At 42.3% G+C, this 45,244-nt stretch carries 31 protein-coding genes, 2 tRNA genes and 1 riboswitch; of the genes, 18 read left to right on the forward strand and 15 right to left on the reverse strand.

What is annotated here, in order from left to right:
* The 3 genes from NE535_RS16520 to NE535_RS16530 all read right to left on the reverse strand — a co-directional run.
* The coding region (locus tag NE535_RS16520) for a hypothetical protein (RefSeq protein WP_261299701.1) at window positions 1-332 on the reverse strand (332 nt) is incomplete at its 3' end.
* A gap of 128 nt (window positions 333-460) precedes the next feature.
* The gene (locus NE535_RS16525) at window positions 461-1,021 is read right to left on the reverse strand and encodes a hypothetical protein (RefSeq protein WP_261299702.1); all 561 of its coding nucleotides are present in this window, start codon (window positions 1,019-1,021) and stop codon (window positions 461-463) included.
* 82 nt (window positions 1,022-1,103) lie between these two features.
* Entirely contained in the window at window positions 1,104-1,610 is a 507-nt protein-coding gene (locus tag NE535_RS16530; RefSeq protein ID WP_261299703.1) for a GNAT family N-acetyltransferase, read from the reverse strand.
* A 362-nt stretch (window positions 1,611-1,972) separates the two neighbouring features.
* Here NE535_RS16530 and NE535_RS16535 point away from each other — a divergent pair, with 362 nt between their 5' ends.
* From NE535_RS16535 to yghU, 9 genes are all read left to right on the forward strand, one after another.
* Complete coding sequence (locus NE535_RS16535) at window positions 1,973-2,908, forward strand: integron integrase (protein ID WP_261299731.1); 936 nt, start codon at window positions 1,973-1,975, stop codon at window positions 2,906-2,908.
* A gap of 192 nt (window positions 2,909-3,100) precedes the next feature.
* Window positions 3,101-3,973 carry a COG3415 family protein gene (locus tag NE535_RS16540; protein WP_261299704.1) on the forward strand — a complete coding sequence of 291 codons (873 nt, stop codon included), beginning with the start codon at window positions 3,101-3,103 and terminating at the stop codon, window positions 3,971-3,973.
* Window positions 3,970-11,865, forward strand: a complete 7,896-nt coding sequence (locus NE535_RS16545; protein ID WP_261299705.1) for a type I polyketide synthase — start codon at window positions 3,970-3,972, stop codon at window positions 11,863-11,865. The genes NE535_RS16540 and NE535_RS16545 overlap by 4 nt, the downstream gene beginning before the upstream one ends.
* A 2-nt stretch (window positions 11,866-11,867) precedes the next feature.
* On the forward strand, window positions 11,868-13,982 hold the full coding sequence (locus tag NE535_RS16550) for a PfaB family protein (protein WP_261299706.1): 2,115 nt from the start codon (window positions 11,868-11,870) through the stop codon (window positions 13,980-13,982).
* Complete coding sequence (locus tag NE535_RS16555; protein ID WP_261299707.1) at window positions 13,979-19,777, forward strand: hotdog fold thioesterase; 5,799 nt, start codon at window positions 13,979-13,981, stop codon at window positions 19,775-19,777. Before NE535_RS16550 ends, NE535_RS16555 begins: the two co-directional genes overlap by 4 nt.
* Before the next feature lie 10 nt (window positions 19,778-19,787).
* The gene (gene pfaD, locus NE535_RS16560) at window positions 19,788-21,443 is read left to right on the forward strand and encodes an eicosapentaenoate synthase subunit PfaD (RefSeq protein ID WP_261299708.1); all 1,656 of its coding nucleotides are present in this window, start codon (window positions 19,788-19,790) and stop codon (window positions 21,441-21,443) included.
* Between the two features lie 95 nt (window positions 21,444-21,538).
* Window positions 21,539-21,793: a hypothetical protein gene (locus NE535_RS16565; protein WP_261299709.1), complete on the forward strand. Its 255-nt coding sequence runs from the start codon at window positions 21,539-21,541 to the stop codon at window positions 21,791-21,793.
* A gap of 303 nt (window positions 21,794-22,096) precedes the next feature.
* A complete protein-coding gene (locus NE535_RS16570; protein WP_261299710.1) occupies window positions 22,097-22,867 on the forward strand; it encodes a substrate-binding periplasmic protein in 771 nt (256 codons plus the stop codon).
* Between the two features lie 97 nt (window positions 22,868-22,964).
* Window positions 22,965-23,822, forward strand: coding sequence for a glutathione-dependent disulfide-bond oxidoreductase (gene yghU, locus NE535_RS16575; RefSeq protein WP_261299711.1), 858 nt, complete (start codon window positions 22,965-22,967; stop codon window positions 23,820-23,822).
* Between the two features lie 115 nt (window positions 23,823-23,937).
* On the opposite strand, the gene NE535_RS16580 is transcribed toward yghU, so the two are convergent.
* Window positions 23,938-24,726, reverse strand: a complete 789-nt coding sequence (locus NE535_RS16580) for a hypothetical protein (protein ID WP_261299712.1) — start codon at window positions 24,724-24,726, stop codon at window positions 23,938-23,940.
* On the reverse strand, window positions 24,726-25,403 hold the full coding sequence (locus NE535_RS16585) for a fumarylacetoacetate hydrolase family protein (RefSeq protein WP_261299713.1): 678 nt from the start codon (window positions 25,401-25,403) through the stop codon (window positions 24,726-24,728). Before NE535_RS16585 ends, NE535_RS16580 begins: the two co-directional genes overlap by 1 nt.
* A gap of 252 nt (window positions 25,404-25,655) precedes the next feature.
* Between NE535_RS16585 and NE535_RS16590 the strand changes: the two genes are divergently transcribed.
* Complete coding sequence (locus tag NE535_RS16590) at window positions 25,656-27,689, forward strand: methyl-accepting chemotaxis protein (RefSeq protein ID WP_261299714.1); 2,034 nt, start codon at window positions 25,656-25,658, stop codon at window positions 27,687-27,689.
* A gap of 336 nt (window positions 27,690-28,025) precedes the next feature.
* Here the strand turns inward: NE535_RS16590 and NE535_RS16595 are convergent, their stop codons facing one another.
* From NE535_RS16595 to NE535_RS16610, 4 genes are all read right to left on the reverse strand, one after another.
* Window positions 28,026-28,604: a thymidine kinase gene (locus NE535_RS16595; protein WP_261299715.1), complete on the reverse strand. Its 579-nt coding sequence runs from the start codon at window positions 28,602-28,604 to the stop codon at window positions 28,026-28,028.
* A gap of 112 nt (window positions 28,605-28,716) precedes the next feature.
* Entirely contained in the window at window positions 28,717-30,276 is a 1,560-nt protein-coding gene (locus NE535_RS16600) for a Na+/H+ antiporter NhaC family protein (protein WP_261299716.1), read from the reverse strand.
* Window positions 30,277-30,352: 76 nt separating this feature from the next.
* Window positions 30,353-30,550: riboswitch (Lysine riboswitch) on the reverse strand.
* Between the two features lie 79 nt (window positions 30,551-30,629).
* Complete coding sequence (locus NE535_RS16605) at window positions 30,630-31,553, reverse strand: electron transfer flavoprotein subunit alpha/FixB family protein (protein ID WP_261299717.1); 924 nt, start codon at window positions 31,551-31,553, stop codon at window positions 30,630-30,632.
* Window position 31,554: 1 nt separating this feature from the next.
* Window positions 31,555-32,304 (reverse strand): electron transfer flavoprotein subunit beta/FixA family protein, encoded by a 750-nt coding sequence (locus NE535_RS16610; RefSeq protein ID WP_261299718.1) that lies wholly within the window; start codon window positions 32,302-32,304, stop codon window positions 31,555-31,557.
* A gap of 501 nt (window positions 32,305-32,805) precedes the next feature.
* Between NE535_RS16610 and NE535_RS16615 the strand changes: the two genes are divergently transcribed.
* From NE535_RS16615 to NE535_RS16635, 5 genes are all read left to right on the forward strand, one after another.
* On the forward strand, window positions 32,806-33,213 hold the full coding sequence (locus NE535_RS16615) for an H-NS histone family protein (protein ID WP_261299719.1): 408 nt from the start codon (window positions 32,806-32,808) through the stop codon (window positions 33,211-33,213).
* A 130-nt stretch (window positions 33,214-33,343) separates the two neighbouring features.
* Window positions 33,344-33,739, forward strand: a complete 396-nt coding sequence (rcsF, locus tag NE535_RS16620) for an Rcs stress response system protein RcsF (protein WP_261299720.1) — start codon at window positions 33,344-33,346, stop codon at window positions 33,737-33,739.
* Window positions 33,740-33,808: 69 nt separating this feature from the next.
* Entirely contained in the window at window positions 33,809-34,537 is a 729-nt protein-coding gene (gene tsaA / locus NE535_RS16625) for a tRNA (N6-threonylcarbamoyladenosine(37)-N6)-methyltransferase TrmO (RefSeq protein ID WP_261299721.1), read from the forward strand.
* A gap of 54 nt (window positions 34,538-34,591) precedes the next feature.
* A complete protein-coding gene (locus tag NE535_RS16630; RefSeq protein ID WP_261299722.1) occupies window positions 34,592-35,203 on the forward strand; it encodes an acyltransferase in 612 nt (203 codons plus the stop codon).
* A 117-nt stretch (window positions 35,204-35,320) separates the two neighbouring features.
* Window positions 35,321-37,030, forward strand: coding sequence for a proline--tRNA ligase (locus NE535_RS16635; RefSeq protein WP_261299723.1), 1,710 nt, complete (start codon window positions 35,321-35,323; stop codon window positions 37,028-37,030).
* A 54-nt stretch (window positions 37,031-37,084) separates the two neighbouring features.
* On the opposite strand, the gene NE535_RS16640 is transcribed toward NE535_RS16635, so the two are convergent.
* Together NE535_RS16640 and NE535_RS16645 are read right to left on the reverse strand one after the other, a co-directional pair.
* Window positions 37,085-38,446 (reverse strand): GAF domain-containing sensor histidine kinase, encoded by a 1,362-nt coding sequence (locus tag NE535_RS16640; RefSeq protein WP_261299724.1) that lies wholly within the window; start codon window positions 38,444-38,446, stop codon window positions 37,085-37,087.
* 2 nt (window positions 38,447-38,448) lie between these two features.
* On the reverse strand, window positions 38,449-40,011 hold the full coding sequence (locus NE535_RS16645) for a response regulator (RefSeq protein ID WP_261299725.1): 1,563 nt from the start codon (window positions 40,009-40,011) through the stop codon (window positions 38,449-38,451).
* Window positions 40,012-40,271: 260 nt separating this feature from the next.
* Between NE535_RS16645 and NE535_RS16650 the strand changes: the two genes are divergently transcribed.
* The gene (locus NE535_RS16650) at window positions 40,272-41,390 is read left to right on the forward strand and encodes a patatin-like phospholipase family protein (protein WP_261299726.1); all 1,119 of its coding nucleotides are present in this window, start codon (window positions 40,272-40,274) and stop codon (window positions 41,388-41,390) included.
* 215 nt (window positions 41,391-41,605) lie between these two features.
* Entirely contained in the window at window positions 41,606-41,770 is a 165-nt protein-coding gene (locus tag NE535_RS16655) for a small highly charged protein (RefSeq protein WP_261299727.1), read from the forward strand.
* Window positions 41,771-41,839: 69 nt separating this feature from the next.
* On the opposite strand, the gene NE535_RS16660 is transcribed toward NE535_RS16655, so the two are convergent.
* Together NE535_RS16660 and NE535_RS16665 are read right to left on the reverse strand one after the other, a co-directional pair.
* The gene (locus tag NE535_RS16660; RefSeq protein WP_261299728.1) at window positions 41,840-42,376 is read right to left on the reverse strand and encodes a YfaZ family outer membrane protein; all 537 of its coding nucleotides are present in this window, start codon (window positions 42,374-42,376) and stop codon (window positions 41,840-41,842) included.
* 190 nt (window positions 42,377-42,566) lie between these two features.
* Entirely contained in the window at window positions 42,567-43,961 is a 1,395-nt protein-coding gene (locus NE535_RS16665; RefSeq protein WP_261299729.1) for a magnesium transporter, read from the reverse strand.
* 232 nt (window positions 43,962-44,193) lie between these two features.
* Between NE535_RS16665 and NE535_RS16670 the strand changes: the two genes are divergently transcribed.
* Window positions 44,194-44,679: a glutathione peroxidase gene (locus NE535_RS16670; RefSeq protein WP_261299730.1), complete on the forward strand. Its 486-nt coding sequence runs from the start codon at window positions 44,194-44,196 to the stop codon at window positions 44,677-44,679.
* A gap of 286 nt (window positions 44,680-44,965) precedes the next feature.
* On the opposite strand, the gene NE535_RS16675 is transcribed toward NE535_RS16670, so the two are convergent.
* Window positions 44,966-45,041 (reverse strand) — tRNA-Glu (locus NE535_RS16675).
* Window positions 45,042-45,133: 92 nt separating this feature from the next.
* Window positions 45,134-45,209: transfer RNA gene (locus tag NE535_RS16680), tRNA-Ala, on the reverse strand.
* Window positions 45,210-45,244: the final 35 nt, after the last annotated feature.

Genomic DNA, 45,244 nt, shown 5'->3' on the forward strand with positions numbered 1-45,244 from the left:
GCGCCATTATCGGAACTGCTTTTACGACTGATCTTATAAAACCCTAAACCCACACCTATAATATTTATTATTAGTGAGAGCCATATCATATCTCCATTATTTGTCATGTAATCGACCTCTGTTAACCACTCAAGAACCAACAAGTGAAACAAGAGTAAAGCAAGATTGGAGATTAGCGAGTTCTTAAATTTCAAAAATGCAAAGAGACACAATATTGCTGACATAAATAGTAGTGGCCACTCTACAAACATTTCAATAAGTGGCGTTGGATCTGACGCATTTGCCATGCAGGGGAAGATAGCTAGTACAACTAAAAATAATAATCTATTCACGGCGTGACTCCCGTTCAGCGCTGGCACATAACGCTTTGCTAAGGGGCAAATTACTGTTGGTTATAATGCGCGAAGCGCCAACCAACTGTAATTTGTCCGTTTGAGCAACTTGTTAGCCTTTAATTTTACTACCATTTTACGATGCCACGGGTAACTTTTATACCGCCGATCAATGCGGAACCACCATAATCTTTTGCAAGACGTAGCAATGTGTCATGAAAACCTAAATTTGGAAATGCTAATTCGACTTCTTTTATAGCCGATTTATTAAGGCCTTTGCGAATAAGTCCCTTCGATGCATCAATCCAGTCAGCCTTACGGCAGGCTTCGACAATATTTTGATGTTGCCCTTTATAAGAAAAAATTTTATGGTGCCAATGAATACCACCTCGAAGAACCTCAGGGTCTAACCCCCACTCATACTTTTGATTATCTTCTAACGCAACGGTTTCCGATGGCTCTAAATATGCCAATTCATGATCTGTCCATAGTCCTATATCATGATAAACAAAAATGGTTTCCACTAAACGTTCCAATTTGGGGTCATTACCTAGAAAATGCATAGCGTAAGTTATAGTGCGATATACATGGTTTCGATAACCAGGAAAATCTTTACCGATTATGTCTTTATAACGTGAAAAGAGCTCTTCAACATTAGCTCGCTCTAATTTAATTTCAATCTCTGCCATTATTGACACTCCTTAACAATATTTTAAAGGCTAACGCCTCAAACACCGGCGCAGCTTCGCTGCGTCCGAGTGCTTTGACTTGTTAACCCTTTGCTGAAAAAGACTCATGGTAAGTAACGCTTCCTTGAGGTAAATCACCTTGAAATACCAAAGCTTGGAAATATTCAGGTGGCACACCAGGAAGTACTAAACCTTCTCTAGGTTTAAAGCCAAAACGATGGTAATAGCCAGGGTCTCCAAGTAACACACAACCTTTAGCTTTTATATCCTTTAACTCTTGGATAGCGGCACTCATAAGCTTTGAGCCAATACCGTTTCCCTGCTTATTGGGAAGAACTGAGATTGGGCCAAGACCATACCAACTATCTGTACTATCAGAAATAGTAACCGGAGAAAGCGCCACATGCCCAACGACATTACTTTCATCTTCTGCAACAAGTGAAATTGACAATGCGCCTGATTCACGAAGTGCTTTAACAATAAATTGCTCGGTATGATCGCTGTGTGGTGCTTCAAGAAAGGCGGCAACAGTAACCTCATGAATACTTTGAGAATCCTTTGGTTGTTCTTTTCGAATATTGAGACTCAATCGGATATCTCCTTGAGGGTTAACAGCTTATTGAACGGCGCATCATTCAATGTCGGCCGTTTAAGTTATTGATTAATAACATCCTACATTTGCTATCTTATTGATGTAAAGCACTTTTTATTTCAACAATTGCAAAAAAAAGCGTGCAAAATGTTTTTCAATATTATTTTTCTACTTGCTTGCTGGAAAAACACTAAAAAAATAACACCTTACAAAATTCTCGCTTCAATATCACCTACTACTTATGTATGATTTTTGACCTGATAATTCGTAAATCAACCGAAAACCATTATAACTGTATAAACATACAGGTATAAATGAAAGCGGGCGAATTGATGAAAAATACCGGTTAATTAGGCTCGATTAAAGAACAAATAAGAGTGCGCCATTACAGTTATCAAACTGAGAAATCATATTTGTATTGGAACCGTTACTTTATTCGGCACTTTAAATTTTCCTCGGCCAAACAAATTACACCATTACATATTGAACAATTTCTGACTTTTCTGGCCAATAGTAAGCAAGTGTCTAGCAGTACCCAGCAACAGGCACTGTGCGCACTTGTTTTTGCGTTCAAACATGTACTTGCAATTAACACCGATGATTTGAAATTCCCTTATGCAAAACCACCCAGCAGCATTCCCCAAGTGCTTGAAGATTCTGAGGCAAAGTTAATTATTGAACGCTTAACAGGAAAATATAAACTTCTAGGCATCTTACTTTATGGTGCAGGGCTTAGGCTTACAGAGGCATTAACCTTACGCATAAAAGATATTGATACTCAAAATCAGACCCTGTTTGTTTACCGAGGAAAAGGTAAAAAAGATCGCGTGTGCATTTTACCGCAAATGGCGAATGAGTTAGTCGAACAGCAAATTAATCACGTACGCCACACTCATTTAACTGACTTAAATAAGGGTTTAGGTATGGCTTCCCTACCACCTAGCCTAATAAAAAAGTTTGGCACTAGTGCTAAGTTATTGCATTGGCAATATCTTTTTCCCTCGATACATTGTGTCTCACATCCCGTAGATGGCTATATTTGCAGGCATCACATTGATCCCACAACGTTTAGAAAAGCATTACAAAAAGCGGTTAGCCAAACACCAATAACCAAACGAGTGACAGCCCATACTTTCAGGCATTCTTTTGCAACAAACTTACTCAGACGTGGCCATGATATAAGAACCGTGCAAGAACTACTGGGTCATAATGATGTAAAAACAACGCAAATATATACCCATGTCGCTGGCTTACATCAAACCGGTATTGTCAGCCCAATGGACTACATAAGGTAAATAAACCCTAAATCGCACACTAACATTTACATTGTTTAATCTTCTAGGTCACAGTTTTTAGTTTCGGGTGATTGTATCGAAACGAAACCTCAGGTAGTCTCCATGCTCTTACTATATTTAAGTGGATTTAACGCTTGGTCAGCGCTTGAGTGACCCGGCTGTCCCAGTAGATTATTCGGATATGCCGTCTCGATGACCCAAAAGACTAATAAGCTAACAGACATAGCAAAAACAGATGAGATAGCGGGTAAAAAAACGGTTAACCATCGTAATGCGACCACCACGCCTGAGATGCGTCAGTTTATTCAAGAATCTGATTTAAGCGTGAGTCAGTTATCTAAAATCCTCAATATTAGTGAAGCCACCGTTCGCAAGTGGCGCAAACGCGACTCCATTGATAACACCCCCAATACCCCTCACAAACTCAATACCACCTTGTCACCGATGGAAGAATACGTGATGTTGGGGCTGCGTTATCAATTAAAAATGCCCTTAGATAGACTATTAAAAGTCACTCAAGAATTTATTAATCCCAATGTGTCACGCTCAGGCTTAGCCCGATGTTTAAAGCGCTTTGGGGTTTCTAAGCTTGACGAATTCGATAGCCCTTTCGTGCCTGAAAAATTCTTCAATCAGCTCCCGGTTACTCAGGGGGCAAACATTCAAACCTATACCGTAAACCCACAAACCTTAGCCGACACCTTGGCCTTACCCAGCCCTGATCCTGACAATGTAGTGCAAGTGGTTTCGCTCAGTATTCCGCCAAAACTGACCGAACATCAAGCCTACTCAGTGCTTTTAGGGGTCGACTTTAAATCTGATTGGGTTTACTTAGATATTTATCAAGATAGCCATGCTCAGGCGAGTAATCGCTACATGGCACACGTTTTAAAACACGGTCCATTTCATTTACGAAAGTTGCTTGTGCGCAACTATCACAGTTTTCTTGCTCGATTTCCTGGAGCAAGTCTAGCAGTTGCTAAGCCTAACAATGTTAAACCTAACGCAGCTGAATCCCTACATCAGATGACTAACCCACTGTCATCAAACGGAGACTCACAATGAGCCAATCCAAAAAAAATACCGATAAGCGTCTTAATAAGCGTTTAAAAGATATGCCTGTTGCAATTGTTGGCATGGCCAGCATTTTTGCTAATTCTCGTTATTTGAATAAATTTTGGGATTTAATCAGCGAAAAAATCGACGCCATTACCGAAGTGCCTGACACGCATTGGCGTATTGAAGATTATTACGATGCAGACAAATCTGCGCCGGACAAAAGCTACTGTAAGCGCGGTGGTTTTTTACCTGAAGTCGACTTCAATCCAATGGAGTTTGGCCTGCCGCCTAATATTCTTGAATTAACTGATTCATCGCAATTGCTGTCGCTGATTGTGGCTAAAGAAGTATTAGCCGATGCTGGCGTGGGTGCAGATTATGACACCGACCGTATTGGTATTACCTTGGGTGTGGGTGGTGGTCAAAAACTGAATCACAGCTTAAGTGGGCGTTTACAATACCCAGTACTAAAAAAAGTGTTCAAAAGCAGCGGACTGAGTGATGCTGACACTGAAATGCTAATCAAAAAATTCCAAGACCAATATGTTCACTGGGAAGAAAACTCATTCCCTGGCTCACTGGGTAACGTGATTGCGGGTCGTATCGCAAACCGTTTTGATTTAGGCGGGATGAACTGTGTGGTCGACGCCGCATGTGCAGGCTCTTTAGCAGCATTGCGTATGGCACTGACCGAATTAACTGAATGTCGTAGCGACATGATGATCACCGGTGGTGTGTGTACCGATAACTCGCCATCTATGTATATGAGCTTCTCTAAAACACCGGCATTTACCACCAACGAAACTATCCAACCTTTTGATATCGATTCAAAAGGCATGATGATTGGTGAAGGTATTGGCATGGTGGCGCTGAAACGTCTTGAAGATGCAGAGCGTGATGGTGACCGTATTTATGCGGTGATTAAAGGTGTTGGTGCTTCATCTGATGGTAAATTTAAAAGTATTTACGCCCCGCGCCCTGAAGGCCAAGCCAAAGCATTAAAACGTGCCTACGATGACGCCGGATTTGAACCGCACACCATAGGTTTAATTGAAGCGCATGGTACCGGTACTGCTGCTGGCGATGTGGCCGAGTTTAATGGCTTGAAATCGGTGTTTGCAGAAGGCAATGATACCAAGCAACACATTGCGCTGGGTTCGGTTAAGTCTCAGGTGGGTCACACCAAATCAACGGCTGGTACTGCGGGTGTCATTAAAGCGGCACTGGCACTGCACCATAAAGTGTTACCGCCAACCATTAACGTGAGTAAGCCTAATCCTAAATTGGGCATAGATGACTCACCTTTTTACCTTAATACTGAAACTCGCCCTTGGTTACCTCGCGCCGATGATACGCCTCGCCGTGCGGGTATTAGCTCATTTGGTTTTGGTGGTACTAACTTCCATGTGGTTCTTGAAGAATATACTCAAGACCATCAACGTGATGCCAAATACCGTCATCGCGCTGTGGCTCAAAGTTTATTGATTAGTGCCAGCAATAAAGCTGCGCTTGAAACTGAATTAACTCAATTACTCAATGAAGTAAAAGCCTTAAACATTAGCACACCTAACCTAGTTGAAATTGAATTAGCTAAGTTAGCTAAGCGTTTTGCAATTAGCGCAATTGATAGCAAAGCCGCCCGTATCGGTATGGTGGTCAGCTCACTCACTGAATTGGTGACACAACTGACTCAAGCAATTGCCCAGCTAACAAGCAACACCAGTAATGCGTGGCAATTACCTTCGGGAACCAGCTTCCGTAATGAGGCGCTAGTCTCAAGTGATGCTGAGGTCAAAGTTGCGGCGTTGTTTGCTGGTCAAGGCTCACAATACGTCAATATGGGTATCGACCTTGCGTGTCATTACCCTGAAATGCGTCAGCAGTTAATGCTAGCCGACAAGGTGTTTGCCAAAAACAAGCAATCACTGTTATCGCAGGTCTTATTCCCTATTCCTGCATTTGAAGCCAATGATATTGCTGCGCAACAAGCGGCATTGACCAACACGGCTAATGCACAAAGCGCGATTGGCGCTGTTAGCATGGGACAATATCAATTACTCAGTCAGGCAGGCTTTAAAGCCGATATGGTTGCTGGCCACAGTTTTGGTGAACTGTCAGCATTATGCGCGGCGGGAGTGATTAGCTCTGAGGATTATTATCAGCTAGCCTTTGCCCGCGGCCAATCAATGGCGGCAACGCCTAAAGACCAAGATGCTGGCGCTATGTATGCGGTGATCCTGCCAGCTAACGCGGATGCGACCCACATTGATAAGCTTGAGCTTTGCATTAAAGACTTTGACGGCGTGAAGGTTGCTAATTACAACTCGCCAACTCAGTTAGTGATTGCAGGCCCAACCAATACCACAGCTGATGCGGCCAAAGCCATTCAGACATTGGGTTTTAAAGCCATCGCATTACCTGTATCGGGCGCTTTCCATACGCCACTTGTTGCCCATGCTCAGGTGCCTTTTGCCAAAGCCATCAGCAAAGTGAAATTTGCTAAGCCTAAAGTCAACCTCTATGCCAATGGCACAGGTAAGCTACATCCAAAAGATCCTAAAGCCATTCAAGCTGCCTTTAGCGAGCATATGCTGCAGTCAGTGCGTTTCAGTGATCAGCTAAAAGCCATGTACGATGCTGGTGCTCGAGTGTTTGTTGAGTTTGGTCCGAAAAACATTCTCCAAAAACTGGTTGAAGGCACCTTAGGCAATCAAAGTGATGCCGTCAGTGTGGTAAGCCTGAATCCAAACCCGAAAGGAAACAGCGATACGCAATTGCGTCAAGCGGCGACTCAGCTTGCGGTTTTAGGCTTGGCATTAACAGAGGTTGATCCATACCAAGCGCCGATTGCTGAATTAGCCAAATCATCGCCAATGAATGTCAAACTCACCGCCACTAACTTCATTAGCCCAGCGACTAAAGCGAAAATGCAGCAATCGTTGGAAACCGGTCAAGTTGCGCCTAAGCAAGTTGAAGTGAAGGTTGAAGTGCCTGTCGAAAAAATTGTAGAAAAGATAGTGGAAAAAGAAGTGATTAAAACTGAATATATTGAAGTACCACAAGCAGGTGCCACGCCTTCAGCCGTATGCCATACGCCTGTTAGCCGCCCGACTACAGCAGTGCAATCGTCCTCAGCAGCGGTAAATACTGACAGCATTAGCGCATTTTTTGCCGCTCAAGAGCAAACGGCACAATTGCATCAACAGTTTTTAGCCATTCCTCAGCAATATGGCGACACTTTTGCCACGCTCATGGCGGCGCAAACTCAAATGGCCGCATCGGGTTTAACTATCCCTGACAGCTTGCAGCAGTCAATGGCGCAATTTCACCAGCACCAGGCACAAACCTTACAAAGCCATACTTTGTTCCTTGAGCAACAAGCGCAATCTCACCAACATGCCTTAGCAATGTTAACTGGCCAGGCGCCTGTCGCATTTACTCAAAATACACATGTCGCGCCAGTCGCTCAGGTTGCTAAACCAATAGCGACTCAAGCACAGGTTCAGCAGCCAGTTCAACAAACCGTTGCTCAAGCTGTGGTGCAAACGCCTATTACACCAACACCGCAGCCTGTTGCAATGTCAGCGCCTGCGCCTCAAGTCACACCGGTTAACGTCCCAGCACCCGTTGCTGCTGCGCCAGTAACGCCTGTAACGGCAGCGCCTGTGGCGGTAAGCTCAGGTCTAAGCGCTGACAAAGTACTTAACACCATGCTAGATGTGGTTGCTGAAAAAACCGGTTACCCTACTGAAATGCTTGAACTTGGCATGGATATGGAAGCTGACCTCGGCATTGACTCTATCAAGCGTGTGGAAATATTAGGCACAGTGCAAGATGAGTTACCCGGCTTACCTGAATTAAGCCCAGAAGATTTAGCCGAGTGTCGCACTTTAGGTGAAATCGTTGATTACATGAACAGCAAGTTGCCAGCAGCAGGCGCAAGCCCATTAGCTACGACAGCCACTGCAACAGCTGCTTCGACTCCAGTATCGGCAAACAGCGGCTTGAGTGCTCAATTAGTACAAAGCACCATGATGTCAGTTGTGGCAGATAAAACCGGTTACCCTACTGAAATGCTTGAACTTGGCATGGATATGGAAGCTGACCTCGGCATTGACTCTATCAAGCGTGTGGAAATTTTAGGCACAGTGCAAGATGAGTTACCCGGCTTACCTGAATTAAGCCCTGAAGATTTAGCCGAGTGTCGCACTTTAGGTGAAATCGTTGATTACATGAACTGCAAGTTGCCAGCAGCAGGCGCAAGCCCATTAGCTACGACAGCCACTGCAACAGCTGCTTCGACTCCAGTATCGGCAAACGGCGGCTTGAGTGCTCAGTTAGTGCAAAGCACCATGATGTCAGTTGTGGCAGATAAAACCGGTTACCCTACTGAAATGCTTGAATTAAGCATGGATATGGAAGCGGACCTTGGCATTGATTCTATCAAGCGTGTGGAAATTTTAGGCACAGTGCAAGATGAGTTGCCCGGCTTACCAGAATTAAGCCCAGAAGATTTAGCCGAGTGTCGTACTTTAGGTGAAATCGTTGATTACATGAACAGCAAGTTGCCAGCAGCAGGCGCAAGTCCAATCGCTGCATCAGTCACTGCAACAGCCGCTGCAACAGTTGCTTCGACTCCAGTATCGGCAAACAGCGGCTTGAGTGCTCAGTTAGTACAAAGCACCATGATGTCTGTTGTGGCTGATAAAACCGGTTACCCTACTGAAATGCTTGAGTTAAGCATGGATATGGAAGCCGACCTAGGCATTGATTCTATCAAGCGTGTGGAAATTTTAGGCACAGTGCAAGATGAGTTACCCAGCTTACCAGAATTAAACCCAGAAGATTTAGCCGAGTGTCGTACATTGGGCGAAATCGTTGATTACATGAACAGCAAATTGCCAGCTGCAGGCGCAAGCCCAATCGAAGCAACAGTTACTTCGGCGCCAGTATCGGCAAACAGCGGCTTGAGTGCTCAGTTAGTACAAAGCACCATGATGTCAGTTGTGGCAGATAAAACCGGTTACCCTACTGAAATGCTTGAGTTAAGCATGGATATGGAAGCCGACCTTGGCATTGACTCTATCAAGCGTGTGGAAATTTTAGGCACAGTGCAAGATGAGTTACCCGGCTTACCTGAATTAAACCCAGAAGATTTAGCTGAGTGTCGTACTTTAGGCGAAATCGTGGCTTACATGAACAGCAAATTACCTGCTGGCGGCGCGTTAACAACAACGAGTTCAGCTGCACAAATGGATGCTCAGCAAGCTACAGCGGAACTTGCTGCAGACTTACCTCCTCATCAGGAAGTCGCGCTAAAAAAGCTACCAGCGGCGGATAAATTAGTTGGCTGTTTCTCTAAAGATGCCTGCATCGTCATCAATGATGATGGACATAATGCTGGCGTATTAGCAGAGAAATTAGTCGCAACTGGCTTAACCGTCGCCGTAATTCAAAGCCCTAAAACCATTACAAGTGCGCAGTCGCCACTAAGCAGTGCAATTGCTAGCTTCGTGTTAACGGATGTCAGTGATGATGCTGTTGCCAAAGTCATTCAACAAATCGCAGCAAAGCATAAAATAGCCGCTTTTGTTCACTTACAACCGCAACTTGCCGCTAAAGGAACATTGCCATTAAGCGAAGCAGGCTTTAGCGCAGTTGAGCAAGCCTTCTTGATGGCAAAACATTTACAAAAAGGCTTTGAGGCGTTATCTCAAACTGAACGCGTAAGCTTTATGACAGTTAGCCGTATTGACGGCGGATTTGGCTACTTAGATAACCAAGCCCTGATGACTGCTGAGCTAAACCAGGCAGCACTTTCTGGCTTAAGCAAAACATTAAGCCACGAGTGGCCAAAGGTATTTTGCCGCGCATTAGATATTGCCCCACAGTTTGAAGCGGCAGAGTTAGCCCAAGCTGTCGTTGCAGAGCTATTTGATGTTGATACTTCAACAACCGAAATTGGGATTAGCAAGCAAGGTCGCCACACGCTAACAGCAACTACGATCGCCCAAACGCGTTATCAAGCAAGCCGTTTAAACCGCGAAGATACCGTACTGGTTACCGGTGGCGCAAAGGGAGTAACCTTTGAATGTGCGCTAACGCTAGCCAAGCAAACCCAATCTCACTTTATCCTTGCAGGACGTAGCGAGCATTTAGCCGCCAACCTTCCTGCATGGGCTAAAGGCAAAAAAGCCAACGAGTTAAAAGCCGCTGCTATTGCGTTTATTCAATCGCAAGGAAACAAGCCAACACCTAAACAAATTGATGCGCTTGTGTGGCCGATTACCAGTAGCTTAGAGATTGATCGCTCACTAGCAGCCTTTAAAGTTGTTGGCGCAAGTGCACAATATATCAGCATGGACGTCAGTTCAGATGCCGCGATTAAACAAACCTTAGCCGCTTTAGAAAAGTCATCAGGAAAAACGATTACCGGTATTATTCACGGTGCTGGCGTATTAGCTGATAAGCATATTCAGGATAAAACCTTAACTGAATTAGGCCGAGTATATGGCACCAAAGTGTCTGGCTTTGCCGGCATCATCAATGCCATTGATGCGAGTAAACTTAAGTTAGTGGCGATGTTCTCATCTGCCGCGGGCTTTTATGGCAACACAGGCCAAAGTGACTATTCAATGTCAAATGAGATCCTCAATAAAACGGCACTGCAGCTAGCGGCAAGGTATCCGCAAGCTAAAGTGATGAGTTTTAACTGGGGCCCTTGGGACGGTGGCATGGTCAGTTCAGCGTTAAAGAAAATGTTTGTTGAGCGCGGCGTGTACGTTATTCCTTTAGATAAAGGTGCCAATTTGTTTGCCCACAGCCTGCTTTCTGAAACCGGCGTGCAACTGCTGATTGGCTCAGACATGCAAGGCTCAGACAATAGCAATGCTGATAAATCAGGTGCCGCTGTAAAAAAGCTTAATGCGGACTCTTCGCCTATTGCCGAGGGTTCGCTGACACTATCTTTTACAGGTGTGAATAACACTTATAGCGTTGAACGTGTACTTAATCCGCTTGCAATGCCTTTTATTGAAGACCATTGCATAGCGGGTAATCCAGTACTGCCAACCGTGTGTGCCATTCAGTGGATGCGTGAAACCGCGCAGATACTGTGTGGTCAACCGGTTTGCGTTCAAGATTATAAGTTACTCAAAGGCATCATATTCGACACTGACGAGCCACAGGTTTTAACTTTAACCCTGACCCAAACTGAATCAGGCTTAAATGCGTTAATCGCCAGCAGAATGCAAAGCGCTGACAGCAACAGTGTATTAAGACCGCAATATCAAGCCAAGTTGATAAACCACAGCCAACTTGATAATGCCTCCAACACTTTGCCAAGTAGCGTCAGTCAGGCAAAACAAGGTGCGAGTGAAGCCGGTATTATCAGCACTGATACAGAGCTGTACAGTAACGGCAGCTTATTTCACGGCCCTCGTTTGCAAGGCATAAAGCAAGTATTGATTGCAGACGATCAGCAACTAGTGTGTAAAGTTGAATTACCGCAAATCAACCCGAATGATTGTTTGGGCTTTGCGCCTCAGCTAATGCTGGGTGGCAGTCAGGCGTTTGCTGAAGATTTGTTGCTGCAGGCCATGCTAGTGTGGGCACGAATTAAACATGATGCAGCCAGTTTACCATCAAGTATTGGCGAACTAACTACCTATGCCCCGTTTGCATCAGGTGACCAAGGTTATATCGTGTTGTCGGTCATTAAAAGCAGTAGTCGTTCGCTTACAGCCGACGTGGCGCTTTACCATAATGACGGCAGATTAAGTTGCATTATGTCGACTGCGAAAACCACTATTAGCAAAAGCTTGAATGAGGCTTTTATTGCACCTCGCAACCCAAGCCTTGCCCCAAGCAACAGTAACCTAGTTGAGGGCTCAATTTGATTATGAGCACCTTTACCAGCAAGGAATTAGCTGAAGCCGTTAAGCAACATCATTTGATGCCATTGCGCATCGCGGTGTTGCTTAACCCGCCAAGCGCCCTTCCCCTCGTCGACAGTCAGGTGATTGCGCTTGATGAATCCAATCCACTTGGGTTTGAACAGGCGCTAGCCACTGCGGCCAAGTTACTGGGTGAACAGCCAAATATGATCATTAATTTGGCCAATACATTATGGCTTATTCCAGCACTTTGCGCGGCCAAAAATAGTATTCATCCACATGCCTTTATTAACGGTGTGGGCATTGCAACCAACAGTGATGACGCGATAAAGCAGGCATTGACCCATGCTAAACGCTTGCACATTTCCCCCATAGTTAAGACTGCAAAAGCCGGCTCGGCCAAGCATAAGTTACAACAATTACATGCGTTAGTCGGCGCAATGGCACATCGTCAATGTCCACAAGATGATAATCAAAGCAACACAGAGCCTAACTATTGGTTTTGCGATTTTCACCAAAGTCGGGTGGCAGCATTTAGCAGCTCGATGAGTGATGATTCGCATCAAGCGGTTATTTTAACCCAGGGCACTGAAGTGCTAGCGGCTAAGCCTTTGCTCAATCAACATCGATTATGGCTGCCCATTAGCGCAGCTACGATAGCTGAGCTACAGGTACAGTTATCAGGCTTAGCAGGGCAATTAACTGAGTTAACGCATAGCAACATGAATAGCACCGCTAATCAACCTGATGACGCAGCTATCACTTTGCCCTTGCTGCAATTCATTAAACAGCAGCTGATTGAATATACTGCCAATAGTGAACCGCATAAATTCACCGCTGTTGTTATGGCGACAAGCTATGCAGCCTTGTGTGCTGAAGTGTCTGCCATGCAAAGTGCTCTAGCGGGCATAAATGGCGATGAACCGTTACACTATAAAACCCCTGCTGGCAGCTGTTTTACCTCAACACCTTTGGGTAATGAAGGCCTAAGTTTTGTATTCCCAGGTGTGGGCACGGTTTATCCCAATATGCTTAAACACCTTGGGCATACTTTTCCTGCGCTTTACGCTGAACTTGAAAAACAGGGCGATTTACAAGCCATGTTACAAAGCCAGCATGTTTATGCAACGGATGGTTCAACCCAGAATATGAGCCTGTCAGAGCTGGCAATTTCGGGCGTAGGTGCCAGCTATATATTGACTAAATTGCTGACTAAAACGTTCAATATTAAGCCTAAATTAGCGTTAGGCTATTCAATGGGCGAAGCGTCAATGTGGGCCAGTTTAGAGGTGTGGCAACAACCACACAGCTTAATTGACGCCACCCAAACCAGCTCGATTTTTACCCAAGATATTTCAGGCCCATTAAACTGTGTGCGACAAGATTGGCAACTACTGCCAACGGATGACATTGTGTGGAATAGTTTTGTCACACGGGCAACACCTGAAGAGTTGGCCCCTTACCTTGCTGAATACCCGCGGACGTACATTGCCATCATCCAAGGTGATACCTGTGTGGTTGCTGGGTGTGAGGCAAGCTGTAAGGCGTTATTAAAGCAAGCGGGTAAGCGTGGCATTGCCTCAAATAAAGTCACCGCCATGCACACTTTACCGGCGATGCAAATTATTGAGCAAGTGAAACAGTTTTATCATCAGCCGTTAATGGATGTTTTACCTGATGCGATAAAGTTTATTACCGCGACTGAAGCTCAGCCAATTCAGTTAACCTCAGATGCCATTGCACAATCGATTGCCGACACCTTTTGCCATCAACTGAATTTTACTCAGCTTATCGCTAAGGCTTATCAGCACGGTAGCCGCTTATTTGTTGAAATGGGTGCAGACAGACAAACCACCACATTAATCGACAAAATTTTGCCTAGTCAGGCTTGCCATCAAGCTCAGGCTATCGCCGTTAATGCCAAAGGCGCTGATGAAAGTATCAGTTTATTGAAATGTTTAGGTCAACTACTCAGCCATCAGGTACCTATGTCTTTTGCCCCGTTTATCGATAGCATTGATTGTGCTATTACGCGCGCAACTGAATCATTGCAGGCTTGTGGTCATTCGTCTTTATCGACTGAGACACCTCACCTTATTTCAGAAGGAGAACCCCATTGAGTTCTCATAACACATCAAAAATTGCCATAGTGGGTTTAGCCAATCAGTATCCTGATGCCGATACTCCGGCAAAGTTTTGGCAAAATTTGCTGGATAAAAAAGATTCTCGCAGTCAAATCAGCAATGAAAAGTTAAATGCAAAACCTCAAGAATACACAGGGGTTCAAGGCCAATCAGATCGTTTCTATTGCGATAAAGGCGGCTACATTCAACATTTTCAATTTAACGCCAACGATTATCACATTCCAGCCAGTGCATTTAGCGGTTTAGATGACAGTTTTTTATGGGCAACAGATACCGCACGTAATGCATTAGCTGATGCTGGCATTGACTTAAACGATCATCGTTTAGCGCGTACGGGTATTGTCATGGGCACCTTGTCATTCCCGACAGCTAAATCAAATGAACTGTTTGTACCGCTTTATCACGATGCGGTAGAAAAAGCCTTACAGGTTAAATTGGCCCAGCCAAACTTTGTATTACAACGTTTTGGTGAGCAGCAACCACAGCAAATTAACTATCGCAATGGCGCGATTGCCCATAACGCCTCAAAATTGGTTGCTGATGCTTTAGGGCTAGGCGCAGCGCAATTAAGCCTTGATGCCGCCTGTGCAAGTTCAGTTTACGCCCTTAAGTTAGCTTGTGATTATTTACACACAGGCAAAGCCGATATCATGCTTGCTGGCGCAGTATCAGGTGCAGACCCTTTCTTTATTAATATGGGGTTTTCAATCTTCCATGCGTATCCAGATCATGGCATTTCAGCGCCTTTTGACAGTAACAGTAAAGGGTTGTTTGCCGGTGAAGGTGCTGGCGTTCTGGTACTAAAACGGCTTGAAGATGCCGAGCGCGATGGTGATCATATTTATGCGCTTGTCAGTGGCATAGGGTTATCAAACGACGGTAAAGGGCAATTTGTGCTTAGCCCAAATAGCAAAGGCCAGGTGTTATCGTTTGAGCGAGCCTATCGCGAAGCCAACATCGCCCCTGCCAGCATTGAAGTGATTGAATGCCATGCCACGGGCACGCCACTTGGCGACAAGGTTGAGTTAACCTCAATGGAGCGATTCTTTGAGGATAAACTCAACGGCAGCGCCACGCCCTTAATTGGTTCAGCTAAATCTAATTTAGGTCATTTGCTCACCGCGGCTGGCATGCCAGGGATAATGAAAATGATCTTTGCTATGCGCCAAGGGGTGTTGCCTCCCAGCATTAATATCAGTAGCCCGATAGCTTCGCCAAATCAGTTGTTTGGTCAGCAAACGCTACCCAATGATGTATTGCCATGGCCTGATAAAGCGGGGAATTCAGTGCGTCATGCTGGGGTATCTGTTTTCGGTTTTGGTGGTTGTAATGCGCATTTACTCATTGAGTCATACGACAACAATGGTGTAAAAAGTCATGCGACAGCGAATGCTTGTGAGTTTAATGCTGCGCAACAAGAGCTTAGCATCACAGGTATCGCGGCACATTTTGGTCAAGCCAGTAGCATTAACGCCCTTGCCACTAAAGTGACACAGCAGCAATCATTAATGACTCAGCTTCCCGCTAAACGCTGGAAAGGGTTAGAAAAGCACCCAGAATTGCTGGCTAAACATGGCCTGCATGCTGCCCCACAAGGCGGCTACATTGAACAGTTTGATTTTGATTTCTTGCGCTTTAAAGTCCCGCCCAATGAAGATGACCGCTTAATCTCGCAGCAGCTGTTATTAATGAAAGTTGCCGATGAGGCAATTGTCGATGCCAAGTTAACGCCTGGCAGCAAAGTGGCCGTATTAGTGGCAATGGAAACTGAGCTTGAACTGCATCAATTCCGAGGCCGCGTTAATCTACATAGCCAAATAGCGGACAGCTTAACTTCACAGGGTGTTCAGTTAACTGAAGATGAATACCAAGCCCTTGAAACTATCGCCATGGATAGCGTTTTAGATGCCGCCAAGCTGAATCAGTACACTAGCTTTATTGGCAATATTATGGCGTCGCGTATTTCATCATTGTGGGACTTTAATGGCCCAGCCTTTACGATTTCAGCGGGTGAGCAATCGGTTAACCGCTGTATTGATGTCGCCCAAAATCTGTTTGCATTGAGTTCACATCAAGAACCGCTTGATGCTGTGATTATCGCAGCCGTCGATTTATCTGGCAGCATAGAAAATATGCTATTAAAAAATGCTTGTTTATCATCATTAGGCACAGATGATAGTGCTTTATCAGCATGGCATGTCGGTGAAGGCGCTGCAGCTATGGTATTACAAGTCCAAAACGCGGAGTCAACAAGCGCCCAAGGCAATGCCACCAGCTATGCCAATATTGAGAGCTTGCAATTTAACTCGCGTTACTGCGCAGATCAGGTTAGTGACCATATTCTCGCTAAATCAGCTGACTTAATTGAATTGAATCAATCGCCTGAAAGCCGATTAGACTTAATGGGGCAAAACCTTCTTCAGCAATTATCGCAAGGTGTAAATACCTTAACCCAAGCCCAACACTTGATGGGCCACAGTTTTGCCGCATCGGGTATGGCGAGTATCGTACACAGCTTAATCCAACTCAATCAGCAAAGCTCGGCAGTTAATGCCAGTGTTGTGACGGTTAGTGAAGATCAATGTTCACACATAGATTTATCTGTGTCGGCATCACAACGCCACGCTTTAAATGCTAGATTGAGCTTACCGTTAACCCAACAGTTAGCCGCAGGCAGTAAATTAAGCTTAATTAAGCAAGTCAGTTTGGGTGGGCAAGATATTTATCAGCACATTATTGATACTCCGTTAACCGCCCTAACAGATATTCAAATGAAATGTGCGCATATTTTGCCTGTAACGCGCTCGCCAGCAACGATTTCAATCATCCCGATGACTCAAACCCATCGCAATGCGTTTACCTCGTCGGTGACAGAACCAACGACTTCAACAGAGACGACACCCATTATTATGCCAAATTTAAAACCGGCTTCTCCTGTTAAACATGCACAGATCCAATCTTCGCCTGTAACCACCCCAATACCTCCAGCGCATTTAAACGCTTTTCAACAAAACCAGTGGCTTGCTCAACAAGCACATTTGGCATTTTTGAAAAGCCGTGATGCGGGCTTAAAAGTGGCAGATACCCTGTTAAAGCAACAGCTTGCTCAGGCCAACGGCTCTGCTACCCCGATGGCTGTTAAGGTTCAAGCAGAAAATGTACTGGCGAAACAAGCCCTGCAAACCGCACTAACGCCTAATCATGCCAAAGTGCCCGCTTATACGGCCCCCATTCCCGCCAATAAGCCGTGTATTTGGAATTACGCTGATTTAGTGGAATACGCAGAAGGTGATATTGCCAAAGTATTTGGTAAAGACTACGCCATTATTGACAGCTATTCTCGTCGCGTCCGTTTACCGACCACTGACTACTTATTAGTGTCTCGGGTAACTAAACTTGATGCGACCATGAACCAATATAAGCCATGCTCAATGACCACGGAATACGATATTCCCGTGGATGCGCCTTACTTGGTTGATGGTCAAATCCCTTGGGCGGTTGCGGTTGAATCTGGCCAGTGTGATTTAATGTTGATCAGCTATCTAGGTATCGACTTTGAAAACAAAGGTGAGCGCGTTTATCGTTTATTAGATTGCACCTTAACCTTCTTAGAAGATTTACCTCGTGGCGGTGATACCTTACGTTACGACATTAAAATCAATAACTTTGCCAGCAATGGTGATACATTACTCTTCTTCTTCTCCTATGAATGTTTTGTTGGCGACAAGATGATTCTGAAAATGGATGGCGGTTGTGCAGGCTTCTTCACCGACCAAGAGCTTGCTGACGGTAAAGGCGTGATTCAAACCGAAGACGAAATTAAAAAACGCCTTGAGATTATCAATAATCCTAACAAACCTCGTTTTAATCCATTATTGCATTGCGCACAAACCCAGTTTACTTATGGCCAGATACACCATTTACTGACAGGTGATATCGGTAGCTGCTTTGGTGGCGAACATGCCAATCATCAACTTCAAACCGGTGTTCAGCCGTCTTTATGTTTTGCTTCTGAAAAGTTTTTAATGATTGAGCAAGTGAGCAAGCTGACCGTCAATGGTGGAGCATGGGGCTTAGGCTTAATTGAAGGTCATAAACAACTTGCACCTGATCATTGGTATTTTCCATGCCATTTTAAAGGTGATCAGGTCATGGCTGGGTCATTAATGGCTGAAGGCTGTGGTCAGTTATTACAGTTCTTTATGTTGCACATTGGTATGCACACCTTAGTCAGCAACGGGCGATTCCAACCACTTGAAAATGCGTCACAAAAAGTGCGTTGTCGTGGTCAGGTTTTACCACAACATGGCGAATTAACCTACCGAATGGAAGTTACTGAAATCGGTGTTAGCCCGCGTCCTTATGCCAAAGCCAATATTGATATTTTGCTTAATGGTAAAGTGGTTGTCGATTTCCAAAACTTAGGCGTCATGATTAAGGAAGAAAGCGAATGTACTCGCTACCCGCTGCTTGCGCTAGAGACATTAAACCTCAGCGTGAATGGCCAAGGTAAAGCGCCATTAATGGCACAAGTTCCTGATTTAAGTGCGCCAACAAATAAGGGCGTTATTCCACTTAAACACGTTGAAGCGCCAAGTGTTTCACCAGATTCAAAATACGCAAATCGCGTACCTGATACCGTGCCATTTACGCCTTATCATATGTTCGAGTTTGCAACGGGTAACATTGAAAAATGTTTTGGGCCAGATTTCAGTATTTACCGCGGCTTAATTCCACCACGCACACCTTGTGGTGATTTACAGTTAACCACCCGTGTAGTGGAAATTAACGGTAAACGAGGCGAGTTGAAAAAACCGTCATCGTGTATCGCTGAATACGAAGTCCCTGCTGATGCATGGTATTTTACTAAAAACAGCCATCCCGCAGTGATGCCTTACTCAGTGTTAATGGAGATATCGTTACAACCTAACGGATTTATTTCTGGCTATATGGGCACCACATTAGGGTTCCCTGGACAAGAACTGTTTTTCCGTAACCTCGATGGCAGTGGCAAATTATTACGCCATGTCGACTTACGTGGCAAAACAATCGTCAATGATTCTAAGCTATTATCAACCGTCATTGCTGGCAGTAATATCATTCAAAACTTTACCTTTGACCTAAGCGTTGATGGTGAGCCTTTCTATACCGGTAGCGCGGTATTTGGTTACTTTAAAGGTGATGCACTGAAAAACCAGCTCGGTATTGATAACGGCAAAATCACTCAGCCTTGGCATATTGATAATAATGTCGCCGCGGATATCAGTGTAAACTTGTTAGACAAACAGTCGCGCGTGTTTAACCCGCCAGCCAATCAACCGCATTATGCGTTAGCAGGCGGTCAGTTAAACTTTATCGACAAAGCTGAAATTGTCGAAACTGGTGGTAAATACGGCAAAGGCTACCTTGCAGCATCACGCACCATTGATCCAAGCGATTGGTTCTTCCAGTTCCATTTCCATCAAGATCCGGTTATGCCAGGGTCATTAGGCGTTGAAGCCGTGATTGAGTTGATGCAAACTTATGCCATTAGTACCGATTTAGGCAAAGGTTTCACTAACCCTAAATTTGGCCAAATATTGTCAGACATCAAATGGAAATATCGTGGTCAAATTAACCCATTAAACAAACAAATGTCACTTGATGTGCATATTAGCGCCGTGAAAGATGAAAACGGTAAGCGCATTATTGTTGGCGACGCAAACCTCAGTAAAGACGGTTTACGTATTTATGAAGTAAAAGACATCGCTATCTGTATTGAAGAGGCATAAGGGAATAATAATGACAATAAGTATCCAAAACGAAAAGCTTTCTCCATGGCCTTGGCAAGTAGCCTCAAGCGATGCCAGCTTTGACCCTGTAAATATGGGTAAAAAATTAAAAGACCTATCGAAGTCATGCTATTTAATTAATCACCCAGAGCAAGGTTTAGGGGTGTCGCAGCAAGCTCAGGTGATTACCGAACAAGATGAACTATCAAGCAGTGCGAGTAATGATGCCAACGCTCATCACCTACCCGTCAGTGCCTTTGCCCCAGCGCTTGGCACCCAAAGCTTAGGTGACAGTAATTTCCGTCGCGTTCATGGGGTAAAATACGCCTATTACGCAGGTGCTATGGCCAATGGTATTGCCTCGGAAGAATTAGTGATTGCCTTGGGGCAAGCTGGGATTTTATGCTCGTTTGGCGCAGCAGGTCTTATTCCATCCCGCGTAGAACAAGCCATTAATCGCATTCAAGCAGCACTGCCAAATGGCCCATATATGTTTAACTTGATCCACAGCCCAAGTGAGCCAGCATTGGAACGCGGCAGTGTCGAGCTATTTTTAAAACATAAAGTTCGCACCGTCGAAGCCTCAGCCTTTTTGGGGTTAACACCGCAAATCGTTTACTACCGAGCTGCAGGATTAAGCCGCGACAACCATGGTGAAGTAGTAATTGGCAATAAAGTGATCGCTAAAATTAGCCGAACTGAAGTCGCGACTAAATTTATGGAGCCTGCCCCAGTAAAAATGCTACAACAGCTAGTAGACGAAGGGTTAATTACTGCCGAACAAATGGAATTGGCACAACACGTTCCTATGGCTGATGACATTACAGCAGAAGCCGACTCAGGTGGTCATACTGACAACCGTCCATTAGTGACCTTATTGCCGACCATTTTAGCGCTTAAAGATAAAATTCAAGCCAAATATCAATACAAAACTCCTATCCGTGTAGGATGCGGTGGTGGCGTGGGCACTCCTGATGCCGCATTGGCAACCTTTAACATGGGGGCCGCCTTTATTGTAACGGGCTCTATTAACCAGGCTTGTGTTGAAGCGGGCGCCAGCGAGCATACTCGCAAACTGCTTGCGACCACCGAAATGGCCGATGTCACTATGGCGCCAGCGGCTGACATGTTTGAAATGGGTGTTAAGCTACAGGTGGTAAAACGTGGCACGTTATTCCCTATGCGTGCTAACAAGTTATATGAAATTTATACTCGCTATGACTCGATAGAGGCAATCCCAGCCGATGAGCGTGAAAAACTTGAAAAACAAGTGTTCCGTTCAAGTTTAGATGATATTTGGGCGGGTACAGTTGCGCATTTTAATGAACGCGACCCTAAGCAAATTGAACGCGCTAAAGATAACCCAAAACGTAAAATGGCATTAATTTTCCGCTGGTATCTTGGTCTTTCAAGTCGTTGGTCCAATACCGGTGAGATTGGCCGTGAAATGGATTATCAAATATGGGCGGGTCCCGCACTTGGCGCGTTCAATGAATGGGCTAAAGGCAGTTATTTAGATGATTATACCAAGCGAAATGCGGTAGACTTAGCAAAACACATGATGCACGGCGCCGCATACCAAGCTAGAGTTAACTTACTTACGGCTCAAGGTGTGGCGGTTCCTGTTGAACTTCAACGCTGGCGTCCACAAGATCAAGTGAAGTAATTAGCTTAAAAACGCGAACTTGCACTCGGTTTAATATTTTATAACGTCTGTTAACAGACTGACTCTTTAACAGACATTTGCACTAGGTAATGGTAATGAGCGAAACGCAAAAACTGGATTTTTCAGCCGTTAATGACACGACTCAAGCTTCATTTAATCAGCATAAAAATCTGATTAAACGCATGATGAAAGGAAATAGCGCAACCTGCAGTGAATGCAATAAACCGCTGACCTTACAATTACCGCCGAACACAAAAAATGCTAAGCCCAGTGCTAAACCGCCTGGAATTTACTGTGCTAAAGGTTGCACGGATATTGAGCTGGATATGGAAGCCGTATCTTTAATGTAATACAGAAGTGATACATTGATTTTTAATGATTAAAGGCGCATTTTGCGCCTTTTTTATTGCCTGAATTGGCATAATCTTGAGTTGCAAAAATTAACAAATTACTCATTAATAGCCAAAGATTGAAATAAACTATATATCATTACGGTCTACTCTTTTAGTGACAAACACTATAATGTTAAAACGAATATACGTTCTGCAAACCAATGTGCTGAACATCATAGTGCCGAACATCATAGTGCCGAACATCATAGTGCCGAACATCATAGTGCCGAACATCATAAAAATAGAGAGTTAAGGTTATCAATGAAGTATCGTTTTATACTAGCCCTTGCTGCAATTGTTTTTAGCAGTGTAAGTGTTGCCCAAACTGAAGATTATCAATTTGCCTCTATCGAATTCTTATTTGAACAACAAGTCGGGGCAAAAGTACTGCCTGAGATTTATGCCAAACTAGGGTTATCCATTAGCATTACTCCTATGCCAGGAAAGCGTGCTCAAAGAGAAGCCGTGACAGGACATAAAGATGGCGAAATCATGCGGATATGGACTTATGGTGTTGAAAACCCGACGATGATCCGCGTACCTACACCGTATTATCAGTTAGAAACCATGGCTTTTGTCCATAAAAACAGCCAAATTACGTTGGCATCTAATGCCGATTTACTCGACCATAATTTATTCAAAGTACGTGGAGTGAAACACACTGACAACATCACTCACGGTTTAAAGTATGTATTCAATTATGATGACACATTAAGCATGATGACGGCTTTAGGTGTTAGTCACAACAGCATCGCATTAACCAATACCGCCGACGGTTTATATGCGATTAAAAAATTAAATATTGATTATATTAAACCTCTGCCACCCGCTCTTGCGACACTCGAGCTTTATCATTATATCAACCCTAAAAATGCCGCTTTAGTGCCTAAAATTGATGCTGTTATCAAAGCAATGAAAGCCAGTGGTGAGCTCGATATTCTGTTACAAAAAGCAGAAAACGAGGTGCTTGCCAACCTTGAAGCGCCACAAAAATCTGCCAATGATAAACAAAATGCTGTGGCACAGAAATAGTTACTAGCTAATTGAATATTACCTATTAACCAATCTAACCTAAATCGTTGCACACTGAGTACAACAGCAAGATTTTAAAATTAAACAAGGATTTATAATGACAAATCAATATACGCCGCCTGCTGTGTGGACAATGGATAATGAAAACGGCGGTCAATGGGCCAGTATTAATCGCCCTAATTCAGGTGCGCGTCATGAGCAATCATTACCCGTTGGAGAGCACAACTTACAGCTTTATTCATTAGCAACGCCTAACGGCCAAAAAGTCACCATTTTACTTGAAGAGTTACTCGCATTAGGCGTAAGTGGCGCTGAGTATGATGCTCACTTAATTAATATCGGTGAAGGCAATCAGTTTTCATCTGGGTTTGTGCAGGTTAACCCTAACTCAAAAATTCCAGCGTTAGTTGATAACTCAAGTGCTGAAACCATAAATGTGTTTGAGTCGGGCGGGATTTTATTATATCTGGCTGACAAATTTGGCCACTTTATTCCAACACAGATTGCTGCCCGTACTAAAGTGATGAACTGGTTATTTTGGTTACAAGGTTCGGCGCCTTATCTTGGTGGTGGTTTTGGTCATTTTTATGCTTACGCTCCCGAAAAGTTTGAATACCCGATTAATCGCTTTTCAATGGAAGTAAAACGTCAATTAGATTTGTTAGATAAGCAACTTGCCAAAAATACATACTTTGGTGGTGATGAATACTCAATTGCAGACATCGCAATTTGGCCTTGGTATGGCAACCTCGTATTAGGCAACCTTTATAATGCTGCAGAATTTTTGGATGTGGGCAGTTATACCCATGTTATGCGCTGGGCAAAAGTAATTGAGCAACGCCCGGCTGTGCAGCGAGGTAGAATTGTTAATAGAACCTGGGGCGATGTATGGGAACAAGTGCCTAACCGTCATAGTGCAGCAGATATTGATAAGGTGCTGGCACTGAAACCCTAACATAGTTTGCTAACATTTCGTTTAGTTACACCTGTGCAGGCTAAATTTAAATAAGCTTAAACTGACAAAGCTAATGAATGGTCGGTTTAAGCTTTTAATCATCTGATGAATAACATTATCGCTTCTGCTCAAATCGCACCCTTATTTCACCCAAACCTTGATAATTAATATCGACCTTGGTGGCCATAGGTACTTTAACCACACCGCAATACGATCCAGTTATAATCGCCTGCCCTTTTTTGAGGCTCACGCCTTTAGCTGTTAAATAATTGATTAACCAATAAATTGGCGCTTGTGAAGACTGACACGGATGCGTGCCATCAAAAATGCGCGTTTCACCTTGATGACTCACGCTAATATTGATTTTATTAGCCTGGTAAGCGAGAGTTTTATCTATTGCGGGCCCTAAATACAAACCCTGATTACTTAAACCATCTGCAAGTTTTTCAAAATAGCTGGCGGCGTAATCACAGCTGAATCGACTTTGAATTAACTCTAATGCCATATGGGTGGCGCTGATCCCCAAATCAATTTGTTCATCGCTGTAGCTATGGTGGGCCACAAAGTCTTGCCCCAGAATAAAGGCAATTTCAGGCTCGATTAATGCTTGTAAGCCGCTAGGGTTAGCAAAGGGAGTGATGGGACAATTGGGTTGTTCAACCACAGCTTGGCTTAATATTGGCGCAAAAATAAGTTGACCATTTTCCAGTGGCGTTAAACATTTCCACCCAGCAATCTGTTGGTTTGAAAGTGCGATCATTTGTTGCTGCACAGCAAAAGCATCGTCAATGCATTGCGGCTTAACACCAACAAGTTCAGATGCTGGTGAGATAGCGCTGCGTTGAACCAATAAATGTTGCGCCAATAATTCAAGCAAATCAGTCATCGTTTGTTGAGTATCCATTAAACCGCCAACCACTGTTGTTTGATGATGGGCTTGGTATTGGCGATATCTTCAATGAGCTGTTGTTCTGACTGATATTCAATCCCCTGCCAGAGAGTTAATTCAAATATGCTGCCAGATACCACTTCACCCACGCCCTTTGGAGTACCGGTCATTACAATGTCACCATTTTCGAGAGTTAAAAAATCGCTAATGCCTGAAAAAATGTCACTTGTTGAATAGATCATTAACTGACTATGGCCTAACTGAGATAATTTGCCATCTATGGTCAAACTGAAACACCAATGGTGAGAATCGCAATCTTGGTCAAGTTGATTTATGCTGACAAAATCGCTAAAAACCGCTGAACCATTAAAAGCCTTGGCACGTTCCCAAGGTAAGCCTTTGGATTTCAACTGACTTTGTAAATGGCGTTTAGTCAAATCAAATCCTAAGCCAACAGCTGAAAATTGACCATTTTCGACCAAAAAACATAGCTCTGCTTCATAATGAAGAGCCTGCTGAAGATGAACGCTGTTAAGTTGAGTGTTAATAGCGCTATTGGGTTTGATAAACACAACCATATCATCCGGAATATCATTACCTAACTCATGAATATGCTCAACGTAATTACGCCCAATACAAACAAGTTTGGACGGCGTAATAAAAAGCTGCCGATTGAGGCTAATGTGTTGCATCGTAATATATCTCTATTAAAAATCGTCACTATAATAATCTCGCATACAAAATAAAACCACTACACTTAAATGGCAGTTTACCGATATGAAACAATATCTTTGCTAAAAATTGCCGCCATATAGAACAAGACCATTCCAGCTTAAATCTGTTAACCTTGAATTATTTTAGCTACACTAAAAATGCTTAATCTTATTAAAAACATACAATTAAAATAAAATAGTGCGCACAGCACAACAAATAAGAGACAGAATATGAACTTGCTTGAGCTAACAATTAAACAAAAAATCGCATTGGGTTTCGCCACCATTGGTGTGTTACTTCTTGCTGGAAGTAGCTTTTTTTATCGTTCGCTAAATCAAATTCAAACAGCTAACACTAATATTGAAACCTTAGCCCAGCCGGTGCAAAGCCAAAGCAATTCACTTCAACTCAGTTTATTGAAAATGGTTAAAACGGGGAGTTTGGCCTTTTCTCAAACAGGCAATGCTAATATCAGTGCTAACTTTAACCAATTTAAACAGTTAGAAAAAGAATATGCCGCCACTTTTAATGATCTTGCCAATAAAGTTGCCGACCAGCCTAATATGAAACAGGCGTTGGACAATGTTACCCAACAATATGCCCAATATCGTCAGCAGACTGAACGAATGTTCAATGCGAAATTAACGATTGAACAAACTCGCGAAGATTATCAAAAGCAATTCCAACAGTTTCTGACCATCAAAGATAAAGCCAGTAATAGCATGATTGATCTGGAAATGATTGATGCTGGCGATGATGTTCGCCTGCTTGAAGAAGTTATCGGCACAGGGACAAGATTAGACGACACTATTTATAATATGGGCAATATTATGGCTGAAGTCGCGCGCTTTACGGACTTAAAAAGTGTCGATACCCATCAGCAAGATGTCATGATGATGGTCAGCAGTATAGAGACCAATTTTCAGTTTTTAACTCAGCAAGCTTCCACATTACCTGCCGGTGATTTACTGGCAATTTTTGCCGAACAATTCAATCAAATGAAAGCCTTGTTAGACTCACCAGGTACACTTTATGAAAGCCACCGTAAGGTGGTTGAGGTAATTAAACAGTCTGAAATGGCTTATGAGCAATCTAATCAATACTTTGAATCAAGCTTTTCTGAACTGAACAAGCTTATCACCCTAGCGGATAAACGTTTTGGTGATTACCAACTTGCCGCCTCAAATGAAGTGAGTACCGCCCAGACACTCGCAATTGGTCTGGCGGTAATTTTTATTGCTCTTGCTATCATGATTTACTATTTCACTTCTAAGGCAATGCTCGGTCCTTTGCAAGCGGTCAACAAAGCATTATCACGTATTGCCAGTGGTGATTTATCGAGAAGGCTTGATAAACGTAATAATGATGAGTTTGGCGAGTTAATGGATAACATTAACAAGCTCTCCGACGATTTAACCTCCTTACTGCAAGATATCAGCCGAGATGCGCATTTACTTGATGAGTCTGCCATTAGATCTCAAGCACAGGGGGAGCAAATAGCCAACTCGGCTAGTCATCAGATTGGTCAAATCAACCAAGCGAAGCGGTTAGCGGAGCAAATTCATCACAGTTCCAGTTTAGTGAATGAACAAGCCAGTGAATCTGCCAATCATATTAGCTTAGCCTCTTCGCAGGGTAAGCAAGTAAAAGAGATTGCTGATGATAACCGCGATAGAATTGAGCAGTTATCGATGGGCTTAAGTCACTCAGTAGATACCATGAACAACCTCAGCCAGCACAGTGATAACATTGGCGGTATTTTAGTGACCATTAGTGCTATTGCAGATCAAACTAACCTACTTGCTTTGAATGCTGCCATTGAAGCTGCCCGAGCAGGCGAACATGGTCGCGGTTTTGCTGTTGTCGCTGATGAAGTGCGCTCGCTTGCGTCAAGAACCCAATCTTCAACCGCTGAAATTCAAAATATGATCACCGCTTTACAGCATGAAACGACCAATGCAGTTAACGCCATTTCAAAAGGCCAATCTGACGCTAACCAATGTGTTGCACAAAGCCAATCGTTACATGATGCAATTGAACAAATTGAATCGGCTTTACTGACGATTAACAAAATGAGCCAAGGAATTAATCAAGCTGCACATGAACAGGTTAATTTTAGTGAGCAAATTGAACACACTATGACTATAACCGCTGAGTCTGCTGAAACTAATGCACAGGAGTCATCAGCAATGGCCAAACGCAGCCAAGAATTGAATCAGCTGGCGCACTCACTTACTGCTTCAGTTGAAAGATTTAAACTTTAATCTCTCAATCTTATTTGTTTTTCTGCTAGCTAAGAAAAAATGATGGCGAAGTGTTGTGACTTAATTGCTGTTGTCCATTCAGTCGAATTAATCACGACCTTTTATTATGGTGTAATACACTTTAATCGGTTGCATTCACAAGTGTCCGTTTACTTACAAAACTCACATCGGCTGTTGAGCTGATGACTCGCGGCTCAGCGCTCAAGTTTACACAAAAGTCAGACGTTTAGAGTATGTTAGCTAACAATAACCGATTAGAATGATTGAAGGTAAATAAAAAAGTCGAATTAAACCTTATGTCTAATTCGACTTAATCTTTTTCTTGCGATCAGATTTTTAATCCCACAAAAACTCTCTGAAATGTTTGCGGCAAACTGACTCGTAAGATTCGTTACCACCAATAGCCACCTGCTCGCCTTCTTTCATTGGTTTGCCCTCGCCATCTAGGCGCACAACCATATTGGCTTTACGGCCACAATGGCAAATGGTTTTCAGCTCAACAAGCTTATCGGCCCAGGCCAAAAGATACTGGCTACCAGTAAATAATTCGCCTTGGAAATCATTACGCAATCCGTAACACAACACCGGAATATCGAGAATGTCGACAACATAGGTTAGTTGCTTAACCTGGGCTTTAGACAGAAATTGGCTTTCATCAATCAACACACAATGAATATGCTTTTGTTGATGAGATTGTGAAATCATCCCACTAAGATCATCATGACTTGCAAAAACCTGAGCATCGGTTTCGATACCAATTCGTGATGCCACTTTACCTACGCCATAACGATCATCAATTGATGCTGTCATAACTAGAGTGTGCATACCACGTTCACGGTAATTATAAGAAGATTGTAATAGCGAGGTCGATTTGCCCGCGTTCATTGATGAATAATAGAAATACAGTTGTGCCACAAGAAATTCCAATATTTTTGCTTTGCTAAATTCTACTCGTTTAATAGCAAACTTCACAAACAAAAATGCCGCACAATGTTAATTGTGCGGCATTTTATATCCATCAAATCGCTTATCGGCGAGTATAAATCATTAGTCCTGCTACTGTGATGGCAAACACCAGACTACAGGCTAGAAAGCCACTCATGATGGAACCGGTAAATCCAAGTACCGAATAGCCAACAATGCTGATAAAGGCAACAATTAATGCATATGGCAGCTGCGTAATTACATGGTCAATATGATGACAACTTGCACCTGTTGAAGACAAAATAGTTGTATCAGAAATAGGAGAGCAATGGTCACCAAATACCGCTCCAGCTAATACGGCTGATAACATGGGTAACATCATAGTCGAGTCGCTACCCATCGCCATATCTGCTGCAATTGGCAGCATAATGCCAAAGGTACCCCAACTTGTGCCCGTTGAAAAAGCAGTAATCCCCGCAAGAATAAACAGCACCACAGGCAGCAATTCAAAAGGTATCGCGCCAGTGACTAAACTGGCCATGTATTTACCGGTTTCCAATTGGCCAATAACCCCTGCAATCGACCATGCAAACAGCAGAATATAAATTGCAGGTAACATTGAGCGAGCACCAGCAACGACGCCCTGTAAGACCAAGCGGATTGCTAGCTTTTGCATAAAAGCCAGCACCAAAGTCACGATAAAACCAACAATAGATCCGTAAAATAATGATTGGCTAACAGCAGTGTTTTCGAACGCGCCCAAAACATCAAAGGGCTTACCATCTGCGGCTAATGCATCGGCACCACTGCTTATCATAAAGTAAACAGTCGCGGCAATTAACGCTAAAATGGGTAAAAACAGTCCAATAATTTTACCTGTATCGGCCTCTGGTAAGTCTGGATTTGCACCAGGCGGTAAACCTTTAGACTCATCATAAAGCTCACCTTTTTGCGCCTTTAATTCATGCTGGCGCATTGGGCCAATATCCAGACCAAAGATGGCCACGCATAATAAAAGTAACAAGGCGAAGATAGCGTAAAAGTTCATTGGGATCATCTGCACAAATACACTTAGATGACCAGAATCGGTAAATCCATGCGCAGTTAAAATACCGCCTATCAGTGCAATAATATACGCGCCCCAACTTGATATGGGTGATATCACGCACACAGGCGCTGCGGTCGAATCTAATAGGTAAGCCAGTTTTGCCCTCGAGATATGGTATCTATCGGTTATCGGTTTAGAAATAGACCCTACAACTAAACTATTGAAGTAATCATCGATAAAAACCACGCAGCCCAAAAACATTGTCATCAGTTTAGCATCGCGTTTACTGCGAATACGGTCTTTAGCCCAATCAGCAAACGCGCGAGATGCCCCGCTCACGGTGATCAACGCGGTGATCATGCCTAACATGATCAAAAAACCTAAAATTTGTAAATTCCAACTGTTTAATGCGCCATCATCCCAAAGGAGGCCTGTGACGGTTTCAACTAAAAATGTGCTTGTGTCCCCTAATGAGAACTGTGTGAGCAACAATGCGCCCACTAGAATACCGACGCCAAGCGACAACAATACTTTACGAGTAACAATCGCTAAAATAATTGCGATTGCAGGGGGGAGCAGTGACAGTGCCGAATCGGCATGACTTAGTACGTTCATTATTTATTCTTCGTGTGTGTACGAATGGAGGGCGACTGAACCGGTGCAAAGCAAAATAACGCTAAGGAACACCTGTCCTATCAGTAGCGCTCCATAGTAATTTATCTTTGTCATCCCGACAAAAAATACTATGGCAGTAAGGTACCTATTCGGTAACCATACCAGCTGTTAAGTTTGATAACGGTAACAACTTCGGCACTGAATCCTTTCAAGCTAGATCACAGGCATCACCCTAACTAACTCTACTCTTATTCAGCGCACCTCTACTTAAAAGGGCAAAAAAGCGTGCACATGAAAACATAGCGGCGATGGGGTTGCCACCCCATCGCCGCGTATTGTGACAAAAGTCACATTTACAGTAAATTATTTAGTGCGGGGATAGCATCAAATAAGTCTGCTTCTAGACCATAATCTGCCACTTGAAAAATTGGCGCTTCTGGATCTTTGTTAATAGCAACAATCACTTTAGAGTCTTTCATACCTGCAAGATGTTGGATGGCACCCGAAATACCCACAGCAATATATAGGTCAGGGGCTACAATCTTGCCTGTTTGGCCGACTTGTAAATCATTGGGTACAAAGCCTGCATCCACTGCAGCACGTGATGCACCAACGGCTGCACCTAACTTATCGGCTAATTGCTCAAGAATGGCAAAGTTCTCACCGCTTCCCATACCACGGCCGCCAGACACTATGATACCGGCATTGCCTAATTCAGGACGTGCTGATTCAGTGAGTGTTTGCGAGACAAACTCAGTACGCGCATCAAGAGCATCACCCACAGAAACTAATTCTGCGCTACCCGTTGAAGCAACAGCATCAAACGCACTTGAGCGAACTGTCATCACTTTTTTCGCATCTAAACTTTGTACCGTGGCAAGCGCATTACCCGCGTAAATTGGGCGAATAAACGTATCAGCACTTTCAATCCCAATAACTTCAGATATTTGCGCAACATCTAATAATGCCGCAACACGCGGTAAGGTATCTTTACCTACGCTCGATGCAGCAGATAATATATGTGAATAATCAGCTGATAAGCCAATAATTAACTTGCCTAGGTTTTCAGCTAAGTGATTTGCATACACAGCCGAATCAGCAACAATCACCTTCGTTACACCCGTTAATGCTTGCGCAGTTTTGGCCGCTTCAGCGCATTGATGACCTGCCACTAGCACATGAATATCACCTCCAATTGCAGATGCAGCGGCAACCACTTTTGCAGTATCCGCTTTTAAATGCGCATTATCGTGTTCTGCTAAAACTAAAATGCTCATATTAGATCACCTTCGCTTCGTTTCTTAATTTTTCGACAAGTTCTTCTACTGAAGACACCATAATACCGGCTTTACGTTCAGCAGGTGGCGTGACTTTTAGAACAGTTTGATGAGCCTTTAACGTTACACCTAAATCAGCAATTGTATGCACATCTAACGGTTTACGTTTCGCTTTCATAATGTTTGGTAAGGACGCATAACGCGGTTCATTTAAACGTAAATCAACAGAAACAACAGCAGGCAATGGCATTTTTAAGGTTTGTAATCCACCATCAATTTCACGGGTCACGACAATGTTGTCGCCTTCAACTTTTACTTCAGAAGCAAAAGTAGCCTGCGGCATATCAGCTAGAGCAGCCATCATTTGGCCAGTTTGGTTGTTATCGCCATCAATAGACTGTTTACCAAAAACCACTAATTGTGCTTGTTCTTTTTGTTGCACAGCCAACAGTAATTTTGCAATTGATAATGGCACAAGCTCTTCATCAGTTTCGACATGTATAGCGCGATCTGCGCCTAATGCCATGGCTGTTCTTAATTGTTCTTGCACAGCTTTGGTGCCAACACTCACCACAACCACTTCAGTGGCGATGCCTGCTTCTTTTAGGCGGACAGCTTCTTCGACAGCGATTTCACAAAATGGATTCAAAGCCATTTTAAGATTAGCGGTATCAACATTTGAATGATCAGCTTTTACCCTGACCTTTACATTGGCATCAACGACGCGCTTTACAGGCACCAATACTTTCATAGGGTTTCCTTCCTACACCTTGTCTATGGACAACACATTGGCCAATGCCAATGCAAGATAACTCAACTTTACGACCTGTTAACGTTAACGTCAACCTAAGTTAAACGCTTGTTTGAAAAATATAACACAAAACTGGCAAGGAAAAGTAACAATGACTCAAACTAGTTCCATTTACTGGCTATAAATAGCCCGTTTTTAAATCATTTCATAAAATAAGCTTATTTTTGATAAATTAAATTGATCAAGGTCGAATAAGTTTCTATTATTGTGGGTATTAATAAAAATAAGTTTTATTAATTGTTATTAGCTAAGTTGAATGCACTGCAAAATAAAAACATCAATGATAATTTTTACGGTTAAAAGTTATTGATGTTTATTTAAGTCGTTATTAACAATTATTTACTCCAGTTAATTAACATTCTATACGGTATAGCATCATTCAATAATGTAGTAACAAATATAATTTATTCAAATTCCATTTGATTTAGGACGCTTAACATTATGAGTGATTTTTTAGATATTTTAACCCATGGCCGTCGTTTTAAAGCTGCAGTTAAAGAACTGAGCATTGAAGATTTACGCGACTTAGCCGTAAAGCTTGATAAAGTGATTGTTGAACGTGAAGAAGAAGCAAAAGCTGATGAAGCCGCTAATGCTGAACGTAATGCACGTATTGCAGAGATCCTTGCTCAAATTGAAAATAGCGGACTATCAATTGAAGATTTAGGCGAAGTCACTGCCACTAAATCTGCCCCAAAGAAACGTGCTCCACGTCCAGCCAAATATCAAATTACTGTTGATGGCGAATTAATTCAGTGGACTGGTCAAGGGCGTATGCCAACCGTATTCAAAAAAGAAGTCGATGCGGGTAAGTCTATGGATTGTTTCTTAATTCCTGGTATGGAATAAACTGTCCAATAGCTTCATATAAAACGCTTACTTTGGTAAGCGTTTTTTTCTCCATCGCATTGAAGGTTTGCTTTCGCCTCAAATAAGAACAGAGTAAACTGTTATCAAATTGAATTAAGTGAGCTGACTAATGTCCTCTTCCCAACTAAAAATGTTATCCATCTGTTCATTTGCATTATTATTAACCGCTTGTGCTGGTGATTATGCCTTCAATAGTAATCTTGATGGTAAAGCGATTGATGAGTATTTCAAAGTGGGTGATGTCGCACTTTACGAAGGAGACATATTACCAAAAGGGCGCTATTCAGTTATTGGCTTAGCTGAAGGCGAAATTTGCCAGGATGTGATAAATGGTGCTCCAGCATCGATTGAAGATGCACGTACAGAAGCCCGAAAAAAAGCGGCTGATATGGGAGCAAACGGTCTTATTATCAAGCAATGCCTTGTTATCGAAGAGCAAGAGGCGGGTTGCTTTACTCGTAGCTTATGTGTCGGGCAAGCCATAAAACGCGCTCAGGTAGAGTAACGTTTTTCTTTTTTGTTTAGCCAAAATAGATTCCATTTTGGCTGACTTTTTCTCAAGTTGATCTGTGCCATGTTTACATCTCAAATTAATGCAGTGGCAGTGTGCCGAACCCCTTATAAGCAAAAATTCGGCATCCCTCGCCAACCAGGTTTAGTCGATGTCAAAGGCTACGTTGAATTAGTCCCAGAGCTAAACAACCTCGATGCCATTAGAGGCATTGAACAGTATTCACACCTTTGGTTGCTGTTCTGTTTTCACGAAAATCTCGCCCAAGGTTGGAAAACGACAGTTCGCCCGCCCCGCCTTGGTGGTAATGAAAAATTAGGTGTATTTGCCACTCGTTCAACATTTCGGCCCAATGGCATTGGACAATCTGTGGTTAAATTGCATGGCGTTGTTCAGCGTAAGGGAAAAGTCTGCCTAGAAATATCCGGGATGGATTTATTAGATGGCACACCTATTATTGATATAAAACCTTATATTCCTTTTTCTGATGCTATTCTCAATGCTAAAGGCGGAATTGCTCACGATGCGCCAGAATTAATTAATGTCAGTTTTGCCCAAACAGCACAAATACAATTAGCTTCATTGACGCAAAATGATAAATACCCTCAGCTGCAATCGTTAATATCTGCAGTACTTGCGCAAGACCCTAGACCCGCTTATAAAAAAGCCAAATTGGATCCCAAAATATACCAAGTCGCGCTGTACGATCTCGATATATTTTGGCAAGTCATCGACCAAGAAATTGTTGTAATAGAATTAAAGCCTACTACATTGACATTACTGGACGATTAAACCCATTTATTTCAAATGAATATTGTTTAAATTTCATACTGAGGGGGATATTTAATGGCATCACTTGATTACCAAAAGCAGCATAAAAAAAGGCTGTCTTGGATGCCTTGGCTTTATTTCTCATTAAAACCGAAACTACTTGAATGGGCGATCCCCTGGCAACAGGAAATTCAACAAACATTAGCGCAATTAGAAACGATCAATATCGGCGAATACTGTTTTATTGCCCCTGAAGCAGAATTGTTTGCTGAGCCCGGTCGAGACATAGTGATAGGTAATAAATGCATGATTGCTGCAGATGTTTTTATGCATGGTCCTATCACGTTAGGCAATGAAGTGGCTATAAACCATGGTTGCAGTTTAGATGGCGGAAGAACGGGGATCACAATAGGTTCTCAAACCCGAATCGCTAATAATGTCACCATTTATGCATTTAATCACGGCATGTCTCCGAACGCCCCTATCTATGAGCAGCCCGTCACTTCTAAAGGCATTGTAATAGGCCAAGATGTATGGATTGGCGCACAAGCTGGAATTGTAGATGGTGTAAGTATTGGTGACCGTGCCGTTATTGGTATGGGTTGTATTGTCACTAAAGATGTACCAGCTTACTCCATTGTTGCAGGTAACCCAGCCAAAGTGATTGGAGATAGGCGTAAAAAATAAAGTACAGGCTATGAAAGGCTCGATAAATTAACCTTCTAATCCAGTAATAATCAGGTGACATAAGCGCTTCAAGTGCTAAAATGGCGCTCATTGACTTTTATTAAAATGGAAACTGGAATGCGAGTTAGTAAGTACCTGCTTTCAACACAAAAAGAAACTCCTGCTAATGCAGAAGTGATTAGCCATCAATTAATGCTACGTGCCGGCATGATCCGTCGCAATGCTTCTGGTTTATATAGTTGGTTGCCGTCAGGTTTACGCGTACTTCGTAAAGTTGAAGCTATCGTGCGTGAAGAAATGAATAACGCAGGTGCTATTGAAATTCTGATGCCTTTAGTTCAGCCAGCTGACCTATGGGTAGAAACAGGTCGTTGGGAAAAATTCGGCCCTGAATTACTTCGCTTTCAAGATCGCCATAACCGCGACTTCGTTTTAGGCCCAACTCACGAAGAAGTGATCACTGACTTAGTCCGTAAAGAGTTAAGCTCATACAAACAATTACCGCTTAACCTCTATCAAGTGCAAACTAAATTCCGTGATGAGGTTCGCCCTCGTTTTGGTGTAATGCGTGCTCGTGAATTTTTAATGAAAGACGCATACTCATTCCATTTAGATCAGCAAACCATGGATGAAACCTATCAATCCATGTATACCGCTTATAGTAATATTTTAAGCCGTATGGGATTAGAATTTCGCCCAGTTCTTGCTGATACTGGCTCAATTGGTGGCAGTGTTTCCCATGAGTTCCATGTACTAGCAAATAGTGGTGAAGATTTAATCGCCTATTCGACTGGCAGTGATTATGCCGCTAACATTGAGAAAGCTGAGTCACCAATGCCGACGCAAACTCGTCAAGCTCCGACTCAAGAGCTAAAGTTAGTCGACACCCCTAATGCTAAAACTATTGCAGAATTAGTGGAGCAATTTGGTTTAGCCATCACTCAAACCGTTAAAACATTAATCGTTAAAGGTGCTGCTGAAGATGCACCGTTAGTGGCATTGGTTGTACGTGGCGATCACGAGTTAAATGAAATCAAAGCAGACAAACTTGAAGCCGTTGCTTCACCTTTAGAGTTTGCAACTGAAGCAGAAATTCGTGCAGCTATTGGCGCAGGCCCAGGCTCTCTTGGTCCTGTAGGATTAAGCATGCCTATCATTATCGATCACAGTGTTGCAGTATTAAGTGACTTCGCAGCGGGTGCAAATCAGGATGATAAGCACCTATTTGGCATTAACTGGGAGCGTGATCTACCGCTAGCAACTTCAGCAGACATTCGTAATGTGGTTGAAGGTGAGCCAACACCAGATCATTTAGGCACATATGCAATGGCTCGAGGTATTGAAGTTGGCCATATTTTCCAATTAGGCACCAATTATTCAAAATCAATGAATGCAACTGTGCTTGACGAAAATGGAAAAGCACAAGTGTTATTAATGGGTTGTTACGGTGTCGGTGTCAGCCGTATTGTTGCCGCGGCAATTGAACAGAACCATGATGACCGTGGTATTATTTGGCCTGAAGCGATTGCCCCATTCCAAGTCGGTATTTTACCGATGAATATGCACAAGTCTCATCGCGTAGCAGAAATTGCTGAAAAACTTTATGCTGACTTACAAGCTAAAGGTATTGAAGTATTAATGGATGACCGTAAAGAACGCCCTGGTGTGATGTTTGCGGATATGGAACTGATTGGTTTACCACATGTTGTTGTTATTGGTGACCGCAATATCGACGAAGGTGTATTTGAATATAAAAATCGTCGTACCGGTGAAAAACAAAATATTCCTTTCGATGATATTATTGATTTTTTAACCGCATCGAATTAAGTTTTATTCAATTAAAAAATTGATATTAAAAAACGCACTTTAAAGTGCGTTTTTTTATTGTTGCTTTATGTAAATATCAATCTCAAGCCCTTGATTAACTTCTGAAATTAACTCTAACCTCCCGCCTAATTTCTGGGTTACCAAGTTATATACAATCGACATTCCCAAGCCGGTACCACCTGCACTCCTGGCTGTAGTAAAAAAAGGTTCAAATATTCTCTCCTTGGCTTCTTTTGACAATCCTTTGCCATTATCTTTATAAAACATTTTAATTTCATCACCACATAATTGTGCGCCTAGAGTAATGATTTTGTTACCAGTAAAATCTTCTGGATAAGCGTGGCGAAAGCAGTTAGATACAAGGTTAGTAAAAATTTGCGCAATCGCCCCAGGATAAGACTCAACCATAATTGAATCAGCCAGCTGAATATCCAATTGAATATTTTGTTTACGCGTTAAAGGCCTTAAGGGTGTTGATATTTGTTCTAAATATTCAGTTAAATTGAAATATTCTTTTTCAAGGGTAAGTTGATCTGCAGCAGTGCGTTTAAAGTTATGCACTAACTCAGCAGCTCTTGATAAATTCCGTTCAATCAGTAATAAACCATCTGTCATCGTTTCAATAAAATACTGAAACTCTTTTTCGTCTAACTCACCCGCTAAAAATTGTTTCTTAAGCTTATTTAGCTCATCAATACAATGACTGGTTGAAGTAACTGAAATACCCAATGGAGTATTCACTTCATGCGCCACACCAGCCACTAAATTACCCAATGCGGCTAACTTCTCACTTTCAATCAAACTGGCTTGTGTCGTTTTAAGGTGTATTAATGCTTGCTGTAATTCATCGGTTCTTTTAGCCACTTTGCTTTCAAGCTCACCGTTGAGTTTCTCCAACAAAACTTGGTGACTTCTTACTTGATTGGCGTTAACCGCGCGACCATATAAATCTGCCAACGAACCAACAAACACTTCTTCATCTCGACTCCATTTTTTTAGCTCTCCACGGTGTTCACAGCAAATAATGCCAATCATTTTCCCCGCATGACGAATGGGACTATCCAACATAGAAACAATGCCTTGCGGCTTTAAATAAACATCGGTAAATTCAAGTGTTGCCGAGTGTCGATGTGCATCTGACGCCGAAATAACGCGTTCAGAGTCTAAGGCATGAAAATAGTTAGGAAAGTGTTCACGTGTTAAAATTATATTGTCTTGGCGAGTCGCGTTATCTAACAATAAAAAGCACTCAATAGACTGCTTATCTTCTGCAAGCAACCAAATACCGGCACGTTCAATATTCAACCCAAGGCAGATTGATTCAATGATCAATTGTGAAGCACTGTGCAAATCACCTTGATCTATTAGTTCAGATTGACTGACTTTGAATAAGACTTTCTCAAGTGAATGATGCATATCTAGTGGACTTCATCTGCACTATCAGGCATTTGACGCTGGATTTCAATAAATCGGTCCATCAATGCCAAACTAGCGTCACACATGACAGGATCAAATTGTTTACCCGATTGCTCATTCAAATACTCAATCACTTTTTCCGCAGGCCAAGCTGGTTTGTAACTGCGTTTAGAAAGAAGTGCATCAATAACATCAACAATGGCCATTATCCGCCCTTCTACTGGGATATCTTCACCCACAAGACCTCTAGGGTAGCCTTGCCCATCCCATCGCTCATGATGGGTATAAGCTATTCTGGCGCCCATTTTGGCAATAATACGGTTTGATGCAGCAAGCAAGTTGTAACCTTTTTCAGCATGGGTTTTCATGATTTGCCATTCATCATCGGTCAGTTTACCAGGCTTGTGTAGAATACTTTCAGGAATACCAATTTTACCGACATCATGAAGCGGTGCGGCATAGCGGATCGTTTCAATGAAATCGAGGCTTTGATCAAGGTATTCAGCTAATATTTCACTCATTAATGCAACACGTCTAACATGTGCGCCGGTTTCTTTACTGCGCTGCTCTATGGCATCACCAATGATTAAAATAAGTTCTTTTTGAGTTTGTTGGACGTTTTCTTTACCGGATAAGTTTTCAAATGTGAGACTGACATTGGCAGCAAAGAGCTCAAGGATCCTCACTTGTAGCTGAGTTAAAGTAGCATTATGCTCTAAATATAAAATGCTGGTGACATCATTACCAAACTCGTAGAAACCCACATAAATGTTGTCATGCACTATGGATTTTTTAAGTGCAATAGCTTCAATTATGTATTCTTTTACATCACCGGGTAATGCCTCAACGCTGTCAATTTCAGAATAACTGACCATCTCACCGGTTGCGGCTAACAAATTCATTTGAGTGTCGTGGTATAAATCCTCATGATAGCTGGTGAGGTATAAAGCCGAGCTATTCAAGCTAAGCAGCTGTAAGGTTTGCTCTAAAACCGCGCTACCAAAATGATGCAGTGTATGACTACGCAGCACAGAAGAGGAAGCTGAAATCACCTTTTCCATACCACGCTGGCTTTGTTCAATGATTTTAATGTCACGGTATGAACGCAGAGAAGTATAAACACAGGATTTTAATTTTGCCGCGGTCAGTTCTGTTTTAGCTTTGTAATCGTTAATATCAAAATCTCGTATCACCCTTTCTTCTGGTGCACTTCCTGGCTGTCCGGTCCTTAATATTATTCGCGTGCTATGATTATTAAGTTCACCACGAATACGCTCAATTAAATCGAGTCCAGCATGATCATTTTCCATCACAACATCTACAAACGCTAACGCGATATCTTGCTCATCACGCAGAAGTTCAAAACCCTCTTGGCCGCTAAAGCAAGAATAAAATACTAATCCACGGCCATCTAAATTAAATTGACTTAACGCAAATTTGGTAACCTCGTGGATCCCAGGCTCATCATCAATGATGACGACTTTCCATGGGGGAAGATGAACACGAGATTTAAATTCCGCGTCATTGTCCTTTGGCATATCAGCAGATTTTTTAAACAGGGCCAATGGAGATTCCTTACTGTTACTCTATCTATTCAGGGTTATTGTTATAAAATGTGAAACGAAGATTTATTATTTTTATTATCTACCCCTAAGTTAATAGCTGATAAATCGCACACTTGTCAAAGAAAAGTTAACGGATTGAAAAGATATATTTTCATTAGTTTATTAAAGAATTAGTCTAGAGATACTTATCCGACTAGTCTGAAAAGTTAAAACAAGACATACTATTTAAAAAGCATAATTTAAAAGGATTGAATGATACCGTGTCGATTGGACTTGTACTTGGTGGCGGCGGTGCCCGCGCAGCATATCAAATAGGGGTATTAAAAGCGCTAGTGCAGTTATACCCCAGAAACCAGCACGTTCCCTTCAGTATTATTTGCGGTACATCTGCCGGTGCAATAAATGCGACCTCACTAGCAACCCACGCGGCATGTTTTCACCTTGGTGTGAAAAAGTTAGATTGGGTTTGGCGTCATTTTGAAACCCACCAAGTATATGAGTCATCGGTATTTGGGGTCACTAAACACCTGATAAAAATGGCTATTAAAGGCTTACAGCATGACAAAATCAGTACAGATGCTGGCAGCTTATTAAACAATCAACCATTACGCGAATTACTTAACAAACTCATTGACTTTAAACGTATCGACAGAAACATTCACCTAGGTGCACTCGATGCGATTAGTGTAGATGCATCTTGCTATAACAACTCTATGTCATACAGTTTTTTTCACGGTAAACATTCAATCGAAAACTGGAAACGTGCCCGCAGACAAGGACAACGCAGTCAATTAAACACCGACCATTTGCTGGCTAGTTCAGCCATACCAATGGTGTTTCCATCAATAAAGTTAAATCGTGCATTTTTTGGTGACGGCTCCGTTCACCAATTATCTCCGTTATCCAGCCCAATCCATCTTGGTGCTACAAAACTATTTGTGATTAACTTAGATAGCCCGCATAAACAAGAAGATAAGCAACTCAAACATCACCCTAAAACGGCGACTATTGCAGGGCATTTACTTGATACTATTTTTTCTGACACCTTAAACAGTGATCTTGAACGCTTGCAGAGGGTCAATCACACATTGAGCCTAATATCTGATGAAGATAAAAATAAACTCAATCTACGTGAAATTGAAACTTTAGTCATTAAACCGAGTGAAGACTTAAGTGAAATCGCCGCACGTTACTATTTAGAAATGCCAATGGCTATTCGTCACTTATTAAAATTATTTGGAATTAATCAACAATCAGATTCAAGTATTGTGTCTTACCTACTGTTTGAAAAAGCCTATACCAGTGCATTGATCGATTTGGGGTATCAGGACGCGTTAGTTCAAATGGATGAAATTAAACATTTCTTCGATATTATTTAACAACATAAGCGACTATTAAAAAGTCATCTTTTTAGGCTTATGACTGTCATATTTTATTCATTTAAATTTGATAGGCTTAACCAAAGTGAGTTTACTGACTTTGACATGCAATTTATTTCACCAATCTGAGCTAAAAATTTCGCTTTAGATTTTAACTAACTTTAGGTAAAAAGAGCCTGTACCAATAGCGGTATTGTATTTTGGAAAGCTAAGAAATGGCACACACATTTGAATTTGATGAAGATGATGCACCTTGGGGTGACAACATAAAAGGAAAACCTAAGTCGAAGAAAGTGAAACAAAGACGCCGCGATACCAAGCGTCGTTACTTCGATGAAAATGCTGAAATGGAGTTTTCACCCGCTAATAAGTGGAAGTAAATTAACAGGGATATACCATCAAGTTTAAAAAGCAAGTTACAGCAAACTTGCTTTTTTATTGCCTAAAATTTAAAAACTGGCTTTACCACCAATAAAAATGCCCTCTTGGAATGTGCTATTAGGCGCAGATTCAAAGTCAAACGATGATTTTCGATAGCCTACAAATATTGCCATATTGGGATTAAAGTGATATTGAGCTTTACCTTCATACTCAAAATAGCCAGACGAATCAGCAAAAGACAATACTGATGGGGCATAATAAGCCGCTACATTTAGTGTGGTATTTTTGGCTATTTGTAATCCATATTCCCCACCAACAGCCAGCACGGTGGCATTTGGGCCTTGATCCATCCATGCTTTTACAAATTTAGGACCCACTTCAAAAGAATGAGGACCGCTTTGATGTGCCATATGCATAGAAAACTGCACTAATTGGTCTTTATTGTCAGAGTAGGTATAACCTGCCCCCATATTGATATTTGGTGAAATATTAGTTTTCACATCAGCCGAAACAACATGCTCACTCACTTCAAAATTAAAATCGCCTGCAAATGCAGAAGTAGAAACACCGGCTAAAAACATTGCTGAAAAATAATACCTTTTCATAATCCCTCCTCACTTAGTTGATAGCTAAATGATACGTGAGACATTAAATAAAGCATTTAAAATCAAGCAATTGATTTATTTTCAAGCGGTATATACTCTTAAGTTGCACACCATTTTTAAAAAGTTATAACAACCAGCAACAAAAAAGGACCAATAGGTCCTTTTTGATCAATGACATTTAACGAGCGATTTATAAGTACAAAATGGTCGCTAAACCAAGAAATGTGAAAAAACCTACAACATCGGTCACTGTGGTTAAAATAACTGACCCAGATAAAGCCGCATCCTGATTAAACTTCTGTAGGATCATAGGTACCATTACGCCAGCAATTGCTGCCATAGCCATATTAATTAAAATGGCACAACCAATGATAATGCCCATGATGACGTCATCAAACCACCATCCTGCGATTAAACCAATAACTATGGCCCACAAAAGACCATTTAATGCACCAATACCTAATTCATTTTTAAGTAAGGAGACGACGTTACCAGCGGAAATCTGACCCATTGCCATACCGCGGATCATCAATGTCAGTGATTGACTGCCTGCAATGCCGCCCATTGATGCAACAATTGGCATCAATACCGCTAAAGCCACTACTTGCGAAAGCACATTTTCAAATAAGCCAATCGTCGCTGAGGCTAAAAATGCGGTTAGAAGATTAATACCTAACCAAACGGCTCTTCTTCGAGCACCCACAATAATTGGCGCGAACAAGTCATCATCTTCGTCCATACCGGCTGTAGCCATCAGTTGCGATTCATAGTGCTCACGCACTAATGCCGTTGCTGTACGCAATGTCATACGGCCAATCAATGTCCCCTCATCATCAACTACAGGTAACTCTAGTTCACGACTGTGCTCAAGGGTTTCTGCTGACTCAATCAATGAGGAGTCAGCAGAAATCACTCGGCTATCAGGCCAAATTAACGCAGAAAGTAAACTGTCTGCATCGGCTTTAAATAAATCATACCGACGCACTGTGCCAACATATTTGTCGTTGGCATCCACTAAAAACAAGTGATCATTACAATCTAAATCAATTCGGCGAAAAAAACGTTGGCCTTGAGCAACAGTTGAGTCAGGATTTAATACCAACATTTGGTGATCGGCATAACGACCAATTTCATTCTCGTCATATTGGTCATAAAGTTCGAAGTGTTTACGTTGTCGCTCGCCCATCTGCGCTAAAGCGCGATCGGTAATACTATCAGGTAACGAGTCACTCCAATCAATCAGATCTTCAGGACTCAGTTGCGAGAACAGCAAATCCAATTCTTCATCGGGCATCTTTTTCAAAATGCCTAAACGAGGATCTGCACGCATCAAGTTTAAAACATCGACGCGCTCTTCTGGCTGAACTTGCTGCCAACGCTCATAACGTTCATCTAGCGGTAAAGATTCGAGTAGGATGGCAATTGTGCCGGCTTCAGCTTCATTTAGAATTTCACTGAACACTTCAGCTTGCTCTTCGCCCTCAGCTTCAGTCAGTTGTTGAACAACTTGACTCACCTCTATTTGTAATTGTGATGTAATGTCTTGTTCAGCTTCAGATATAAGTTCGTTCTTTAATTCTTCCATAAGCCCGCCCCTTATCTAATTAAGCGAATAATGCGCAGACTATATTGATATTTACCATGATAAGCAAATACATAAATTAAGTTGCACGCAACTTAATTGACCGATTTTAATTAATTCTTTATAGTGTTTAAAAACCATTAGAAAACCACAACATACGTTTTAGGTTTACCTTTAACGGTTTACTGCTTGGTATCGACTATATTTGATATTACCAGTTTATGAGGAGCACAAAATGAGCGCAGAAATTTATCAATTTGACGTTAAAGATATTCAAGGAAATAACGTCAGTATGGAAAACTTTAGAGGTAAAGTATTACTTATTGTCAATACAGCAAGTAAATGTGGTTTCACTCCGCAATATAAAGCATTAGAACAACTTTATCAGCAATATAAAGATAAAGGCCTAGTGATTTTAGGGTTTCCCTGTAATCAGTTTGGTAGTCAAGAACAAGGATCAGAAGCAGACATAAGCCAATTTTGCGAACTAAACTTTGGTGTCACCTTTCCTCTATTTAGCAAGATTGAAGTAAATGGTGATAATGCCGCACCACTTTATAATTACTTAAAGCAATCCGCTAAAGGGTTGTTAGGTAGTCAGTCAATTAAATGGAATTTCACAAAATTTTTAGTTGATACTCAAGGAAATGTTCTGGAACGATACGCTCCTACCACTAAACCAGAAGACTTAGCAGATAAAATTGCAACACTGTTGAAATAAATTATTTTCTAACAACATGAATTTTAAATGTATTTAAAATAAAATATTAAAAACTTTATTATCCTGAAATAATTTTCAATTATTTTTGAACTTTTAGATAGATGAACACTCAAATCTATTAACAGTGATTTTCACTTTGTTCATCATCTCCCTGGGACTTCTAGCGCGGTCCCCTTGATCTCTAAGTAGATCGATAGGCAATCATTTGATTGCCTTTTTTTATGGCTTTAAACTATAGAAAGTATAAAATTTAACCATAAAAAAACCACCTTTCGGTGGTTTAGTGTGGTATCCCATAGGGGATTCGAACCCCTGTTACCGCCGTGAAAGGGCGGTGTCCTAGGCCTCTAGACGAATGGGACGCCGAGATTTACTTATACTCAGTAAATAGAGTGAATACTCATTAATGTCTGTAGGCTAAACATTAACGCTATTTGTTGTTTCCAACAAAACTTGGTGGAGCTACACGGGATCGAACCGTGGACCTCTTCACTGCCAGCGAAGCGCTCTCCCAGCTGAGCTATAACCCCAAATTTCAGTCAATAGACACCAAAATTTTAAAATA

Origin of the sequence: Shewanella holmiensis (assembly GCF_025370255.1) — a bacterium.
In the GTDB taxonomy this organism is placed as follows: domain Bacteria; phylum Pseudomonadota; class Gammaproteobacteria; order Enterobacterales; family Shewanellaceae; genus Shewanella; species Shewanella holmiensis.

Bases quoted from the DNA above. Each gene is read 5' to 3' on its own strand.
- NE535_RS16635 (WP_261299723.1), top strand. From the start codon at position 35,321: ATGCGAGTTAGTAAGTACCTGCTTTCAACACAAAAAGAAACTCCTGCT.
- NE535_RS16660 (WP_261299728.1), bottom strand. From the start codon at position 42,376: ATGAAAAGGTATTATTTTTCAGCAATGTTTTTAGCCGGTGTTTCTACT.
- NE535_RS16600 (WP_261299716.1), bottom strand. From the start codon at position 30,276: ATGAACGTACTAAGTCATGCCGATTCGGCACTGTCACTGCTCCCCCCT.
- NE535_RS16565 (WP_261299709.1), top strand. From the start codon at position 21,539: ATGAGCGAAACGCAAAAACTGGATTTTTCAGCCGTTAATGACACGACT.
- NE535_RS16605 (WP_261299717.1), bottom strand. From the start codon at position 31,553: ATGAGCATTTTAGTTTTAGCAGAACACGATAATGCGCATTTAAAAGCG.
- NE535_RS16580 (WP_261299712.1), bottom strand. From the start codon at position 24,726: ATGGATACTCAACAAACGATGACTGATTTGCTTGAATTATTGGCGCAA.
- NE535_RS16610 (WP_261299718.1), bottom strand. From the start codon at position 32,304: ATGAAAGTATTGGTGCCTGTAAAGCGCGTCGTTGATGCCAATGTAAAG.
- NE535_RS16640 (WP_261299724.1), bottom strand. From the start codon at position 38,446: ATGCATCATTCACTTGAGAAAGTCTTATTCAAAGTCAGTCAATCTGAA.
- NE535_RS16550 (WP_261299706.1), top strand. From the start codon at position 11,868: ATGAGCACCTTTACCAGCAAGGAATTAGCTGAAGCCGTTAAGCAACAT.
- NE535_RS16570 (WP_261299710.1), top strand. From the start codon at position 22,097: ATGAAGTATCGTTTTATACTAGCCCTTGCTGCAATTGTTTTTAGCAGT.
- NE535_RS16615 (WP_261299719.1), top strand. From the start codon at position 32,806: ATGAGTGATTTTTTAGATATTTTAACCCATGGCCGTCGTTTTAAAGCT.
- pfaD (WP_261299708.1), top strand. From the start codon at position 19,788: ATGACAATAAGTATCCAAAACGAAAAGCTTTCTCCATGGCCTTGGCAA.
- yghU (WP_261299711.1), top strand. From the start codon at position 22,965: ATGACAAATCAATATACGCCGCCTGCTGTGTGGACAATGGATAATGAA.
- rcsF (WP_261299720.1), top strand. From the start codon at position 33,344: ATGTCCTCTTCCCAACTAAAAATGTTATCCATCTGTTCATTTGCATTA.
- NE535_RS16665 (WP_261299729.1), bottom strand. From the start codon at position 43,961: ATGGAAGAATTAAAGAACGAACTTATATCTGAAGCTGAACAAGACATT.
- NE535_RS16585 (WP_261299713.1), bottom strand. From the start codon at position 25,403: ATGCAACACATTAGCCTCAATCGGCAGCTTTTTATTACGCCGTCCAAA.
- NE535_RS16545 (WP_261299705.1), top strand. From the start codon at position 3,970: ATGAGCCAATCCAAAAAAAATACCGATAAGCGTCTTAATAAGCGTTTA.
- NE535_RS16540 (WP_261299704.1), top strand. From the start codon at position 3,101: ATGACCCAAAAGACTAATAAGCTAACAGACATAGCAAAAACAGATGAG.
- NE535_RS16525 (WP_261299702.1), bottom strand. From the start codon at position 1,021: ATGGCAGAGATTGAAATTAAATTAGAGCGAGCTAATGTTGAAGAGCTC.
- NE535_RS16630 (WP_261299722.1), top strand. From the start codon at position 34,592: ATGGCATCACTTGATTACCAAAAGCAGCATAAAAAAAGGCTGTCTTGG.
- NE535_RS16655 (WP_261299727.1), top strand. From the start codon at position 41,606: ATGGCACACACATTTGAATTTGATGAAGATGATGCACCTTGGGGTGAC.
- tsaA (WP_261299721.1), top strand. From the start codon at position 33,809: ATGTTTACATCTCAAATTAATGCAGTGGCAGTGTGCCGAACCCCTTAT.
- NE535_RS16590 (WP_261299714.1), top strand. From the start codon at position 25,656: ATGAACTTGCTTGAGCTAACAATTAAACAAAAAATCGCATTGGGTTTC.
- NE535_RS16670 (WP_261299730.1), top strand. From the start codon at position 44,194: ATGAGCGCAGAAATTTATCAATTTGACGTTAAAGATATTCAAGGAAAT.